The following is a 57,671-nucleotide window of genomic DNA, read 5'->3' as shown; positions in this document are numbered from 1 at the left end:
GACTTCCTGCTCCAGCCCGCCGTTCAGCGTGCTGCCCTCCTCCTGAAGGGCTCCGCGCACATCCACGAGCGCGCCGGCCAGGGCGGCCTCGGGCGTTGCCTGAATGATGATGGGCATCTGGGCCTGGCCCGCCGGAATGACGGGACTGCTGGCTGTGACGCCCTCGGGCAGGCCGAGCAGCTCCACCTTGATCGGGCCGTCGAAATCGGAGCGCGACACGTTGGCGAGCAGGTAGGTGAAGTTCCCCTGGGGAATCACGGAGGTGGCGGGGCGGTTTTCCAGCAGGGTGAGCCTCAGCGATGGCTCGACCGGCGTGGCTTCGACGCGATAGGCGAAGGTTTCGCCGCCACGGCGCAGGTGGTCGCGAACGGAGAGCGCGTAAACGCCATCCTCGGGGAACGTGACGCGAAGCCTGCTGTCCACGTTGGCGGCGTCGTCGTCGCTGCCGAGGGCGCCGCCGTCGGGCTTGTAGACCACGAGGACGCTGTCGAGCGGCGAGCCCAATTCGCGCGCCCAGACGCGGAACTCGAAGGTCTGATCTTTCTTGCCCTCGAAGGTGTAGAAGTCGATATCCCCCGGCTCGCCGATCACGCCGTCGAAGGCGCCGGCGACCGCGCCCCGCGTGCCCTCGGCGATGGTATTGTTGGGCTCGGCCTCCCGCACGCCGGGCAGAGGCGTCGCGCGGAACGGAATTCGCGTTGGGGATACGCCCGCTTCGGTGTGCGCGGCCAGCTGAATGGTGCCGTGCGCGTCTTCGGGCAAGGCCACCGCCTGCTCCGCGATGCCATCGTCGCCCAGCCACCGCACGGTTATTTCCGATCCGGGCGCGCCGCCGATCGGCGTCACCGCGAGGGGGCGCGGGAAATGGCCGATATGCAGCCGGTAGTGGTAATTCCCGCCGCCGCCGTAGGCCGCTTCGCTGATGGCGATATGGTGGACGCCGGTCTCGGTGGCGGTATACACGAAGCCCGCGTCCTGGCGGAACATTTGCGTGTCGTCTTCCGACACCCGCTCGTGGCCCTCGGGCCCGAAGAGCCGGAGCTTCGGGTCGAACAGGGTATCCCCCAGGCGCAGCGCCTCGACCTCCACGGCGATCCGGTCGCCGGGATTCATCGTCACCGCGAAGTAATCGACGTCCTCGGAGGCGACAACGCCATTGATGGTCGTACCGGGGGCCACTTCCTGCGCCTCGCCGGGCCGGTTGTTGGGTTCGACTTCGTCGACTTCATTGAGCGCGCCGACACTGATGAGCTTGAGGTCGGTCACGCCGGTGCGGGTGCGGACGCGGAGGCCGTGCGTGCCCGTGGGGCAGTCGGGCGCGGCGCGGAACACCGCGGTGGCCTTCTTGCCGTCTTCCTGGGGCGTGATCGAGACCAGCTCGATGCCCGCGTCGTGGAAGAGTACGTCCACGGCGTCGGCCAGGTTGTTCCCCACGAGCGACACTTCGGTCTCGGCGCCGCGGGGGATGCCGCGGGGGATTACCGTGGCGAGTGACGGGGACACCGCCATGGCCGCCGGCGCGATCGCCATCGCGAGAGCCAGCGCCGCGCGGATCCATACTACCTTGCGCATCATCAATCGTCCCATCGGTTCGGGGTGCGGTTCCTAGGCCAGAATGTTCTGGATGACCTGGCCGCCGCGCACGATATCGATCGGCCGCCCGCCGGGGCTCATGAGCCGCTCGGTGGGATCAATACCCAGCTGCGTGAAAATGGTCGAGCCCAGATCCGCCGGCCCCACGAGGCCCTCGGAGGGCTCGGTGCCCTGGGCGTTGGTGGCGCCGTGGATAATGCCCCCCTTCATGCCGCCGCCCGCCAGGGCGACGCTGAAGGCCTTGGGCCAGTGGTCGCGCCCGCCGTCCTTGTTCAGCTTGGCGGTGCGCCCGAATTCGGTGACGAGGATTACCAGGGTGGAAGCGAGGAGCCCGCGCCGGTCCAGGTCGGTGATCAGCGTCGCGAGGCCCTGGTCCACCGGCGGGAACCGGTTCTCCATGCCTTTCTTGATGCCCTGGTGCATGTCCCAGCCGCCGTCGCTCACGGTGACGAAGCGCGCGCCGCCCTCGACGAGCCGCCGGGCGAGCAGGAGGCGCTGGCCAAAGGCGTGCCGCCCGTATTCGTCGCGGATTTCGTCGGTCTCGGCGGAAACGTCGAACGCCTCGCGCGCGTTCTGGGAGCTGATGAGATCGTAGGCACGCTGGTAATACGAGTTCATGGCCCCGAGCGCGTCGCTGCTCTCCAGGGCGTTGAAATGGCTGTCGACCGCCGCCAGCAGGGTCTTGCGGCCTTCGAGGCGCTCCGGCGTGACGCCGTTGGGCAGGTTCAGGTCGCGCACCTGGAAATTCTTGTTGTTCGGCTCGCCGCCCACGGAAAACGCGCCGAAGGCCGAACTGAGATAGCCCGTGCCGTAATACGGGTTGTCCGCGGAGGGGATGCTGACGTAGGGCGGGATGTTGTTGCGGGTGCCGAGCTTGTGTGAAATCACGGAACCGAAGCTCGGGTACTGGATCGCGGGGCTGGGGCGGTATCCGGTGAGCATGTTATGCTGCCCGCGCTCGTGCGCCGCCTCGCCGTGGCTCATGGAACGAATGACGGCCAGCTTATCCGCCACTTTGGAGAGGTGTTGCAACTGCCCGCCGAAATATTCGCCGGTGTTGGTCTTCACCGTGCCCAACTCGCCGCGGTATTCGATGGGGGCGTAGGGCTTGGGGTCGAAGGTGTCGATATGGGACATGCCGCCGGACAGGAAGATAAAGATGGCCGATTCGGCTTTCGGGCCCGCGCCCTGGGCCTGGGCCTGGAGCTGAAAATAGTCGCCCAGCGTAAGTCCGAGCCCGCCCAGGACCCCGACCTTGAGAAAGGCGCGGCGGCTCGGACCGCTGCACGGGCTGGCGGCGGGGGTATCGTTGCTTCGCAATGCAATCTGCGGGAGAGAAAACTTACGCATCAGGACCCATCCTTAATCTCGTTCCACATTGGACCTGGATCGGGGCTGGATCTCGGAACGCATCGCGCCTCAAAGCCCAACGCGCGTCCAAATTCCGCAACCCGACGCCATTTACCAGAATGCCAACTCATTTGCCGTCAATACTTTAGAACAGAATGCCGCCTCGCACATGTGCGAGAATCCGCGACTACTTATCCTTCTATAATCCCGTCCTGCGGAAAAAGGTTCCACGCGCACGCAGGGCGGACAATTCCATGGAGACTTCGGAACTTCATTCGGCTGAGGCGTTACCGATCGAGGCGGAGTCTTCCCGGGCGCGGGAGCGGGTCAATCCGCCGCTTCACCCAGCAAGACACGGATTCTGTCCAGCAGGACATCATTGTCGAACGGTTTCTTGAGCGTCGCATGGGCCCCGAGTTTGGCGGCGATAGGGAGAAAATCCGCGTCCATGCTCCGCGCACCGCCGGATACGGCGATAACGTAGGGGTGCTGGTTACCGCGCCGCAACGCCGTCAGCGTCTCCAGGCCCTCTTTTCCGGGCATGATGAGATCCAGCACCACGAGATCGATCTGGCCATGCCCGATAATGCGCAAGGCGGCCTCACCGTCATCCGCTTCGCTTACGGTGTATCCGGCCTGGCGCAGGGTCAACACCAGCATGGTGCGCACCTGCGGCTCGTCATCCACTACGAGAATATGCGCCATGGAAATAAACCCCTCATATTGGACCCCACGGTTGGGAGGCGGCGATACGGCTGCTTCCGCCGTGGATTGGTCTGCTCCCCGTTCCGCACACCACGGGAAAAGCGCAGTATAGCACAGATTACGCACTTTTGGGATTCGCGTCGGCGCACGGGCAGGGCAATCGCATTTGAGCTTCCAACTCGAGCCGAGCGCCACATGAACCACCTTCAATGTTATAACGGGCGCGTGTTGGAGCGCTGGCATTTCGCCTGCGGCGAATCCCTGACCTTGCCGGCACAGATGCCGGCGCTCCAACACGCTCACTATCGTTGATTCAAGGTTCCAAATCGACTCAGGTTTACGCCCATATACCGAGATCGAGTTTAAATGCGATTGCCCTGGCGCACGGGGCCGGTCGAATTACATCGGGCGGAGGCTCGGGTCGAGGCATCTGGAGACAATGGTCACCTCGGGGCCTTCCCAGGCGAGTGCGGCGGCGAAACCCGCACCGGCGGATACGGCCTGGACGTCCCAGGCGGCGGGGTCGAAACCCGGGATGTCCATGGCGCACAGGCGGGTTCGACCCGGCGCCACTTCCACGGCGAAGCGGTCCAGCGGCGCATGGAGCCCGAGACCCCAGGCCTTGATGAGGGCCTCCTTGGCGGTCCAGCACTGGTAGAACGCGGCCTCCCGGTCGGATTCCGGCAGGCCTTGCAGGGCTTCGTATTCGGGCGGCGCGAAATATCGGCGCGCGATCTTGGGGAGTGAATCGTTCTCCCGAATGCCCTCGATATCCACGCCCACCTCTATCCCGCGCGCGACGGCGATAATCCCCTGGTCGCCGGAGTGGCTCAGATTAAACCGGATATCGGACTCCGGCGCGATGAGGTACGGCTTTCCCCGCGCCTGAACCCCGAAGCGAATCGCAACGGGCGGAACGCCGGTACAGGCCGCAAGCACGCGCCGGAGCGTGGCGCGCGCGGCGGTAAACCGGTCCCCGTGGATGCGCCGGTAAAAGCGATCCGCGCGGGCGCGCTCGGTATCGTCGAGCAGGGCACGCAGGCCGGGTTGGACGCTCTCCGGCAGATCCAGCGGGAATCGCCAGGTGTGGATGGCCCCGGGCGGCGGCGCGGGAAGCGCTTCCGGCGCGATCGGGTGCGGGAACTGGTTCACGGGACGGGATCACTGGCGCCGGCGGCTTGACGAATGAATTCGAGCAAGTCCCGCGCTTCCACACGGCCCCCGAGGCGCGCGGGCGCGGCGCCATCTGGCGGCACAATTATCCAGGCCGGAATGGCGTCCACGCCGAAACGTTCGGCGATCCTTGGCTCCTGGTCGATATCGATCTTAACCGGCACGGCGGCGGCGGCGGCGGCGGCGACTTCGGGATTGGTAAGCGCCCGGACTTCGACATCGCGGCAGATTCCGCACCAGCCGGCTTGAAAATAGAGCAGCAGAGGCCGGCCCTGCTCGCGGGCCTCTTCGAAGGCGAGGGGATACGACGGGCGCCAGGGGATGGCGGCGGCGGGCGCCGGGCGGCAGGCGGCGTTCACGAGGAGCAGCGCCGAGACGAGCGCCATCAGGTTCCCAATTACGCGTCGCTTTACTGGCACAAGACCTCCCGGTATACGACACGCGGGACGAGACAGGGCCTCCGCGTGTAATGGCCGCGCCATCAGGATAGAAAAAGCCCGCGCGCCATTTCCAGGCGCGCGGGCAAGAGTATTGTAACGCCCCGGCGGGCGCTTCAGTTCACCAGATAGGGATTCGTCGTGATGGGCGTATCCATGCCGTACTGGCGCGCGGCGTAGTCGCAAAACAACAGTACAAAGAAGATTACGAGCCACAGGAAGCCGGCGGCCGCGAAGACGCGCGTGATGTTGGAGCTGTACTTCACGTGCATGAAGAACAGGATGATGAGCGACATCTTGCAGAACGCGATGGCCAGGGCCAGCACCAGGTTATAGAGGTGCTGATCTTCCGGCCCGATGTGCACCTGGGCGGCCAGGATGGTGGCGATCATGAGCGCCATCAGGCCGACGAGCACGGCGCCGTAGGTCTTGGGGGTAACGATATGGTGATGTCCGGACATGGCGAATAACTCTTTCTTGCTTGGCGCGCTGGATCAGGTCACCAGGTAGAACATGGGGAACAGAAACACCCAGACGATATCGACGAAGTGCCAGTAGAGGCCGAAGAACAGGATGGGCATGTAGCGCTGCGGGCCGAACTTGTCGCGCTTGGCCATCCACATGAGCACGAGCAGAATTCCGAAACCGATGATCATGTGGAGCGCGTGCATGCCGGTCATGATGTAGTACAGCACGAAGAAGAGCTGCAGGCCGCCCTGGTTCGCGACCTGCGCAAGATCGGCGTAGTGCCCGTGGGGGCCCCAGAGTGCGCCGGGGAAGACGCCCTCGGCGATCTTGGGCTGGTACTCGAAGAACCACTTAATGACCACGAAGGCAATGCCGAGGCCGAGCGTGGCGCCGAGCATGCGGAACAGCCACTTGCTGTTGCCGACCTGGCAATAGTACACGCCCATGGCCATGGTGAAACTGCTGAACAGGAGCACGACGGTATTGAAGCCGCCGATCCAGACGCTCAGGGACTGGCTGCCGGCGAACCAGGCGTCGAAGTACTTGAAGCGGTAGATGGCGTAGGCCATGAAGAGCCCGCCGAAGAACATGACTTCCTGGGCGAGGAACAGCCACATTCCGAGCGTGCAGGATTCCTCCTGCTGTTCGATGGACTCGAAGTGGTGCGCCAGATACGGGTTGTGTTCGGCGTTGGCGTGTGCGCTAGACACTGAGGGTCTCCTCCCCGGTGTACGCGTAGGCTTCCTGCGTCACGACCGGTGTTTCATGAAAGTTGTGGGCGTCGGGCGGCGAAGTGCACACTTCCCATTCCAGGCCGCGGGCGCCCCAGGGGTTGCTGCCGCAGTCCTTGCCGAAGAAAAGCGACCAGGCGAAGTAGAACCCGGGGATAATAAAGCCGAGGCCGAGGATGCTGGCGCCCGCCGTGGACAGGATGTTGAGCACCTGGAAGTCCGGGTGGTAGGAGTGGTAGCGGCGCGGCATGCCCAGCCAGCCCAGCAGGAACTGCGGGAAGAAGGTGCAGTTGAACCCGACGAACACGAGGACGGCGCACAGGCTCGCGGGGATCTGCGGGTACATCTTCCCGGTCATTTTGGGCCAGTAGAAATGCAGGCCGGCGAGGTAGGCCATCACCATGCCGCCCACCATCACGTAGTGGAAGTGCGCCACGACGAAGTAGGTGTCGTGCAGGGGCACGTCCATGCCGGTGGCCCCGAGGAAGAGTCCGGTTCCGCCGCCGATGGCGAACAGGCCGATGAAGCCAATCGCGTAGAGCATCGGGGTGGCCCATACGACGTTGCCCTTGTACAGGGTGGCGGTCCAGTTGAAGATTTTGATGGCGGAGGGGACCGCGACCAGCATGGTGAGCAGCGAGAACACCAGGCTCGAATACATCGCCTGGCCGCTGACGTACATGTGGTGGCCCCAGACGAGGAAGCCGATGATGGCGATGGCCACGCTGGAGAACGCGATGAACTCGTAGCCGAAGACCCGGTTGCGCGAGAAGCAGGCGATGATCTCGCTGATGACGCCCATGCCGGGGAGAATCATGATGTACACGGCGGGGTGCGAGTAGAACCAGAACATGTGCTGGAAGAGGACCGGGTCGCCGCCGAGGGCGGGATCGAAGATGCCGACGCCCCAGATGCGCTCGACGCCGACGAGGAACACCGTGATGGCCAGCACGGGGGTGCCGAGGATCTGGATGACGCTCGTGGCGTACTGCGCCCAGATGAAGAGGGGCAGCCGGAACCAGGTCAGGCCCGGGGCGCGCATCTTGTGGATGGTGACGAGGAAGTTCAGGCCGGTCAGGATGGAGGAGAAGCCGGTGATGAATACGAGCAGGGCGGCCAGGAACACGTGGGTGTTGGCGTAGGAGGAGCTCAGCGGCGTGTAGAAGGTCCAGCCGGTGTCCAGCCCGCCCATGACAATGATGATGACGCCGAGCGTTCCGCCGGTCATGAAAATGTACCAGCTCAGGAGGTTCAGCTTGGGGAAGGCCACGTCCTTGGCGCCGATCTGCAGGGGGATCAGGAAGTTCCCCAGCACCGCCGGAATCGACGGGATCAGGAAGAAGAAGATCATGACCACGCCGTGGAGGGTGAAGAACTTATTGTAGGTGTCCGCCTGCAGGAGGTCGCCCTCGGGGGTCAACAGTTCGATCCGGAAGATCGAGGCGAAGGCCCCGCCGACCAGGAAGAAGATGCTGATGGAGATGAGGTAGAGGATGCCGATCCGCTTGTGGTCCACGGAGAGGAGCCAGGAGCTGACCGTCTGTTGCCAGTTCAGGTAGTGCACCGCCGGGCGTTCATAGTCCCGTTCGGGAAAGTCCGCGGTTTGCGCCATTTCGTTTGCCATGTGTGGAATTCCGTTTACTAGTTTGCGTCGCTCAAGGATTTGATGTACGCCACGAGGTTCAAGATGTCATCGTCGGTCAGGTTCGGGAACGACGGCATGAGCGGCGCGTAGCCGTCCACGATTTTCGCCGAGGGGTTCACGATGGATTCCCGGATATACTCCTCGTTGCGGACTACTTTTTCGCCGCCGCGCAGGGTGACTTCATTGCCGAAGGCGTTGTCCAGCAGGGGCCCGCGGCTCGCGGCCCCGGCGTCGTGGCAGGTCATGCAGCCCATTTGCTGGAACAGCGTTTCGCCGGCCTGGACCGGCGTGACCGGGGGGCCGCCCTGCAGCCACTCCTGGTACGCGTCCTGCTCCATGACCGTAACGTAGCCGCCCATGAGGGAGTGCTCCGTGCCGCAGTATTCGGCGCAGAAGAAGGGGTACTTGCCCACCTTAGTGGCCTCGAACCACATATCGGTGTAGGCCGCGGGCAGGGCGTCCTGCTTCACGCGAAACGCTGGAATGTAGAAATTGTGGATTACGTCCTGGGACGTCATGGTGAGTTTGACGGGCTGGTTCACGGGCACGTGCAGCTCGTTCACTTCGCGGCGTCCGTTCGGGTGCTGGACCTTCCACATCCACTGCTTGCCGATCACGGTGATGTCCAACGTGTTCTCGGGGATGTTTCGGTAGTCGTAGTAGAGCACGGCGCCCCAGGCGAAAATGATGAGGGCGATGACCGCGGGGATGGCGCTCCAGAGCAATTCGAGCTTCATGTTCTCGACGTGCTGCGACTTGCGGCCGGGCTCGGCTTTAAACTTGATGCCGAGCGCGATGAGCACAATGGTCACCCCGATTGTGAACAGGGAGACAAATATCGTCAGCGTGTAGAACAAAAGGTCCACATTGGGAGCAAAGGTCGATGCTTGCTCGGGTATCAGCGGAAAATTCATGGCGTACCTGTTATCACCTTAACGTTTGGTGCGTTATCTCGTTTTACACGCTTCCAGAGAGGCCTGCCGGGCTGGGCGGGCGAGTGCTTGATGTATAGTCAGCCGTATCCACCGCGCGGCGCCCGCGCAGGTAGTTCACCAGCCAGAAGGCGGCAATGAGCAACACGGTCAATATGCCGCCGAGCCGCAGCACGCTCATGATTACCAGGCCATACGTGCCGCTGGTCGGGTCGTACATGAAGCACAGAAGCGTCGGCTGCTGGAGATAGTCGCCGATTGAGTTCGCGCCGGCTGCCTGGAGCGCGGTGCGGAGGTTCCTGGGAATGTATTCGATGCCGAGATAGTAGCTCGAAACCTTGCCCTTCGGCGTCAGGATCATGACGCCGCTGTCGTGGGCATACTGGCCGGCGGTCTCGTCGTAGTAGTACCGGAAACCCACGGTTTCGGCGAGCGCCTCGATGGACTCCTCGTCCCCCGTGAGGAAGCTCCAATGCTCTTCGGCGCCCGGGAGATTGGCCGAGGCGAGGTAATTGGCCTTTTTCTCGGAGGCGAGTTCGCCGGTTTCCGCGGGGTCGATGCTCACGCTGATAACGGTGTAGTCGCGGCCCAGCTGGAAATCCGCCGGCTGGCCGTCGAAGCCCGAAACCATGCCCTGGAGCACGAGGGTGCACAGCATGGGGCAGCCGTAGTAGACCAGGGAGAGGACCACGGGCTTGTCGGTGATCAGGTCGCCCAGGCGCACTTCCTCATCGCGCTCGTTGCGAAACACCAGGTCAAGCGGGACCTGCACGCCGAGGTTCTGCTGGATTTTGATATCCTTGAAGCGTTCGCGCGGATCCGGCCCACGAAAACTGATGGGATCGATCCCCACTTCCTCGACCCGATCTTTGGGGACCGCCTGCGCGCCCGCGCGCGGTGCGGAGAGCACCGAAGCCGCGGCGAGGGCGACGGCGCAAGCCCGAAGCAGCGCATTGCGCTTGCGCCCCCGGCGATATACCTTAAACGGAGTCATAGCGCGTCTTCTCCGAATGGATCGACGAGCTCGGTGGTTGCGATCGTCGGTTCCTGGCGGTATGGCGCGGCGCCCGAGGCAACCAGCGCCATGGCCCGCTCCACGGGAATGTGCACGCGCTCCATGCCGGGCTCCTCGCTGATGACGCCATAGGCGCTCAGGCGAGCTGTGTTCTCCGCGAGGACCTTATGGAGGTCGGACACGGGATCGCCCTGGAGGTGCGGCGCGGGCGGCACCTGTACATCCGGGGTGGCGAGGGCGGACGCCGGCGTGTCGTTCAGCGCGGGGCGCGACCGGTCGAATCCCCGGATGACGATGATAATCGTCATTACGGCGCCGAACAACATCGCAAAGAGGGCCACAATGAAATACGCGATGAGGCGCGCGTTCATGTCGGTTACTTCGTAACCTTCCTTGACGCTTTTCTCGGTATCGTGATCGGCGGCATTATGCATGGCTGTGGGCCTTTTCTTTGAGGAACATGAGTTCTTCGCGCGGGTCCCGCTGCGGGAGAATCGGGCGTTTCTTCAACTCGTGGAGAAACACCCACAGCCAGACGCCGCCAATGCCCGCCACGCCGAGCAGGGTGCTGATCAGCGTCGCGATATTGATGGTGGCGTGGTTGTTCTCGAAGGAGGGCACGATATTCCAGTACATGTCCACAAAGCGGGTCGCCAGAATGTAGATGGCGATCTTGCGCAGCTTGAGCGGGTTTGTCTTGTTCTGGCGCATGAGGAGCCTCCACATGGGCACGAACCAGACGAAGACGATGAGAAACACCGTGACGATGGTCAGGCTTCCGCCGCGGTGCAGGTACCAGCCGATTTCTTCGGGCAGGTTGCCGTTCCAGATAATCAGGAAGGGCGAGAAGGACAGGTACGACCAGAAGATCGTGAAGCCCAGCATGAAGTTGCCGTAGTGGTGGTATATGCGCGAGCTGAGCTTACTGGCCAGCAGGCCCTCGTCGTCCAGGCTGGTGAGCACGATCACGCAGAAGCACATCATCGCCAGGGCGTAGCCCGCGATCATCCAGGCGCCGTAGATCGTCGAGAAGAAGGTCGGGTCGGTGGACATGCCCCAGTGCGTGGCGGCGAAGGTCATGGAGACCACATAGGCCACGAGGCCGAAGCCGGCCCACACCTTCATCTTTCCGATATAGCGGGCGTCGCCGGTTTCGTCGAGCTTGAGGGACCACGTGTTGAACGCGCGCATCATCAGAAGCCAGAGGCCGAAGTAGACGACGAAGCAGAGGGCGAGCATTTTAAAGCTGAGGAAATGCTCCTTCAGGTTTGACATGTACGCGATGTACTCGTTCTCCGGCCGGGACAGGAATTCCTTGTTGGCCCAGGGGTAGATGTTCGAGAACAGCGCCCCGCCCAGGATGACAAAGGCGCCGGCGGCGCACAGAAACGGCAGCGTGCGCGATGCGGCTTCGGCGATGCGCTGGGCCACGAAGCTCCAGCTGCCGCCGCAAAGGTGGTGCAGCATGACGAGCCCGAGCCCGCTGATGCCGAATCCGAAAATCGCCAGGTACCCGACCAGGAGGCCCTGGAAGGTGGTTCCGGAGATGAGGCCGAAAAGCAGGAGCGCAACCAGCGCGCCGCCGCCGAGTTTCAGGCACTTGCCCTGCAGGGCGCCGATCTTTTCGAGTTGTCCGTCAGTGAGCATTGTTTTCCACCGGCTGTTGTGCTGCTTCCGGCGCGGAGTTCAGCGCCTTTTCCAGTTCGGCCCGATCAGCTTCCTCCAGCGCGTCCTTCGGGACGTTCTGGCTGTATTGCAGGGCGCGGATATAGGCCGCGATGGCCCAGCGGTCTTCCGCCGACACGCGCGCGCGGTAGCTGTACATGCGGCCGAATCCATTGTTGATTACATCCACGAAGTAGCCGTCTTCGATTTCCCGGAGCCGGTCGATGTGGAGGGAGGGCGGCGCGGGGAAGCCACGCTGGACGATCATGCCGTTGCCGTAGCCCGCCTCGCCATGGCAAAGCGCGCAGGTCGCGGTGTAACGCTCCTGGCCGCGCTTGAGCAGGGCCACATCGACGGAAAAGTAGTTGTCGGGCCTGGGCGTGCCGTCGTCCAGCTTGCCGGTCCAGAAGACATCCTCGAGGAGGCTGGGGACCTGGGCCTGGCCCGTGAGGGTTTCATACTCGTGGGACACCCAGCCGCGCCGCGCGGCGTCATAGGGGATGGTGTTGGGGACCGGCAGCCTGTCGGCGGCCCCGTCTGCGAAGAAGTCATTCTTCTGGAGCGACGTGTAGCGGGGCTGGTTCCACATATCCTGATGGCACCCCGCCAGCACGAAACTGTAGGCGGCCGCAAGCGCGAGCGCCGCGTGGCGGGGAAGGCCTTGCCGGCGCGCCGTGATGTTCTTGGATGGTTTCATCGGTTCCAACTTATTGCTCCGCCGCCGGCCTATCCGGCGGGCGAGGTTCAGGGCCTGTTTAGTCGAGCACCTCGGAGACTTCCACGGGGCCGAGCCCCTGCAGGAAGTTCCGGGTCTCTTCGGCGTCGTACTGCGCGTCCGTCCGCTCGATGCAGAGGAAGAAACCGTCGCTGGAGGCGCGCTCGAATCGCTTCGCGTTGAAAATCGGGTGGTGCGGCCGGGGCAGCCCGTTGAGGAGCAGCATGCTGCCCAGGGCGGCGAAGGCGGCGAAGAGGATCGTCATTTCGAAGGTAATCGGCATGAAGGCGGGCCAGCTGAGGTCCGGCTTGCCGCCGATGCTGAACGGGTAGTGGTGGACGGAGGCGAACCACTGCATGCCGAAGCCGGTGATCGCGCCGGTCAGCCCGCCCACGAGCGTGATGAAGGAGACGGCGGTCTTACGCACGCCCATGGCTTCCGCGAGCCCGTGGATCGGAAACGGGGAGTAGGCGTCCATGGCGCGATAGCCCGCCTCGTGGGCCTTGGTGGTGGCCCGCAGGAGCGTGTCCGGATCGTCAAACTCGGCGATCAGGCCGTAGACTTGCGGCGTGTCGGCTTCGTGTCCGTGTGCTGACATAGCGTCTGGTTATCCTTCGTGGCCGCGCGGGGGCGCGGCGTGCATTTCAACCGGTTAGCGGATCTCGCCCTTGTCGAGCTGGTACTGCTGGAGCCGCAACTCGAAGATCGTAATCATGGGCAGGAACTTGAGGAACAGGCCCATCATGAAGAGGAAGAGGCCGATCGATCCGACGTACGCCGCCCAGTCAAACATGGTGGCCTGGTACTCGCCCCAGGCCGCCGGAAGATAGTCGCGCGTGAGGCTGGTGACCACGATGACGTAGCGTTCGAGCCACATGCCGATGTTTACGATAATGGTGATGACGAAGAGGGCGTACACGTTCCTCCGGAAGAAGGGGTGCCAGAGGAACTGCGGGGTGAACGCGTTGCAGAAGAGCAGCGCGGCGTAGGCCCAGGCGTAGGGGCCGGTCATGCGGTTCCACATCATGAATCGCTCGTAGTCGCTGCCGCTGTACCAGGCGTAGAAGGCCTCGCAGCAGTAGCCGTAGAACACGACCAGGCCCGTCGCCAGCATGACCTTCGCCATGTTGTCGAGGTGGCGCGCGGTGATGAAGTCGTGCATGCCGAACCAGGCGCGCACGGGGATCATGATGGTGAGCACCATGGCGAAGCCGGAGTAGATGGCGCCGGCCACGAAGTAGGGCGGGAAGATGGTGGTGTGCCAGCCGGGGATGACCGACACGGCGAAGTCGAACGATACGATGGTGTGCACCGAGACCACGAGCGGTGCGGACATGCCGCCGAGAAGCAGGTAGGCCATTTCGTAGCGGTACCAGTGGCGCGCGGAGCCGCGCCAGCCGAGGGCGAAGAAGCCGTAGACGAAGCGGGCGATGCCCTTCTTGCTGCGGTCGCGCAGGGTGGCCAGGTCGGGGATGAGGCCCGTAAACCAGAACAGGAGCGACACGGTGAAATAGGTGGAGATGGCGAACACGTCCCAGAGGAGCGGGCTGCGGAACTGCGGCCACATCGCCATGGTGTTGGGGTACGGGAAGATAAAGAAAATGGCCCAGGGGCGGCCGACGTGCAGGAGCGGGAAGATGCCCGCGCACATGACGGCGAAGAGCGTCATGGCCTCTGCGGAACGGTTGATCGCGGTGCGCCAGTCCTGGTTGAAGAGGAGCAGGATGGCGGAGATCAGGGTTCCGGCGTGGCCGATACCGATCCACCAGACGAGGTTCACGATGGCGAAACCCCAGCCGACCGGGTTGTTGATGCCCCAGACGCCGAGCCCCTGCCAGAAGAGCCAGGCGGTGCTTGCGCCGAGGATGCCCAGCAGCGCGGCGCCAAGCGAGACCACGGCGTACCACGGTTTCGGGAGCGGCTTTTCGAGGATCACGTCCGCAACGGCTCGCGAGATCGACTCGTAATTGTGGCCGGGCTCGACCAGGGGCGCGACCGCCCGCAGCGCGGGCGGGATCTCTTTTGCTTCAACGCTCATGATTCAGTTCAGTGCTCCGCGGTATGGGCTACAGGGCTGGCCAGATCGTCGTTGGTGTTCCGCAGCCTCGCCAGATAGGTCGTGCGCGGGCGCGTGCCAATGTCCGCGAGGAGGCCGTAGTCCCGAGGATTCTGCTTGAGAAGAGATACCCGGCTTTCGGGATCCTTGATATTGCCGAAAACAATGGCGCCGGAGGGGCACGCCGCCTGGCAGGCCGTTTGCACGGCGCCGTCGGCGATGTGGGGTTCGCCGCCGCCGGGGCGGTTTGCCGCCGCCACCTTCGCGTCGATGCGCGCGCGGTTGATGCGCTGCGTGCAGTAGGTGCACTTTTCCATGACGCCGCGGCTCCGGACGGTCACGTTGGGGTTGCGCATCATCTTGAGCTGGGGCGCGTCCTGGCCGCTGCGGATATTGTAGTGGAAGAAATTGAAACGGCGGACCTTGTAGGGGCAGTTGTTCGAGCAGTAGCGGGTGCCGACGCAGCGGTTGTACACCATGTCGTTAAGCCCTTCCTCGCTGTGCATCGTGGCGCCGACGGGGCAGACGGGCTCGCAGGGCGCGTTCTCGCACTGCATGCAGGGTACGGGCTGGTGCGCGACGCCGTCCACGCGGCCCTCGTCCTTCATGCGCTTCGGATCGCCCTTGTAGTAGCGGTCGACGCGTATCCAGTGCATTTCGCGGCCGACGCGCACGTCTTCCTTGCCCACGACCGGGATGTTGTTTTCGGCCTGGCAGGCGATGGTGCAGACGCCGCAGCCGGTGCAGCGGTTGAGGTCGATGGTCATGCCCCAGGAGAAGGGGCCGTCCCAGTCTTTCTCGTCGGGGTTGTAGAGCGTCATTTCGCGATCCGGCGCGTGGTGGCCCATGTGCTGCGCGAAATCGGGATGTTTCTTGAAATAATCGAGGCTACGCTCGCGGATCAGGTACCGATCCTGGGCTTTGTCCGTCTGGGTGACGTGGCTCTGCTCGATGTTGTTGTGCTCTTCGGTGCGCGCGAGCATGTAGGTCCGGCCGGTCTTGGCCAGATTGACGCCGGTGAGGAACCAGGGGGAATCGGCCTTGCGGCAGGCGAAGGCGTTGAATCCGCGCCCGCGCCCGATGGGGCCGACGACCTCGCGCCCGTATCCCAGGTGGATCGTGGCGGTGTCCTCGGGCTGGCCATAGACGAGCATGACCGCGGCGCGGACATTCTTGCCGGCGAAGCCCTCGAACTGAATGAGGACCTCGTCCTCCTGCTTCAGCTTGAGGGTGTGGGCGGTGTTCGGGTGCAGGTGCACCGCGTTGTCCCACGTAAGATTCGTCAGCGGCTTCGGCAGCTCCTGGAGCCACGCGTTATTCGCGTAGCGCCCGTCGGCCGTGCGCGGGTCAAGCCGGAAGAGCAAGTCCAGGCCCTCCCGGGCGGGGGCGGGCGCTTCCGCGCTGAAGGCGTGCTTGTGCGCCGGGGACTTGGCCGGGCTGGCGGAATTCGCGACGACGCCGGTGCTCAGGGCCTGGCGCCAGGCCAGTTCGGAGCTCTCGCCATACGTGGCCAACCAGTTGTTGTGAATAAGGTCGTAATCGGTCGCGGCCTCGTCGCCCAGAATGAGCGCGAGGATCTGGGCGGCGGTCTTGCTGTTGTACAGCGGGCGGATCAGCGGCTGGACGATCGAGATCGTCCCGTCGTAAGCGCGGATATCGCCCCAGGCTTCGAGGTAATGCGATTCCGGGATGACCCAGTGGCAGCGTTGGGAGGTCTCGTTCTTTTCGGCGGTCAGGTGAACGCGCAGGCCGATCTTTTCCATAGCGGAGGCCAGATCGAGCGTGTAGGGGCTGCTGTAGACCGGGTTTCCGCCCAGGATCACGAGGATCGAGATTTTGTCGGCGTTAAGATCGTCGACCAGTGAGGCCAGCGACGCTTCCTGGTCGACGGGCTTCGCCTCGGGCGAGTCAATGTAGGTGACGAGGCCGGAATCGGCGGCGCCGAGGGCATTGTTGATTGCGTGGGCGAGGGCGTGCACCGCCGGGGGCTGGGCATCGCCTGCAACGACGACGGCGTGACCCTTGTGTGCGGAGAGATCCGCTATAACCGCGTTTACCCAGGCTTCGGGCAGCGCGGCGGCGTTTTCCGCGTTCGGCGCGGCGTTGGGCACGCCGACCGCCTCGGCGATCTTGCGGGCGAGCGTCTCAATGTGCGGGTGCCGGAGCTGGATCGCGTGGTCCGCGCTGGCGCCGGTGAGCGTCGGGGAGACTTCCGCCGCGTAGAGGCGGCTCATTTCGTCGTGCGCGAAGCCCTCGCGCGCCACGTAGCCGGGCTCGCCGGCGGTCGCGGCGGCGGACCGGGTCCAAGCGTAGTCGGCGGCGTATCGGACATGCGCCGGCCCTTCGTGGAGGAAATCGGCGTCAAGCGAAAGAATGACTTTCGCCTTCTTGAAGTTGATGACGGGGGCGACGTGTTCGCCGAAGGCCTCGAATGCCCCGACCCGCGCGTTGTTGCGGCCCATCGGGTCGTGCTGGTACCACTTCGCTTCCGGGTAGATGGCGTTGATCATGGCCATCTGTTTGGCCATCGTGGGCGAAGTCACGGTCTCCGTGAGGATGGCGAGGCCGGCGCCCGCGGCGCTGTCAACGCCCTGCAAGGCGCGGGAGAACTCCGCCGCAAAGCGGTTCCAGGTGCCCAGGGTGCCGACATGGCTGATGACTTCCATGCGGTCGGGCGAATAGAGATCGAGGAGAGATGCCTGCGCGTGAACGCTGCTCGCGCCGAGGGAGGCGGGATGATCCGCAAGGCCCTCGATCTTGGTGGGGCGGCCTTCATAACTGGCGGCCAGCGCGCCGAGGCCGTAGCCGGCGAAGGGCGCGGCGGTGGCGTAGTACTGGAAGCGGCCCGGCACCGCCTCTTCCGGCGGCTTGACATAGGGTACGATCTTCTCTTCAGGCTGGCGCGCGCAACCGGCAAGCCCCGCCATCATCATGGACGCACCCATGACCTTCATGAAATTGCGCCGTCCGGTGGCGTCGATGAGGCCGGCGCCCTCCGAGGGGAACTCGCGGTGCCGTTCCGGGTCCAGCGCCACCTCGCCGCGCAGCTCCGCGGCGTGCCGCCAGTAGGAACCGGCGGCGGCCGCCGCTCCGTGGCGTGCGGTGATTTCTTGTGCGTTCTTCGGGCTCATAGTCTTTCCCATGATTAGCGGTGGCAGACGGAACAGTTGTCGAGCTGCTCCACCTTCACTTTGTACTCCTGGACCAGCTTCTTGCCGATTTCGAGCTGATTTTCGGGAGCCTTCCAGTCCACATCAAAGACTTTGTCCTTGGGCCGGATGAATTTCTCCGGCGCGCGGTGGCATTCAAGGCACCAGGCCATGTGCAGGGTATTGGCCTTGTGGGTCAGGCGCTGGTCCTGGATGTTGCCGTGGCATGTGGTGCAACCGATGCCCTTGGCGACGTGGATGCTGTGATCGAAGTAGACGAAGTCGGGCAGGTCGTAGACGCGCGTCCACTCGATGGGCTTGCCGGATTTCCAGCTGTCGTGGACGGGTTCCAGCATGGGCGCGTCGGCGAGGATCTGCGAGTGGCAGGTCATGCAGGTTTCGGTGGGCGGGACATTCGCGACGCCGCTTTCCTCGACGGAGGTGTGGCAGTATCGGCAGTCGATGCCGTTGCCGCCCACATGGCGCTGGTGGCTGAACGGAATAGGCTGCGCCTTGGCGATGTTTACCTGCGTGACCGCGGGCGACCGGTATATTGCGGCGCCGAGAAGTGCGACCACGGCCGCCGCCGCCGCGCCGCCGATAATACTGGCCCGGGCGAGCACGTTGGCGCTGCGATGAAAGACTTGAGCCACGAAACACTTCCTTCTTCGCCACCTCCCTCTTGCCCGGCGGCAGGAGAAACACCTCTTCCTGGCGCGAGAAAGGGACAGTGGCCGGTTAAATGCAAGACACGCTGGGCGGGCGACCAGTCCAGCTGGCGCCGGCAGCGTGCCCAGCGCAAAAAGCGGGATACACGCGAACCGCCAACGTAATGAGTTGTCACTACCGGCGACCCGGTACCGTGCCGGGTCCCTAGCCTAACCTAACGCGAGCGTGTTGGAGCCGAAACTTCCCAAAGTCCGAAACAGCAACGGCCGCGCCAGCGGCTCGCCGGCAGCGCGGCTTTCCAGCACGTTCCCACCAGCTCCACCGCGAGACACTACCCTTCTCCCGGATCCACCCGGTGGAGCGCGGGCGTATTTATACACGTTTGGGAGGGGCGGATTCAAGCCAAATCGAAAGTTTCGTCGAAAAAGCTCCTCCGCGGGCCCGGGATCCGGGGCCAGTCGCCTGAACACTAGTATTCTACCGGAAACAAGTTGCACGCGCCCTCTCCGCTCTGGCAGAATTCCGCCCGTCTTGGTTTGAATCACGGGTGCGGGCATGTAAAATTCGGGCGCCCTACTGGTAATCCGTCGCAACATTGACTATTCTTGCTATGTCTCGCGCCGGGTTGCTGTTTCTTTGCCTGTTGTGCCACACCTATGCGCCCGGAGCACGGAAATAGAGGCTTATGTCTTCAGAATCGCTGCTTGAAATTGTCGCCCGTCACGAGACGGAACTCATGGAAGCGCTTGATCGCGGCCGTGAGGGCGCGCGGCGGATAGTCGAGGAGGCGCGCCGCGAAAGCACGGCGCTGCTGCAGGAGGCTTCGGCGGAGCTGGACGCGGAAATCGGCGCGCGCCGGCGCGACGCCGCGGCGCGGCGCGACGAGGAACGCGCCGCGATTGAGAAGGCCACGGCGGCCGAAGTGGACCGGATCCGCCAGGAATCCGCCGGCCGCACCCATGAAGTACGCAGGGAACTGATCGCGCTGCTCGTGCCCGGCGCCGCGTAGAAGAAGAGGTCTGAACTCCTATGATCACACCCATGGATCGGGTTGAAATCGTCTGTCTTCGATCGGAGCTCCGCAACATTGTCCCCGTCTTGCAGGAGCAGGGCGTGGTGCATGTTGAGCAGGTTCCGCTGGCCCTGGAGAACCACCCCGGCTTCCTTCACCGGGTGCACCTTCCCGAAGAGGAAAAGGAAGAGCTCGGGCAGCTGGAACAGCTGGATGCGCTGCTGAAGGAGTCCCAGCCCCTGCTCTCCCCGGCGCCCGCGCACGCTGAAATTGTGAAGGCCGGCCGGGAGATGGAGCAGGCTTCCCCCCGAACGCGGCTCAAGGCGGCCACCTCCTGGCATCGCAACCTGCGCACGCTGAGCCGGCGCCGCCTGAATGTTCAAGACAACATTGCGGTAATCAAGAATTACGGCCGCCTGATCGAATCCATCACGCCGTTGCTTATCAGCCAGGGCGCGACCCTGGGGGAAAACGCGCGCGCGATGCTGCTCGAGAGCTATACCGCCGAGGATCTCGACGAGTTACGGCAAGAATTGCTGTCTGAGATTGGTCCCGAATGCGGCTTCATGGTCAAGAAGCTTGACCGCAGCCGGAACATCGTCGTGCTGACGTACCCGTCGGGCCTGGGCGGCGCGGTGGGCAATGTTCTCGCGGAGAAGGGCATCCGTGCGCTCACCAGCCCGGATCAGGAGGCGCGGGGCGCGTCGGTGGACGAGGTGATGCGAAAGGTCGGCGGGCGCATTGCGGCGCTGCAGGCGGATCTGGACGCGATTCAGTCCGAGTTGCGGGCATTTTCCGAGCAGGAGGGCCCGAAACTGGCCGCGTTGAGCCAGATCGTGCGCACCCGCCTGGCCCAGCTCCATGTGGTGGATTCGTTTGCACAGAGCGAACTGGCCGGCGTGGTGCATGGCTGGGCGCCGTCGGAATCCTTTGACAGCCTCCGGGCCGCGCTGAGTGCGAAGTTTGGCGACAAAGTTCTGGTCGGCAGGCTCGATCCGCACGATGTGGATCACGAGCGCATCCCCACGAAACTCAAGAACCACCCGATTGTCCGGCCCTTCGAGCTCATCATGAAGCTCATGAAGCCCGCGACCTACGGCAGCTTCGATCCGACCTGGCTGGTGGCGCTTTCCTTCATCGTTTTCTACGGCTTCGTGCTGGGCGACGCGGGCTACGGCGTCGTCATCGTGACCATTGGCGCGCTCGTGAAGAAGAAGTGGGGCCACATCAAGATGCTGCATGACGGGATGAGCATCTTCCAGTGGATGGGCGTTTCGGCAATTGTTTTCGGGATTATCTATTGGGAAATCTTTGGCAACGTGGTCGAGAATATGGTTGGCGACTACTCCATCTTCCACCGTGTACATTACCCCGATATGTTGCTCTACTTTGCCATTCTTTTCGGTGTCATCCACATCCCGCTTTGTTTGATACTGGGCATACGCGAAGGATACGCCCACGGGCACGCCAAACATGCCGAGGAAAAGCTGGGCATGCTGCTGGGTCTCGTCGCGCTGGCGGTCGCGCTGGCCTCGGCTGTCGGCTACTTTCCGCTCGGCGCCGCGGTTGGCCTGGCCCTGGCTGCCATTGCCTTCGGCGCGTGCCTGTACTATCTCTGGCGCGGCTTGGGCCCCATGGCCCCGATGGGCATCATGGAAATCATCGGGCTGACGGCGAATATTTTCTCCTATAGCCGCCTGATGGCGCTCGGTCTCGTGTCCATCGCCTTCGCCGACATCGCCAACAAAATGCCCGAGATGCTGGGCGGCGGGCTGATCGGCATAGTCATCGGCATCCCCGCGGCGGCCATGGTTCACGTCATCAATATCGGAATTGGCGTATTCAGCCCGACGATCCACTCGTTGCGGCTTAACTTTGTTGAGTTCTTGCCGAAGTTCTACGAACCCAACGGCAGAAATTACGAACCCTTTAGAAAGGACATGGTATGGTAAAGAAATCCTCCTTCAGCAAGGCATTCATGCTTTCGGCCGCCGCTATCGCCGCGGCGAGCATTTTCGCGCCCCTGGGCTTCGCGGCCGAGGAAGCTGCCGCTTCGGGCGACGCCGCCGCGACGTCGATCGGCGAAGGCATCCGCGTTGCGGGCATCGCGCTGGCGGCGGGACTTGCGCTTGTCGGGTCCGCGCTGGGCACGGGCCGGGCGCAGGCGTCGATTGGCGCGGGCGGCACGGGCGCGCTGGCCGAGAAGCCGGAGCTGTTCACGAACGTGCTAATCCTGGTGGCCCTGCCGGAAACCATCGTGGTGCTCGGCTTCGTTATCGGCTTCCTGATTTTGCTTGAAATCTAGGTTTGTGTCGCGCGGCGCCCTTGGGCGCCCGCGCCCACCAACCTCCGCAAGGACGCCGGCCTCCCGGCGAATTGGATGTATGGATAACAAACCGCTACTGGATCTGATGTCCGCCCAGGTGGCCGCGCAGCAAGAGGAACTTGCGGGTGCGGCGCGCCAGGAGGCGGCGCGGATTCTGGAAGAGGCCCGCGATCGGGCCGCCCGACGCCGGGAGGAAACCCTGGCCTCGGTCGAGAGCGAGCTGGCCGCCCTGGCCCGCCGCTCCCGCGAGCGCGTCGAGGCCGAGGCCCAGATGGTCACGCTGACGACCAAGGACACCATTACCAATGATGTTCTGGGCAGCGTGGCCGCGGAGCTCGCCGCGATCGCCTCGGGCCCCGGCTTCCCGGCGATCCTCGATCGGCTCCTCGCGGAGCTGATGGCCGAGGCCCCGTCCGATGTCATCGTGCTGGCGCCGCCGGCCCACGCCGATCACTGCCGCCAGTGGCTGCAAAGCAACGGGCGCGGCGATCTGCCGGTCGAACCGCTGGCCTCGCTGACGGACGGCGTCGCGATCCAGGATCGCGGCAGGAAGTTCCGCTACACCAACACCCTCTCGGCGCGGTTCGCCAAGCGCGAGGGTGAATTGCGGAAGCACACGCTCAACCGGCTGTTTCCGCCGGCAACCCCGGGTGGAGGCGCCTGATCCATGGCCGAACTCGATCCCAACATTGTGCATTTCAATGCGCGCGTTCACGGCATGAAGCGCGAGCTCTTCGCGAGCCGGACCGTGGACGACTTTCTGGAGCAGGGCGACCTGGCGCGTTTCACCGACGCCCTGCTGGACTCCGCGTACCGCACCGAGATGGCCGAAGCGCTCACCCGCTACAGCGGGGCGGACGCCATCGAAGAGGCGGTGTCCCGCAATATGGTGAGCACGTTCCAGCTTCTCCTGGGCCGCGCCCAGGGCGAATTCAAGGAGCTGGTGCGCATCTTTCTGGAGCGCTGGGACCTGATGGCGGTCAAGTCCCTGCTCCGCTGCAAACATCACCGCATTGAGGGTCGCACGCTTGCCGGCGCCCTCATTTCGGGCCCGACACTCACCCCGCCCCTGCTGGCGGACTTCAACGAGCTCGATTCGGTGGAGTCGCTGGCGCGGTCGCTCGCGGCGTGGAACCGTTCCCTGTGCGGTTGTCTCCTGAAGGCGCTGCCGGACTACGCCGAAAGCAACGATCTTTCGGTGCTCGAGCAGGCGCTGGACCGCACCTACTTCGTGGGCCAGGCCGAGCGCCTGAAGGCCGCCGGCGACCTGGACAGCCAGATGCTGCGCGGGCAATTGCAGGCGGAGATAGACCGGATCAACCTCCGGACGGTCTTCCAGCATATCGAGACGCGCGGGAACCTGGGCGAAAGCCTGGACAGCCTCTTTCTGCCGCAGGGCACGCTCCCGCGCCACCTGCTCCGTCAGATGGCGTCGGCTTCGGATCCGGCGGCGGCGATGGAGCTGCTGGGGCGCACGCGCTACAGCAGCCTGGTCGAAGAGCTGTACCAGCTCCTCCAGACCAGGCGCTTTTCCCCGATGGAACGCTATTTCGAGCGCGTCCTGATGAAGAACGTGCGCCAGAGCGCGCGGAACAATGTATTCGGCATCGGCGTGATGATGGATTTTGCGTGGATGAAGTACAACGAGGCCGTCAACCTGCGGCTCGTGGCGCGCGGGCTGGCCGGGAACCTTCCCAAGGGCCGGGTCCGCGATGAGATGTACGCGATCTAGCGCAGTCCGCCGCCCCGCGCTACGGCGCGCGCCGGTCGGAAATCACAAGGAATTTGGATGACCATGGCTTCGAAGGTGGTAGCGCTGGCGAACGGCCAGGCGGCCCTGCAAGTGGGCCTCACGGGCGTGCCCGTGGAGGAAGTGTTCAGCGTCGACGCGGTCGAGACGCGGCTGGCGCAACTGATGGACTCGGACACGGATCTGGTCATCGTGAATGAGGAGTTTCGGGACCATTTTTCGGAATGGTTTCAAATGCGGCTTGCGAAGCACAACAAGCTGCCCCTGATCATCTTCTGCCCCTCGTTTGAAAACGAGGAGGCGGGCACGCTGGAGTACATCAACTCCATCGTCCGGCCCGCCGTCGGCTTTGAGATTCGTTTGGATTAAGTGCCTTTAACCTGTACAAGAACCTGATACGTGGCGCGGGTTTACCGGGAGAGCCGGTTAACCTGAATCGCTTTCGCCCCCGGGTGAACCGCAATGCCCCGGACGCGGCCCAAGCCGCGTGGAGCCGGGAGACTTGCTGGCGTCAGGCAACCGATAGTAGGAGAAACCAATGGCGGTGACGGAACAACAGATCGTCGGAAAGCTCGTCCGGATCGCCGGTCCGATGATTGAAGCCGATGGCATGCTCGGCGTATCCATGGGCGAGATCCTCGTCGTGGGCAAGCTGGGCCTGATGGGCGAGGTAATCCGCATCGAGGGCGACAAGATTTACGCCCAGGTGTTTGAAAGCACCGAGGGCATGTTTCTCGGCGAGGACGTGGTGGCCACAGGCGTACCCCTCGCGGTGGAACTTGGGCCGGGCCTCCTTTCGTCGACCTTTGACGGGATTCAGCGGCCGCTGATCACGCTGCAGCAATCCTCGGGCGACTTCATTGGCCGCGGCATCACAGCGGTGGCTCTGGACCGCGAGCGCCGCTGGGCTTTTACGCCGTCCGCCAGCGCGGGCCAGGAGGTTGTTGGCGGCGATATTCTGGGTACGGTCCCGGAAACCAAGGCCATTGAGCACAAGATCATGGTGCCCCCCCACACGGGCGGCAAGCTCAAGTGGGTGAAGGAAGCCGGCGAGTACACCGTGGAAGAGGTGATTGCCGAGCTCGAGGACGGCACGCAGATCCGCATGATGCACAAGTCGCCCGTTAAGCAGGCGCGCCCGGTGCACAAGGTGCTGCCCCCCATCGAGCCCTTCCTCACGCGGCAGCGCGTGCTCGATATGCTCTTCCCTATTGCGAAGGGCGGTTCGGCCATCGTGCCGGGCGGTTTCGGCGCGGGCAAGACCGTGGTGGAACAGAGTATGTCGAAGTACTCCAACGCCCAGATTATCGTATACGTGGGCTGCGGCGAGCGCGGCAACGAGATGGCGGAAGTGCTGACGGAGTTCCCGGAGCTGGAAGACCCCAACACGGGCGACTCGCTCATGAACCGGACGATTCTCGTCGTGAACACGTCGAACATGCCCGTAGCCGCGCGCGACGCGTCCGTTTACACGGGGATGACGCTGGCCGAGTACTACCGCGACATGGGCTACGATGTGGCGCTGATGGCCGACTCGACCTCGCGCTGGGCGGAGGCGCTGCGTGAAATCTCCTCGCGCCTGGAAGAGATGCCCGGCGAAGAAGGCTACCCGACGTACCTTTCCGAGCGCATTGCGGCGTTCTACGAACGCTGCGGCAACGTTATCTGCGCGGGTTCCGAGGCGACTTCCGACAGCCCGCGCAAGGGATCGCTCACGGCCGTGGGCGCGGTGTCGCCCCCCGGCGGCGACTTCTCCGAGCCGGTGACGCAGACCTCCATGCGCGTGTCCGGCGCCCTCTGGGCGCTCGACTCGGCGCTGGCCTACCGCCGCCACTACCCGAGCGTGAACTGGAACCGCTCGTACAGCCTCTACTACGAGGGGCTGCGGGAATGGTTTGACCAGAACGCGCCGGCAGGCTGGAACAAGCGGCGTCAGCAGGCGGCCACGCTGCTCCAGCGCGAATCCGAATTGATGGATATCGTGCAGCTCGTGGGCCCGGACGCGCTCCAGGACATGGAGCGGCTGGTGCTGGAGGTTTCCCGCCTGATCCGCGAGGTTTTCCTGCAGCAGAGCGCGTTCTCCAAGAACGACGCATCCTGCGAACTGGAGAAGTGCTTCGGCCTGCTCGAAATGATCATGGTGTACCACGAGGAGTGCGAAAAGGTGCTGCGCCGCGAAGTGCCGCTGACGAAGATTACGGAACTGACCGTGCGCGAGGAGATCTCCCGTCTGAAGGAAGAGCCGAACGAAGGCTTCACCGGCAAGAAAGACGCGTGCATCGAGAACTTCAAGAAGATCCTTGGCGCTCTGGAAGCCAAATAACCGAGGGATATCGAACCATGTCTGAAACCACTACCGGCGAGCAGTTGCACAAAGAATACTGGGACATGACCTATGTCTCGGGTCCCCTGGTGTTCCTGGAAAACGGGGACCGCTTCCCGACCGGCGCCATCCTCAACGTACACATGGCCAACGGCGAGCAGCGCGAGGGCCAGATCCTGGAAGCGACGAAGACCCACGCGGTGCTTCAGATCCTCCAGGGCACCCGCGGCGTGGATATCAAGGGCACGTCCGTGTCACTGAAGGATGACGCCGCCAAGATTGCCTGCACGCCGGACATGATCGGTCGGCGCTTCAACGGCACGGGCATTCCCATCGACGGCCTGCCGCCGGTGGTTCCGGAAAAGGAAGTCGAGATCGCGGGTTCGGCCATCAATCCCGTGTCGCGCGACGCGCCGAACGACTTCATCGAAACCGGCATCTCGACGATCGACGGCTTCAACACGCTCGTCCGCGGGCAGAAGCTGCCTATCTTCCTCGGCTCCGGCCTTCCCGGCAACGAAATCGCCAACATGATCGTGCAGAACTCCGGCACGAAGGGCGACGACACACCGTTCGTGACGGTTTTCGCGGCCATGGGCATCACGGCGCGCGAGACCGAGTACTTCCTGAAGGCCTTCGAAGAAGGCGGCAAGGGATCGCAGGTGGTGGCCTTCATCAACCAGGCCGACGACCCGGCGATCGAGCGGCTCTTCACCCCGCGCTGCGCGCTGACCGTGGCGGAGTACCTGGCCTTCGAGAAGGGCTACCAGGTGCTGGTGGTGCTGACCGACCTCACGAACTACTGCGACGCCCTGCGCCAGATTTCGTCGGCCCGCGAGGAAATTCCCGGACGCCGCGGTTATCCCGGCTACATGTACACCGACCTTTCGACGATCTACGAGCGCGCCGGCCGTATCCGCGGCAATGGCGGATCCGTGACGCAGATCCCGATGCTTACGATGCCGGACGACGACATCACGCACCCGATTCCGGACCTTACGGGATACATTACCGAGGGCCAGATCGTGCTGAGCCGTTCGCTGCACCGGCAGGGCGTGTTCCCGCCGGTGGACCTGCTGCCCTGCCTTTCGCGCCTGATGAACAACGGTATCGGCGGAAAAAAGACCCAGGCGTGGCACCGCGAGTGGGCGAACCAGCTCTATGCTGCCTACGCCGAAGGCCAGCGCATTAAAAAGCTCATGGCGATCGTGGGCGAGGACGCGCTTACCGACCTGGACCGCAAGTACCTCCGCTTCAACAACGCATTCGAGGCGGAGATGATCGGCCAGGGCATGACGCGGCGCGGCATCGAAGATACGTTCGCGCTGGGCTGGAAGCTCATGGGCTATCTGCCCAAGTCCGAGCTGACGCGTATCAAACGCGAGACCGTGGACGAGTTCTACAAGCCGATCGATGACAGCGCCGAAGCGCCGAAGCACCAGGTGGCCATCGAAAACGCGTAACCCCCCGCGCGGCGCCGGGCGGCTCCCGCTGCCCGGCGCCCGCGGTTTGCGGTTATCCCTCAAAACCTGAACAGGTAATTCGCACATGAGTATGGACAACATCGCGCCAACGCGAATGAACATGCTCCTCTTGAAGGGGCAGATCAAGATGGCCGCCGATGGCGTGGGCCTCTTGAAGGGCAAGCGCGACGCCCTGATGCAGGAGTTGCTCAAGCGCGCGCGCGCGCTGGCGCTCATGCGGGATGAACTTCACGCCCTGGGCCGCAACGCCGGCGAGGCCATGGCCATGGCGCGCGCTGTCCGCGGCACGCCCGAGATCAAGTCGGCGTCCGTCGCCGGCCGCCGCGACCTCGAGATCAAGGTCGAGGCCGAAAAGGTCTGGGGCCTGAACCTGGGCCGCATCGACATGGCGGGCATCGTCCGCACGCCGGCCAGCCGCGGCATGGGCCTGCTCGACACCTCCGCGCAGATCCAGGAAGCCTCCGAGGCCTCCGAGAAGATGCTCGCGCAGCTTCTGGTATGCGCGCCGCTGGAGCGCAACCTCCAGATCGTCGGCGAGGAGGTCAAGAAAGTCTCCCGGCGCATCAACGCGCTGGAGGAATACCTGCTCCCGCGCCTGCGCGGCCAGTTACGCGGCATCGCCAGCGTGCTGGACGAGCGCGAGCGCGAGGACACCTTCCGCCTGAAGAAGATCAAGGGGAAAAAGGCGGTTCAGAAGCGGAAGCAACAGGCCGCCGCCGAGGCGGCCCGCCTGGCTTCTGCGCCATCCGCCGCCATCGCGCCCGTCGCCACGGAAGTAAGCCAAGGGGAACCCGAGTAATGCTGTTGCACGAAATTCTCCGCCCTGAACTGATCAAGATCGGCCTTGAAGCCGAGAAGCGGCGCGAAGCCATCAGCGAGCTGATGGACGTGCTGGTGCAGTACCACGAAGTGCCGATGAACCAGCGCGATGTATTGCTGGAGGCGCTTTACCAGAACGAGCACGCGCTCGGCTCGGGCATGGAGCGCGGCATCGCCCTGCCCCACCTTTCGACGGACCGCGTCGAGGATGTCATCTGCGCCGTGGGTGTCTCTTCCCGCGGCATTCCCTTTGGCACGCTCGACGGCGCGCCCGCGCGCATCGTGGTGCTGCTGCTGGTCCCGAAGAAGAACTTTGAGGGCGAGGTGAAGGCTATCGCCGGCGTCCAGCATCTGCTCGAAGACAAGGAGCTCGTCAAGGGGCTGCTTTCCGCCGTAGGCCCGCACGAGGCCTTCAAGCTCATCCAGGCCGCCGAGGAAAACTCCCGCTAGCCTGCCGTATCCTTTGTTCGCTATTCGCACGCCGCGGACCGGCAGGTTCGCGGCGTGTTTCTTTTTTGGGATGGCCGCGCCGCACAGGCGGGCCCACCGGAGATTTCGACCATGCGCTCGTTCCCGCACTGCCTGCCCGCCCTGATTGCCCTCGCGGCGTCGGCCCTGTCCGCCCCCGCGGAGACCCACAACTACGACGTGGTCGTCTACGGGGGGACGGCCGGCGGCGCGGTTGCCGCCATCGCCGCCGCGGACGAGGGGCGCCGAACGCTCCTCATCGAGCCGCGCCACCACATTGGCGGCATGACCTCCGGCGGGCTGGGCCGCACCGACTTCGGCGACATGTCGGTCATCGGCGGGCGCGCGAAACAATTCTATGAGCGTCTGGGGAAACACTATGGCGAGAAGATTTCGTGGTACTTCGAGCCGCACCAGGCGGAACGCGTCCTGCGCGAGTGGCTGGAAGCCTCCGGCGTGACCGCCGTGTTCGGGAGCCGCCTCGACCGCGTGGAGAAGGACGGGACCACGATACGGTCCATCACCCTGCTCAATGGGGAGACCTACGCCGCGCCCATCTTTATCGACTGCTCCTATGAGGGCGATCTCCTGCCGCGCGCGGGGATTTCCTACACATGGGGGCGCGAAGGCCGCGATCAGTATGGCGAGTCGCTCGCGGGCAAGGTCGAGTACTGCGACAAGCACCAGTTCGACGTGCCGGTCAACCCGTACGACGAGAACGGGAACGTGCTCCCGCTCATCCAGCCGGACGACGGCCTGAAGCCCGGCGACAGCGACAAGAAAGTTCAGGCCTACAATTTTCGGATGTGCCTTTCCAGCGACACGGACAATCAACTGCCCTTTCCGAAACCGGACGGCTACGACCCGGCGCGCTGGGAAATCCTCAAGCGTTATCTCGCCGCCCGGCCCGGCCTGACCATCGACGACGTCCTCATCGTCTCCCCCATGCCCAACAACAAGACGGACATCAACAACCGCGGGCCCATTTCGACCGACTACATCGGCGGAAGCTGGGACTACCCGGAGGCAAGTTACGCGGAGCAGGATCGGATCTGGAAGGAGCACGAGGACTACGTCAAGGGCTTTTTCTACTTCATGGCCAATGACCCGTCGGTTCCGAAGACGCTGCAGGACGAATTCAACCGCTGGGGGCTCGCGAAGGACGAGTTCACCGACACCGGCGGCTGGCCCCACCAGCTCTACGTGCGCGAGGCGCGCCGGATGATTGGCGACTACGTGATGCGCCAGAAGGACCTCCAGGAGGAGCGCACGAAGCCCGACACCATCGGCATGGGCTCCTACAATTCCGATTCCCACCACGTCCAGCGTTTCGTGGCCGACGGATCGCCGCTCTGGGAGAAGGGTATTCCCTCGCTGCTGAACGAGGGCGACGTGCAGGTGCCGGTGAAGCCCTACGAAATGGCGTACCGCTCCTTTGTGCCGCAGAAGGCGGAGTGCACTAACCTGCTTGTGGGATCGACCTTTTCGGCCTCGCACGTGGCCTATTCCAGCATGCGCATGGAGCCGCAGTACATGATCATCGGCGAAGCGGCGGGTATCGCGGCCTCGCTGGCGATTGAAGCGGGCGTCCCGGTGCAGGATATTGACGTCAAGGCCCTCCAGGACAAGCTGCGCGCAAACGGCGCGGTGCTCCGCCGCGAGGACACCCGCGCGCCCTACACCGATGTCCGCGATCTCGCGGGGATTGTGGTCGACGATGACGACGCGGTCACCGAGGGCGAGTGGTTCTTCTCGCGCAATGCGCCGTACTACGTGGGCTATGAGTACCTCCACGAGATGGCCGCGAACAGCGCCGATACGAAAGCGCGCTACACGCCCGACCTGCCGAAGGACGGCTGGTACGAGGTGCGCGTCTCCTATTCGGTCCACGAGAACCGCGCCACGCGCGCCAAAGTGCTCATTCAGACGGCGGCCGGCCAGGAGATCCAATACGTCAATCAACGCGAACAACACGGCGAGCACGCCCCGTTCCTCTCCCTGGGCACGTATCCCTTCAAGAAGGGCACGTCCGGCTATGTGGAAATTCAGGGCGGCCCGGACGCCGGCGGCTTCGTCATCGCCGACGCCGTGCAGTGGATACCGAAGGACTGACACCGAATTCTCCCGACGTCCCCATGCTCTCCGAGAAACGCGACGCAACAACCCCTCCGGAAGGAGCCTCGATCATGAAACATCTCGCCCTCTTCCTGCTTCCCCTCACCCTTTCCGCGGCCGCGGTCGCCACACCCGTAGACCGCCCCGTCCACCAGTACGATGTCGTGGTTTACGGCGCCACGGCGGGCGGCGTCGCGGCGGCGGTGGCGGCGGCGAACGAGGGCCGCTCCGTCGCGCTAATCGAACCGCGCCATCACGTGGGCGGCATGACCACCGGCGGGTTGGGCGCGACGGATTTCGGCCGGAAGCAGGTGATCGGCGGCATGGCGCGCGCGTTCTACGAAGAGCTCGGCGATCACTATGGCGAGGAGATCGCCTGGTACTTCGAGCCGCACCAGGGCGAGCGCGTGCTGCGGAAGTGGCTGCGCGAGGCGCGCGTCGACTGCTATTTCGGCAGCCGGCTCGGCGGCGTGGAGCGCACGGGCGACCGGATCGATCGTGTTACCCTGCTGAATGGCTGGATCTTCGCCGCGCCGGTATTCATCGACTGCTCCTACGAGGGCGATTTCCTGCCGCTGGCGGGCATTTCCTTTACCTGGGGCCGCGAAAGCCGGGAACAGTATGGCGAATCGCTCGCAGGCCGCATTGAGTACAGTCCGAAGCACCAGTTCTCCGTGCCCGTGGACCCCTACGACGGCGAAGGGAACCTGCTGCCCCTCATCCATGGCGGCGACGCGGGCGTTCCGGGCGAGGCCGACCGCAAGGTTCAGGCGTACAACTTCCGGCTCTGCATGACGCAGGACCCGAAGAACCGCGTGGCCTGGCCAATGCCCGACGGCTACGACCCGGCGGAGTGGGAACTCCTCCGCCGCTACCTGGCCGCGCGCCCGGAAACGACGTTCGCCGAGATCTGCAATCCCGTGCACATGCCCAACGGCAAGACCGACACGAACAACAACGGCCCGATTTCCACGGACTTCATCGGCGGGAGCTGGGGTTATCCGAACGGGACCTATGCGGAGCAGGAGGCCATCGTCGCGGAGCATGAGCGCTATGTAAAAGGCTTTTTCTACTTCCTGGCGAATGACCCGTCCGTCCCGGCGGCGTTGCAGGCGGAAACGCGCTCCTGGGGCCTGGCGAAGGACGAATTCACGGACACCAACAACTGGCCGCACCAGCTGTACGTCCGCGAGTCCCGGCGCATGATCGGAGCCTATGTCCAGCGCCAGAGCGACCTCCAGGAGAACCGCCACAAGGACGACAGCATCGGCATGGCGTCGTACAACTCCGATTCGCACCATGTCCAGCGGATCCCCGCGACGGAATCGCCCCTGTGGCCACCGGGAACGCCCTCGACACTGAACGAGGGCGACATGCAGGTGGGCGTGCAGCCCTACGACATGTCCTACTTCGCGTTCGTGCCGCAGAAGCGCGAATGCGCCAATCTACTCGTCGGAAGCACGTTTTCGGCCTCGCACGTGGCCTATTCCAGCATGCGCATGGAGCCGCAGTACATGATCATCGGCCAGGCCATCGGAACGGCCGCCAGTCTGGCGATTGAGGCCGGGGTCGCCGTGCAGGATATTGACATAGCCGCACTTCAGGAGAAACTGCTTGCGGGCGGCGCGATCCTCCACCAGGAGGACGCCATGGCCGATTTCGCGCGGCCGTCGGACTACCCCGGCGTCGTGGTGGATTCGGACACCGCCCGGGTCATCGGGAACTGGAGCATGTCGAGCGGCGTGACGCCCTACCTGGGCTTCGGCTATCTCCACGATGGGGAGACGGGCAATCCGGCGAACCGCGTAATCTACACTGCCACACTGCCCGCCGCCGGAAACTACGAAGTGCGTGTCTCCTACACCGCCAACCCCAACCGCGCCACGAACGCCCTCATCCGAATCCATGCGGCCGACGGCGTCCAGGAGAAGCGCATGAATCAGCGCGAAAAGGCGGGCGAGCATGCGCCCTTCGTTTCTCTGGGCGTATTCCCGTTCGAAAGCGAGTCCGCCGTGGTCGAGATCGTCAGCACCCCCGACGCCGGAGGCTACGTCATCGCCGACGCGGTGCAGTGGCTGCCGGTGGAGTAGTTGGAATGGGTGGATCACACGGGCAAGCCCTACCGGGCTTGACCGTGGCACACCCGGGTGGTGCTGGTGAAGCTGGGGTGGTGCTGGTGAATCATGGGTGATGTTGGTAGAGCACGGGTGATGCCAGTGAAGCTTGGATGATGTTGGTAGAGCACGGGTGATGCCAGTGAAGCTTGGATGATGTTCGTGTGTGCCACGGTCAAGGCCACAAGGCCTTGCCCGTGAGAGCCTCCAACAACCACCCCAACTCCAACTACACCACCCCGGGGTGCCACGGTCAAGGCCACAAGGCCTTGCCCGTGAGAGCCTCCAACATCAGCCCAATCCCAATACCACCATCCCGGGGTGCCACGGTCATGACCATAAGGCCTTGCCCGTGAGAGGCTCCAACAACCACCCCAACTCCAACTACACCACCACTCAGGGGTGCCACGGTCAAGGCCATAAGGTCTTGCCCGTGAGAGCCTCCAACAACCACCCCAACCCCAACTACACCCCCCCCGGTGTGCCACGGTCAAGGCCAGGAGGCCTTGCCCGTGAACGTTGCCAATGAATCTCCGGCTATCTTGAGTTGGCCTACAGCCGTGGAAAGGGAAAGGACTCCAAATCCAGGGACAGCGGCCCCGAACCCTCCTCCTGCCACTCCCGCAAGCTGGACCAATACCAGGCCCCCGGGTCGTCAACCAATCCCCTGCGGACAGGATTGTTGTGAGTATAGTCCACCATGTACTGCAACGTCTCGGGATATATCACGTTCCGGTCATAGCCGCCTCCACCCATCCAGAACGCGTACGGCTGCTTCCGTTGCCCCGTCTCCAGCAACCTCAGGCCCCTCGGGTTTTCCCGCCGCAAGTACTCCATCGCCTTCCGTGAAACGGACTGCTTGATAGACTTTTGTATATCGCCCATGTCGTACTCTTCTTCGAGCGGGAACACGATAATGTGTACGTGTTCCGGCATGAGCACATAGGCCCAGAGATGAAAGTGGTGTGTCCTTCTGGCGTTCTGTACGGCGGTGATGAAGTACTCCCTGGTCCTGTTCCTGGACAGAAACTTTCGCCTGCGGAAACAGGAGAAGGTCAGTTCGTGCGCTTCGCCCGGAGCATTGATGACCTTTCGGGTCTTCCGGTGAATCTGGTCCGTCATTCCCAGGCCTCCTGTGATAGAACTCCGAGCCACGATACGGCCCCACACGGGCAAGCCCTACCGGGCTTGACCCTGGAGTTTCTACCTTATCACGCAGCTGCGGCGCTTGCCATTTTTGTTCTTGACGTGTTTATGCCGAGTGGTTGCAGCAATTGGGGCTGTTCGTCCATCTCTTTGCGCAGCAATGTGATTAGGTCGAGGCACGATGGGCGTGTCGCGTGCTTTCTCCATCGTGGGAGGGGTGCGTATTTGCCATTTCGCTCGGGCCCGAAGGCCTTGAGGGCGGCCAGTAGCAGCGCGCTGTAGGCGGCGACGGCCAGCGGGGGCTGTTTGGGTACGGAGTTTGGGTTCCAGAGCTGGGCCTGGCCGACGCCAAGGGTGTCTTTCTCTTCTCTGTGGTTGACTTCGATCTGCCAGCGGTCGAAGTAGATCTGGAGTAGTCTTTGGGCGGCGTGAACCATATCGGTACAAAGCAGGTAAGCCGGCTGGCGGTAGTAGCGCTTGCTGCTTTTTCGCTTGCGGTACGGGGTAGGAGCGACGACGAAGAGGCGCAGGGGGAGTCGGCGCGCGCCGCCTTGCCAGTAGAGGTTCTTGATCTCCTTGTAGCGGACCTTCCGGCGTTTGCCGCCGTAGAATATTTTCGTGGTCGCCCAGGCGATGGTGTCGTCCTGGCGTACTTGCTCTGGGGTAAATTTCTCCTGGGCATAGAAGCGCCGTGAGCCCTCCGGGGCGCGATGGCACAATTTGGCATTCTTGCGGGTGCGGGCGATGAGTTGGGTGCGGTCGCGTTCGGCCCCGAAGACGGTGCGGTTGCAGAAGCTGCCATCGAGGGACGCGACCAGGATGTTCTTCGTGGCGCCAGCGGCGTCCAGGCTGGCGCGCAAGTTGCCTATCATTTTCACGCAATGGGTCGAGAGGTTATTCTCTTTGCGGCTTTGCTTGTAGGCTTCCCAGTCTTCATCGCTTGCCCTCTTGCCGGGTTTTCTGGCGGGGGAAGACTCCTCGAAGCGCACAGGCAGTGCGCGGCAGCTGAAGGGGCCGGCGTGGTGCAGCGGCACGAGCAGAGAAGCCTGCAAGAAGCGCAAGCCCAGAATGAGGTTGGTATGGAAGGGCGGGGACAGGGGGTCGCGCTGGTGAAAGGCCTGGACAATACACCGGCCGGTCTTATGCAGCTTGGTGTCGTCGATGGCAACGCCCACGAGCGGGCCTCCGCACAAGGGCAATGCCCCATCCCAAATAGGGTCAAAAAGCTGTTGAGGGTCCCACTTGGCGCGCCCGTACAGGTGATACTCGGCTTGCCACGGCAGATTTTCCCGGCCACAGGCCCAAAGCGCCCGCGTGATCGTGCGCCGCCCCAGACATACCAGAGACCCCAGTCCCTGCCGCACCGCGCGCACCGCAGTGCGCTCCTGGGTAAAAGCGTCGCGCCAGCGGGCAGTAATGTCGAGCCACTCGTGTAAGAGACTCATCGCCTGCCCCCTTCGAGCCCGAAGGTATTCTTGTCCGTGCGGACAAAGCGGTCCCCCCGGGCCACCTTCTTGGTAAGCGAAGAGACCAGGCTTTCCCGATCCACGCCAACCCCAAAGGCCCTGTCAATGCGCTCCAGAATCTCACTGACATGAAGGGGCTGACCGGCCTTCAAAAGTATGTCATACGCCATATCTACTTGCGACCTACCTTTTCTGGGCCGTAGCTTCTCTTGGGGATCTTCTCCCTTGCGCAACCGGCGCACTGCCCGAAGCTGCGCATCCAAGCCTTGTTCCATAGCCTCCAATATCGTATCGCGCAACTCATCATTCATCGTGCAATTCTCCTGTCTACCTGACAAGATTAAAGCACAATAGAGTCGGTCTGTCAAGCATTATTTGTAATGACCGACTTATGCAGGCGCGGAAGAAGCGACGAGGAAGAAAAAAACTGTACGATAGAGAAAGAACGAACTGTTAACCTGGCCCCCAAAAGGTAGAAACTCCAGGGGCAAGCCCTACCGGGCTTGACCGTGGCACCCAACCTTCCAGCTCCAGGACTGTACCACCCCGGTGTGCCACAGTCAAGGCCAAGAGGCCTTGCCCGTGAAGGTTGCAACATCTCCCCAACTCCAACTACACCACCACACAGGGGCAACTCGGGCAAGCCCCAACGATCTTGAATAAACAGCCGACTTTACATGTATCGGGGTCGGACGTGTACCATCTGGGTTCGGGCGGCCCCCGGCAGCATTCGGATCAGGCAGTGAGCGCTCTCAACCCCCTCGGAGAAGAACAGTGTCCGGTTTGCCTCGTTTCGCCTTGTGTTCGCTTGTGCTCCTGGGCGCCGTTTCCCACCACGCGGCGGGCGCACCCCCGAACGTCCTGCTGATCACCTCAGAGGACAATGGCCCGGAACTGGGCTGCTACGGCGATCCCTTCGCCCGCACGCCGAACCTGGACACGCTGGCCGAAGCGGGCGTCCGCTTTGACCGCGCCTTCGTCGTCACCGCCAGTTGCAGCGAATCCCGGTCCGCCCTGCTGACGGGCCTCTTCCCGCATCAGAACGGCCAGATCGGCCTCGCGACCCATCAGTACAGGCAATTCCCGGAGGTCCCGAATATCGTCGCGCTGCTCAAGGGCGCGGGCTACCGGACGGGGCTCATCGGCAAGTTGCACGTGAACCCCGAGAGCGCCTTTCCCTTCGACTTCCGCCTGGGAAGCCGCATCGCCAACAGCTTCTCCTCGCGCGATGTTCGCCAGGTCGCCGAGGGCGCCGCGGAATTCTTTCGCGCCGGCCAGGGCCCCTTCCTTCTCATGGTGAACTTCGCGGACGCGCACCTGCCCTATCTTCGAGAGAGCCATGGCCTGCCGGAGAACCCGATCTCCGGAGACGCAGTGGCGATGCTACCGTGGGTGGGGCTGGAAACGCCGGCCCTTCGAGATGCGCAGGCGGACTACTACAACTGCCTGTCGCGGCTCGACACCGGCATCGGCCTGCTGCTTCAGGCGCTGGCCTCGGCGGGGCGGGACAGCGATACGCTGGTCATCTACCTCGGCGACCACGGCGCGCAGTTTCCGCGCGGGAAACTGGCCAGCTACGATTCCGCCCTGCGCGTGCCGCTGCTGATCCGCTGGCCGGGCGTCTCGAAATCGGGCCTGACGCGGGACGAACTCACCAGCAGCCTTGATATCGCGGCCACGATCCTCGACGCCGCCGGCATCGATTCATCCACCCCCCTGGCTGGGCGCTCCCTGCGGCCGCTGTTGCGCGGGGAGCTGTACCCGTGGCGGGAGTACCTCGTCACCGAGTATCACGGCCACTATCCGCCGCTGTACTTCCCGCAACGAACCATCCGGGACGCCCGCTACAAGCTCATCGGTAACCTCCTGCGGGACCGGCCCAATCCCATTGCGCACGCCTTCACCCAGCTTGATCCGCCGACCCAGCGCACCTACGCAACCCCCGCCATCATCGGCGCGGCCCCGGAGCCGGTCCGGGAAGCGTACGCGACCTGGCTTGACGCCCCGCCCATCGAGCTGTACGACCTCGCGAACGACCCGCACGAGTGGAACAACCGCGCGGGCGACCCGGCGCTGGCGCCCGTGAAGGCGCGCCTGCTCGACGCGCTCGCCGCCTGGCAAAAGGAAACCGCCGATCCACTGGCCGACCCCGCCATCCTCGAACAACTAACCCGTGAACACGACGCCGTGCCTACGCCCTATACCCGCAACCCGGATCACGAATGGCGCTACCCCGAATATCTGGACATGCGAAAGAAGGCCGCGCGGCGGTAGGGCTTAGTTCCGGTTGCGGCGTGGCTGTTGTTGCTCCGACGTGACCGCACAACAGAAGAGGACTTAACCCATGAATTCGTCTCCACCGTCGCCGCCGCCTCTCCCCCCGGGCGCTTCCGCGCCGAGAACGAGTGGACTCGCCATCGCCAGCCTGGTCCTGGGCATACTGTCCCTGTTCCTGACGATTCTCACATCGATTCCGGCCATCATCTGCGGCATTCTCGCGCTAACCAGAATCAGCAGTTCCCGGGGACAATTGGCCGGAAGGGGGCTTGCGATCTCCGGGATCGTTACGGGCGTGCTGTTTGCGCTGCTGCTGCCGGTGGTATTGATGTTCATCTTCATCATGATGCCCGCCCTGTCACGAGCGCGGGATGTGGCCGAGCGCGCGGCGTGCCAGAACAATTTGAAGCAGATGGGTTTGGTCTTAAAGATGTACGCCAACGAATCGAAGGGTGAGTACTTTCCCCAACTTTCCTCCGAACCGGGGGTGCTGATGTTGTCGCTCAAGGAAGTGTACCCCGAGCTCCTGCTGGATTTGTCTACCCTCATCTGCCCGAGTGATGCGCAACAGGCGCGGATGAATCCGGGTCCGGACATGGCCTTCGGCGATCAGAGCTACATTTACTTCGGCTATGTGATCACGAGCGAGGACGAGTTTGAGGCCTTTACGGAGGTCTACCGGGAGCGCGTAGCGCAGGGTTTGCCCTTCGACGAGGATCTCGAAGCGCCCCCGGGCCGCGGCTCCATGGGTTCCGATAGATTTTACCGGCTGCGGGAGGGTGTGGAACGGCTCTTCGTTACCGACAACACCGATCCCGGGGCGGGCGCAAGAATACAGTCGATGATACCAATCATGTGGGACCGGGTGGGGAGCCAGCCAGGCGTTTTGACGTTCAACCATATGCCCGGCGGCGCAAATGTCCTGTACATGGATGGGCACGTTGAGTTTAAACGGTACCCGGATTCCTGGCCCGTGACCCGGCGCGCCCCCGAGCTGTTCAGCGAATTGGAGGCGTTGGGAGATTGACAGCAGTTAGATCACAATCTGACAGGGGTCTACTTCATGCGCATAGGTTAAAACAAGACTCAGTGCGGCGTTGATGTGGCGGCTTGAAATCTGTCCGCCAGTCAATGAGGAGGCGTTCAGCCCTCCTCGTATCCTTCGGGAGATTCCTGCGCCGCCGCACGCTGCCTCGTGCGCTTTGGCGGCAGGGACACCAGCCGCTCCGGGTGTTCCTGCTCCTTTTTGCGGAAATACTCGGCCATGGCGTTAATGTCATTGTTGAACTCCTGACAAATTTGCGCGCGTACTCGACGCACCTCATCAATTATCGGGTCGGAAGTAAGTTCTCCACCCTGGGTAAGCTGCTCGGGCGTACAGATTTCCGGGCGCTTGTAGCCCAACGAATCCAACGCCCGGGCAATCTTCTTCCGATAATGCGCACTGGCGATGGTCTTCACTTTCCATGTCATTAAGAAGTCCGCGCTATTCGCGACAGCGGCGGCAATGTGCAGCACGTCGATATCGGGCGCGCCAGGAAGAGCATTGGCGGCTTGGAGCGCGTCCGCCAACTCGTGCACTTCGCTCGAAGCATCAATCTCCACAATGGCAGACACGCAATCATCCGGCGCTGCGCCCCGCTCGCCTTCCGCGGGCCCCAGCGTGAACAATTCGAAATTGGAGGATTCCTGTTCCCACCACGCGAAGGTTATCAGGTGACGCGCCGCATCCGCTAGGTTGCGCCGATAACGATACGTGGAATAGTCGAATATGCTGCTCTCTATGAACACCTTGGACTTCATGTCAATCAGTATAGCATTCAGTCGCATTTGCTGCACGGGTGTATGGCCGTGCTCGTTTGTCTTGGAGTTCCCCTGAACGACAGCAAGGCAAAACTGTGGGCCGACGCCCTCATGCCGGCAGGGATGCCGGCGCTCCAGGCCGCGCACGCCGCATCCACGCCAGCAGCGAAATTGCACGAGCAGCAACTGTGCGCGTATTTCTCCCCCTACAGCCCGGTCTTTCGCCGCAGCGTGGCCACTTCTTCCTCGGTCAGGTGGCGCCATTCCTCCGGTTTCAGATCCCCCACCCGGATCCCGCCGAACTCGACGCGCACCAGGCTGGCGACGGGGTGGCCGACGGCCTTGCACATGCGCTTGACCTCGCGCTTTTTTCCCTCGTGGATCTGGAGGCGGATGAGGCTCTGTTTGGCGGTGTGCTTCATGACGCGGGCCTTCGCGGGCGCGGTGACGCCGTCCTCCAGTTCCACGCCGGCCTCCAGGCGCGCGATGGCGTCGTCCCCCACGCGGCCCCAGACCCAGGCCAGATACACTTTCGGGATCTGGTAGCGCGGGTGGATGAGGCGGTTCGCCAACTCGCCGTCGTTGGTGAGCAGGAGCACGCCGCCGACGTCCAGGTCGAGCCGCCCGACGGGAAAGACGCGCGCGGCCAGGCCCTGGAGGCAATCGAGCACGGTCCTGCGACCGTGGGTGTCCTTTGCGGTGGTGACGGTGTTGGGGGGCTTGTTGAGGAGGAGGTAGACCGGCGCCTCCTCCCCCACCGGCTTCCCGTCGAGGAGCACGGTGTCGGCGGCGGGATCCACCTTGCAGCCGAGCGCGGCCACTTCGCCGTTGACCGTGACGCGTCCCGCTTCGATGAGGGCCTCGGAGGCGCGGCGCGAGGCGACGCCGCAGGCGGCCAGGTATTTCTGGAGCCGCTCCACGGGCCCTACCGGGTTTCCTGGAGCTCTTCCAGGGTCGGCAGTTCCTTGAGGCTGCCCAGGCCGAACTGCATGAGGAATTCGTCCGTTGTGCGGTAGAGTTTGGGGCGCCCCGGCGCGTCGGAGATGCCGGCCACCTTGATCAGGTGGCGTTCCTGTAGCTGGTCGAACGCGTGGGACACGCTGACGCCGCGGATCGCCTCCACTTCGGCGCGCGTGGTGGGCTGCTTGTAGGCGATGATCGCCAGCGTCTCCAGCACGGCCTTCGAGAGGCGCTTGCTCTTCTTGATCTGGAACAGGCGTCGGATGAACGGCGCATACGCCGCCTTGGTCATCAGCTGGTAGCCGCCGCCGATTTCCTTGAGGAAGTAGGGCAACTCTTCGCGCCCGGCGAGCTCCTCCCGCAGTTCTTCCAGCAGGGTCTTCACGATCTCGGGGTCCAGATCCGGGCTGATCGCCTCGGCCAGGCGCCCCGCGCTCATGGGGCGATCGCTCGCGAACAGCAGCGCATACAGCGCCTGGCGGGACTCTTCCCGGCTCATGGACTCGAAGGAGATCAGTTCCTCTTCGCCGTCCGCGTCCTCGGCGTGCCCCTCGGCTTCCGGGTCGTCCGGGGCGGGCGTCGCCGCTTCGGGTTCCGCCTCGGTTACCGCGTCCATCTCGTCTTCGGGTGCTGCCATGAGTTCCCTCGCGCCTGCGTCCGTTACGCCCCGGCCGGCGGCCATGCCGCCCGCGTCCGAGGGCTCAGCCCATCTTCTGGCCCATAAGCTCCAGAAACGGCTGCAATTCCTTCACGAGCGCCGCAAATTTCGCCGGGCGCAGCGACTGCGGGCCGTCGGAAAAGGCCTCTTCCGGACGCGGGTGCACTTCGATCATCAGGCCATCGGCCCCGGCCGCCACCGACGCGCGCGACATGGACGCAATGATGTCCCAGCGGCCCGCCGCGTGGCTCGGATCCACGACCACGGGCAGGTGCGTGTATTTCTGCAGCACCGGCACCGCGTGGATGTCCAGGGTGTTCCGCGTCTCGGTTTCAAAGGTCCGGATGCCGCGCTCGCAGAGCACCACGTTCGGGTTGCCCTCGGACATGACGTATTCCGCGGACATCAGGAATTCCTGGATCGTGGAGGCCATGCCGCGCTTGAGGAACACGGGCTTGCGCGAGCGGCCCACGGCCTTCAGGAGCCCGAAGTTCTGCATGTTGCGCGCGCCGATCTGGAACATGTCCGCGTGTTTCTCCACCAGCGGAACCTGCTCAATCGTCATCACTTCGGTCACCACCGGCAGCCCATAGGTCTTACCGGCCTCTTCCAGCAGAATAAGGCCCTGCTCTTCCATGCCCTGGAAGCTGTAGGGGGAGGTCCGCGGCTTGTAGGCGCCGCCGCGCAGCATATTGCCGCCCGCGTCCTTCACGGCCTTCGCGGTTTCCATGATCTGGTCCCGCGACTCCACCGAGCACGGCCCGCCCACGATGCAGAAGTGCCCGCCGCCGATCTTCACGTTGCCGCACTGCACGACCGAGCGCTCCTGACGCACTTCCAGGCCCGCCAGCTTGAAGGGCTTCAGAATCGGCACCACCTTCTCCACATGCGCGAGGCTTTCCAGCGCGGCAAGCCGCTCCTTGCCCCGCTCGTCACCCACGGCGGCGATAACAGTCCGCTCCACGCCTTCGATGACATGCGCGCGGTACCCGAAGGCTTCTACTTTCTCGATAACGTGATCGACATCTTTTTTGTCACGCGAGGCCATTACGATAATCATGGCGTGGTCTTTCTTTCCTGCAACGGTTCCCGGCGGTTTGCGCCGATTACTGCTTGTGTCGTGTCTATCCCGCCCGGCTGGACCGTAGAATGGTCGCTCCCAAGAGGCAAGAGGAGGGCAAGGCCGCTCGCCGCGCGCACCGGCGCGGCGCCCGGCGACGCGGGCGACCGGCGGGCGGAATCCGAACGGGAGCGTCCAGACCACACGCCGGTACAAGGCCCCTCAGTATAGCGCCCGGGGCCATGGAAAAGCAACGAAACGCCGCCGTTATGGTATATGATAACGTGTGAATCGGGGTCCCGGTCGCGTCCGCCGCCGGGGGCCGCCCCGGCGCCGGCAAAACCTGAATGCAAGGGCACAGACATGACGCGATTTCAATCATTTGCGCGGGGGGCAGCCATCACCGGAGTCGCGATTCTCGCCGCGGGCTGTCCTCAGGAGGCTATCGAATTCTCGAAGGAATCGCTGGACTTCGGCACGGATACGAACCCGGCCTTCTTCATGGTCTGGAACAACAACCCGGGCGCGGGCCGGGTCGACCTGGTGCTGTCCCACGACGACTGGATCGTGCCCAACGTGCGCCGGGTGGTTTGCCCCGCGCCGCCGACGGAAAACGGGCCGTTTGCGAAGCAGAATATCCAGGTCGAGATTGATCGATCGTGCCTGCCGGCGGGCACGCATATGGGCGAGATTGTGTTTTCCGGCAGCGGTGTCGTTTCCCGGTCCATTCCGGTCACCGTGCGGCAGACCGCCAGCGGCTCGTGCAGCGACATGAGCGTCGAGAACGTCGCGGCGGTTTACTCCGCGCCCTATCTCGTCGACTTTTCGTTCACGTTGCGCGACCGGCGGGGCAACGCGATCATCCGCGATCCCAGGGACTTCACGGTGGTCGCGCGCGAGAACGGGCGCACGCTGCCGGGGGAAACGGGCGTGCAGATGGTGCGCGGCGCCGTGCGGCAATTGCGCGCGGCGCTCGTGCTGGACTACACGGACTCGATGCAGCGATCGCCGGGCGCGATCGGCGCCATGGAGCGGGCGGCGACCGGCGTATTCCTGCCCGCGCTGAACGAGGACGCGCTCGTGAGCGTGACGGAGTTTCACCGCGAGGATCGCGACGCCATCGAAGTCGTTCCCTTTACGGTGGATCGCGGCTATTTGAACAGCGCCATCGCCGGAATCCAGGGGGAATACGTGCAGGGATTCGCCGGGGCGTCCCGGCTCTTCGATACGCTGCTCACGGCCATTCGGAGCTTCAGCACGCAAAACGCGGGCCGCGAATCCCGCTATCTCATCGTATTCACGGACGGCGGCGACACGTCCAGCTTCAGCACGGCCAACGACGTCATCAACGCCGCGCAACAGCGGGGCGTGCGCATCTTCGCGGTGGATTTCGGGGAGGAGGAGGTCGACGCGGGCCTGATCCAGCTGACCAGCAATACCCGCGGCCAGCTTTTCGCCGCGGCGTCCGTGGCGCAGTTGGAGGACGCGTTCCGCCGGATTGTGCGCGAGCTCGACGGCCAGTACAACATCCGCTGGGCGACGCTTGCCCGCAGCAGCGAGCCCTTCCGGCCCGGCTTCATGTTGACGCTCGGAAGCGACACCGCGCGCTACACCGCCGAGACGGACTATGTGCCCACGCGCTATGTCGGCGACGGCGTCCTCCGTGGTAAACTGCGCTTCATAACTTCCGATAGCCTGACCGCGACGACGGTTTTCCTGCGCGCCGACTACGTGCCCCGGAACATACGCCGCTTCAAGATTACGCTGGGCAGCGCATACGGCTTCGGTGTGGAGGTGGTGGATGAATCCAATTTCGGGTTGCTGGCGGGCTGGGACCTGGCGGCGCCCGTTTCCGGGCCGGGCAACCAGCTGACCCTGGATTTCACGGCGCCGGGCGACCCCGGCGAACCCATGCCGTATGGCGCGTTCGGGCCAATGCTTCGCATCACCTTTGACGCGTTGCTGCCCGATGACGCCGAAGTGTTTAATGTGGTGTACGTGGACAACACGGTCTATCCCGAAGCCGCCGGCCAGTCCTTCGATGTCGCGGGCTACAACAACACACCGCCCGAGTAAGAATCCCGAGAAGCAAGAGAGAGAACATTTTGATCGAGTTTCATTGTCCCCGCTGTAACGCCCTCCTGCAACTCCCGGACACCGCCGCCGGCATTATCATTCCCTGCCCTTCCTGCAACGTGGACGTGCCGGTTCCGGTGACCGCCTCTGCGCAAGTGATTGACGTGCGCGCCGAGGCCCTGAACGACCCCGATCCGCCGCCCGAGGACTACGAGAACGACCCGTTCTTCAATCCGGCCCACCAGCAGCCCTTTTCGGGGCAAGCCTGGGGCCGCACAATCCGCGTACAGCGGACGGGCGACGGTTCCGGCTGCTGCCTGCTCGGATGCCTCGGCGTCGCCTTCTTCCTTTTCCTGGCAATCCGGGGCTTCATCTCGCTCTTTTAGATCAGCCTGCGCGAATGGTGACCGGCGTTCCAATAGGGATGCGATCGAAAAGCGCCTCGACATCGGACGGACGCATCCGGATGCAGCCGCGGCTCAGGTTGCCCCCGATTGATTCCCGATCCGCCGTGCCGTGAATGCCCAGCGGCGTCGGTCCGCTTTCATCACCCAGGCCAAGCCAGCGCGACCCCAGCGGGTTCTCCGGATCCCCGGCGGGCACCACGTCGCCGCCGTTGTACCAGTCGGGATGCCGTATCTTGTTCACGATGGTGTACTCTCCGGGACGCGTGCGATCCTGCGCGCCCAGGCCGACCGGATAAACGGCCTCAATCACGTTGTCGACCAGGACCGTGAGCAGGTAGTTCGCCGCGTCCACCTCGATCCGCGCGCCACCGTCACCCGCCGCCGCGCCCGATACCGGATCGGCGGTGGGGGCATCGGCCAATTCCCCCGCCGGCGCGATGTCGAAGGCGCGCGCCAGGGGAGCCCGGGCGGCGTCCGCGCCCGGCTCCAGAAGGAGTCCATCCCGAAAGGCCTCGCGCACCGCGCGCCATGCCGCCGGCACCGCCGCGAGATCGCCGAAGGGGCGCTCCAGCAAGGCAAGCGCCTCGCTGGTCCGCCCCGACCGAGCGAGGGCCTCCGCCTCGCCCAGTTCCGCGAGGTAGCGTTCCACGGGCGTGGCGTCTCCAGCATCCCGGGCCGACGCAAACGCGCGGGCCGCGGCCGGGAAGTCGCCTTCCGCGAGCCAATGACCGCCCCGGCTCAACAGTGCGCCCGCATCGCCGCTTTCGAGCATGTCCATCGATACGGCGGCCTCCACCGGAGGATCGGCGGGCAATTGATCGGCCGAAGCCGCCTCGGGTCCATCCAGAGCCCACGCGGCGCCCCTGATTTCGGACTCCAGGGCAGGCCCCGACGCCGCCTCGGCGGGCGGGCTGCCAGCGACGCCGAGCCGCCAGAGCAAACCCCAGGTCAGCAGCATGACCAGCAGCGCGAAGAGAAGCAGTAACAACATCCACACCAGAGTGCGGGACTTGCGGCGGTCCGCTTTCCGCGCACGCTGCTTATTCCGCGCGGCGGCGCTCAGTTCAAACTCGACACCCGGCCCGGCCGCCTCCAGGCTCCGGCGAACTTCCTCCGCAATCCGGGCGGACTCCTGCCGCCCCGCGACGTGAAAGCGGGCGCCGGTGTTTTCGGTGGGCGGGGCGGCCTGAAGAAAGCGAACCCCCATCGCGTAAAGGTTCTTTTCAGACAGCGAGCGCACCCAGGCCACCTCCGCGCGCACCATCGAAATGTGGCCGGGAGCCACGGCGTCGCCCGAGTGCAACTCAATTTCGAGGTGCCGCCCGATTACATCCGGCTGGGTCGTGTGAATCAGCAGACCGTCCGCGCTGATATCCAGCGCGACGCCCTGGCGCAGCATCCCCTCGCCGCGAACCCCCGAAAACACCACGCGCCGGTGAATGGGCTCCCGCGCCGTAGATCGCCGCTCGATGGTTCGCTCGTCGCTCGCTTCTGTCACAATCCCTTCCTCTCCGCGCTGATCCAGGCTGCGAATCGCCTCATGCGGGAGTATACCATGGCCGCGCGCCCTTGAAGCGCCGGCCCGCGCCTCCTATAATCCGGGAGAGTCGGGGAGGCGCCGCCGCGCGCCCGTGGAGCAGCCATGCGCGAACAAGAACCCTTATCATCCCATATGCTGGAGGAAGCCCTCGCGGCCTGGAACGCACGGGCGCAACACCGGGCCGTTCCCATACTGGCGAATGCCCACGAGAGTTATCACGCGCTCCGACGCCTCGTGGAACTCTCGCAAGCTTGCCGCCCGCTCAGCGCCGGAGACGTTGCGCGCGCATCGGGCGGAGACGGCCAGGCCCCGCTGGATCCCGTGCGCGCCCTCCGGGAAATGGCCTCGCAACTGGACGAGCTCGAAAGCACGCTCGCCACGGCCGCCACACAGCTGCACCGGGCCTGCGCCCTGGGCGAGAATGTCGTCCGCGACCTGCGCATCCTGCTGCCGGACCGGGGCAGGGACGCATCCATCCACCTGCCCGAGGATGACGCACCGGACCCGGACCTTCCCGACACCCACCTCCTGGCGCGCATGATCGATGCGCAGCGGGCGGAAATCGCGGCGCTGCAAATGCTGGCGGGCGCGCCGGAGACCCCGCCAGAATCGGCTGGTCCCGCGCGGCGCGACGGCATCAAGTTCCAGGACATCCAGGCCTTCGTTCAGGAATCGCCCATATCGGATCGCGCCTCGATACCGGCGTACTACCAGCGCCTGTTGGAAGCCGCGAACTCCGCCGGCCGCAAACGCGTGCCCATGGGCGAACTCCTGACGCTCGCCGGCCTGATCTCCGAGCGCCAGCTCATAAACGCGCTGGAGCGACAGCGGGGGGATCACCGGAAACCGCTGGGCTCGCTGCTGGTGGATCTGGGCTACACCACCGAGGACGCCATCGCGCAGGCGCTGGCCGCACAGCTTTCCCTGCCCTACGTCGTACTCGCCAATGAGTTTGTGCGCGAAGGCGCCCTCAGCAAGATCCCCGCACACCTCGCCCGGCGCCATGTCTGCTTTCCGCTCAATTTCACCGATCAGCGCTTGACGGTGGCCATGGCCAACCCGCTCGACCTGATCGCGCTGGAGGACCTCCACATCGCGTCCTCCATGCAGATTCGACCCTGCGTCGCGGCCCGCAGCGAAATCCAGAAGCATATCCGGACCTATTACGTCTGAGGCCGCCGGCGCGTTTGCGTCCGCCCTTGACGATTCCCCCGGGCCTTTCTATAATCCAAGTTGGCCGGATCGCGTGTACGCTGGAATTGCGCCCGGATCGGAAGGACTCTCCCTTGTCTGAAAATGGCAACGACATCTACGCCCGCCTGAACGTCTTCATCGACGATTGGAGCACGCAACTGTCGCGCTCGCACGAGGAGCTGTCCGCGCAAATCGGATCCGCCCGGAGCCATCTGGACCGGCTGCTGGAATCCGGCCGACTGGCGTTGCCGGGCGCGGACGAGGAGGCCGACCTCGATCACGAAGCGCGCCTCGCCGCGGTTCAGGCGGAGGCGGAAGAAATACAGCGGGCCCTCGAAAACGAGATCAGCCGGCTGCGCGAACGCCTTGAACAGCAGGGCGCGCAGGACGAAGAGGCCCGGGTGGAGCGAGAACAACTCATCCAGGCGCGCGACGAGGCCGCCGAGCACGTACGCAACCTCGAAAGTGAACTCCAGGAACTCCGCGAACGCCTTGAACAGCAGGGCGCGCTGGATGAAGAGGCCCGGGTGGAACGAGAACAACTCATCCAGGCGCGCGACGAGGCCGCCGAACGCGCCAGCAACCTCGAAAGCGAACTCCAACAGCTGCGCGAACGCCTCGAACAGCAGGGCGCGCTGGATGAAGAGGCCCGCGCCGAACGCGAGCAGCTGATACTGGCGCGCGACGATTCCGCCGAGCGCGCAAACAACCTCGAAAGCGAACTCCAACAGCTGCGCGAGCGCCTCGAACAGCAGGGCGCGCAGGACGAAGAGGCCCGCGCGGAACGAGAACAACTCATCCAGGCGCGCGACGAGGCCGCAGAGCGCGCTGCGGCGCTGGAATCGGAACGCGACGAGGCCAGCCGCCAGGTTGCGGCGCTTTCCGCATCGCTGGAGGAATCGCGCGCCCACCTCGCCGAGCAAGCCGCGCGCGATGAAACGGCGGCATTGCGCGCCGCCCTCGAATCGCTGCAAGAGGACTACGCGGCGGCGCAAGAGACAATCCGCGCGCTTCGGGAGCCGGCGCCCGGCGGCGCCGAGGGCGGGCGCGACGGCGCGGGCATTGACGCCTTCGACGCGCGCGGGCACAAGCGACGCATGGGCGAGATCCTGATTGATCTCGGGGTGCTCACGGAGCCGGAACTCAAGGCCCTGCTCAAGGAGCAGGCGGCGGATCCGCACAAGCGGCTTGGCGCGCTGGCGGTGCAGCACGGCTTCGCGGGCGAGGAGCTGGTCGCCCGAATACTCGCCGCGCAATTGCGGCTGCCGTACCATGATGTGCGGGAAGCCAATCCCGACCCGCGCGCCCTGGCGATGGTAAGCCCGCACGTGGTGCGCCTCCACCACTGCCTGCCGCTACGCGAGGACGAGGGCGTGCTGACGGTCGCCATGGTGAACCCCCTTGACCTGATCGCCATGGAGGATGTGGAGCTCGCGAGCGGATGCCGGGTCACCCCCGTCGTCGCCACCCGCGCGCAGATCGATGAACGCCTGGCCACCCTGTACCCGGACGGGGGCGATTAGCAGACCTCCAGGTTCTGGCGCGCTTCGGAAAAGGTCGGCGCAAGCTGGAGCGCACGCATGAACGCGTCCCGCGCCTGCGCGCACTGCCCGAGCGCGTGCAGCGCGACGCCCGCGCCGTTGTGCGCGAGCGCATCCTCGCGATCCTCCTGAAGCGCGGCCACGAAACACCGCAGGGCCGCCCGCGCCTCGCCCCGCGTATACGCTTCCTCGCCCGACTGGCGCGCCTCCAGCGCGCGAATGCGCCGCCCCGCCTCCTCCAGGGCCGGCATGCGGGCCGAGAGATCGCGCAGAACGGTCAGGGCCCCGGCGCCGTCGCCCCCGTAATCCAGCACCCGCGAAAGATACAGCGCCGCCACCGGCGCGGGCGGATGCGCCCGGCATACGTCCCGCAGCCGCCGCTCGGCCTCGTCCAACGCCCCCCGGTGCAGCGCCGTGGCGCCCAGGGCCGTCTGGATGTGTGGCTCGGTGTGGCCCGCCCGCTCCAGCGACATCAGCAGCGCACGCGCCTCGTCCAAATCGCCCCGGTTCAGGCAGATATTGGCCAGCGCGGTGGCCGCGCCCACGTGCGCCGGGTCGGCCCCGAGCGCGCGCCGGCAGGCCAGCTCCGCCTCGCCCGTCTCACCGCACGCCAGCGCCGCCTCCGCCAGATCGTGCAGGGACTTGACGTCCTCGGGAGACGCCGCCACCTTGCGCCGCGCCAGATCCAAGTAGAAATGCGCCTTCTCCAGCCGCCGCGCCTCCCCGCATTCGTAGCCGTAATGGTGGATCAGGATGGAGGAGGAGCGTATCACCCCGCCCAGTTCCCGCACGCTCGCCGTGATGTTTTCGTGCACGGCCTCGCGGTATTCGATCCCGTGGCGGTTGCGGAAAAGCCGCAGCAACCCTACCGGTAGGTAGCCTGAAAAGTGACGGCTGTACGGGCTGCCGGGCGGCGACGCCACCCAGCGCCACGCCCGGACGTCGTTGCAGTAGTTCGCCAGCGTCACCTCGACGGCATCGGATTCCGTGTCCGTGTCGACGATCTCGCGGATGCGCGCCGCGTTCTCCGGATCGACCACCTCGTCGGCGTCCAGGTGCAATAGCCAGCGGCCCCAGGCAAGTTCGATGGTCCGGTTCCGCGCGCGCGCGAAGTCGTTTTCCCAGGGAACGGTGTGCACGCGCGCGCCGAAAGACTTCGCGATAGCCGCCGTATCGTCCGTCGAGCCTGTATCCCCCACCACCACCTCATCCGCGATGTCCGCCACGCCGCGAAGGCACTCCCCCAGCATCGCAGCCTCGTTCTTCACAATCATGATCACACTCAGCGTAGACATCACGCCGATCTCCCACCGCGCGATACGGCCGCGCTACCCGCTCCCCTCCGCCACCGGCGCAACGAACACCTGGCTCGCAACCCGCTGGCCCAGCGCATGCACCTGCGCCGCGCCATTGAAATCCACCTGGACATAAATCGGCCCATCAAATGGCGCCTTCTCCGTCAGGACAATCCGCGCCTTCGGCACGATCCCCAGGCTCGCCACATACCGGAGGACCTCCGAGTCGTCGTCGCACACGCGGCGGACGATGCACGCCTGCCCCACCGGGATCTGGATCAGATTCATCAACGCCTCCCCCGCCGGCATGGTCCCGCCTTTCGTCGGGATGGGATCCCCGTGCGGGTCGAACTCCGGGTGCCCCAGCTTCTCCGCCATCCGGTCCGCCAGCGCCTCCGACACCACATGCTCCAGGCGCTCCGCCTCCCGGTCCACCTCGTCCCAACTCATCCCCAGCGCCTCCTGCAGGAAAAGCTCCACCAGCCGGTGGTGCCGGATCACCTCCAGCGCCACCTTCTCCCCCTGCGGCGTCAGCTGGACTCCGTGGTGGCGCTTGTAGATCACCAGCCGCGGCTTCATCTCCGCCAGCTTCTTCAGCATCTGCGTCACCGATGCCGGCGCAACCCCCAGGCGCGCCGCAATCGCCGACGTACTGACCGGAGTCTCACCATCCGCAATGGTGTAAATGGCTTTGAGGTAATCCTCGACGGCCTCAGAAAGCATGGCAACCTTTCACGCCAGATCCGCCCCGGCCCGGCGGCGGCAACCGCGCCACACGCCCGCCAAGGCTTTAGGCAACGGCTAAAAGTACACCAATACCGAACAAAGTTCAAGCAAATTCTGAGGTAAACCAAAATCCAGAATTAACGCCATCTCATTCGAGAAGCGAGACAATGGCGCGCCTCCGTGTAACGCAACCGCTCCGCCCATCCGCGTCCATCGCCCGTGGCAAGCCGCAGTTGTCACAGGATTGTCACACGGGGCCATTTCGGGCATAGAAAAAGGACTCACGAACATGTCGTAAGTCCTTGGTATTGTTATGGTAGCGGTGCACGGACTCGAACCGCGGACACTCGGATTATGATTCCGATGCTCTAACCAACTGAGCTACACCGCCTTAAGGTGTCGAAAAGCATAGCATACGGTGGGAGGCCATTTCCACTGTTTTTTCCGGGGCCAGCAGCTGAGATCGGCTGCGGAGGGCAACGGCCTATAGAACGATGGCGGCACGGATCACTGATGTCGATTTACAGTTGCCGCCACGGTCTCAGGAGGATGCCCACGGGTCATCCTCCTTCCAACACCAGGGAAACCGTTGGTTGACTGGTTTGTCCATCAAGCGTGATTTCCTGCTGTACAACCGGTGGTTCCTTATCAGGGCCGCCTTCGACATCCAACCACTGACCACAGGCCACAATCACATACGTTCCCGGCGCCAAGCCCCCGAGATTCACGGACTCCCCGGGTCCCACGATGGTGTGGGACGCGGCGGCACGCGCCAGGGCGGCGTTTGCGGGTTCGCCGGACTCCGCTGCAACCGGATAATTGTCCCGTGGGATGGCGAAAAGCCACACCTTCTCAATCTCCGGGTTCACGCCCCGCACATCGCACGTTACGGCGTAACCCGTGTCGAGATAGACGTCGTGCACGTTTTCTTTCCCCGCCTCCAATTCAATCCAATCGCGTTTGGCCAGGGTGTGGTCCATGACCCAGCGGGCGAGCACGGTCGCCGGTCCGGCGGGGAGCTTCTCGAAGATGTAATGGCCCTGTTGGCGGGGTGCGTGAAATTGCTCTTGTGCATCGCCTGTATCGACCACCACGGTTATCGAGGCCTGTGCGGGTTCCATGTCCACGCCGTAAATGTTGCCTTCCAGCGAGGCCGTGGCGGGCGGGAAGTCCAGATCCGCCACGGCGACTTCGCCCGCGCGGACCTCAATTTCGACCGAACGGCTGCGGCGGGTCGGGTTCTGGACGGGGCCGATGCCGCCCTGAACGCGGACTGTCCCGGGGGTGAGGCCGTGGACCCGGTAGTACCCTTCCGCGTCGGATCGCGCCGCGTGGTGCAAGCCGGATTCTTCCGCCACCGATATGGAAGCGTCGCTTTCGGGAATGCCGCCGAGCGACACTACGCCCTCCACCGACGCGCCATCGGCCAGCACGATTTCCACGAAGTCACTCTCCGCCGGGTTCGCGGTGGCAATGCCGCTGGCGTACCGGTCGTGGCGCGCGTAGAACGTATAGGACTTGTCGGACAGATCCGCGAATTGAAATTGGCCCTCGCTGTCCGTCCACGCCTTTGGGCCATTCTGGCCCGGTATCGGATAGTCCCCGTCGTCGGCGACGACTTCCGCTCCGTCCACCCGCGCGCCATCGGGGTCCCGCACGATACCCTCCAGGGCGTGGCCCGGCTCCAGTGCGATGACCACGTCACGCCGGGTTCCGCCGGGGGGCACATCGTCAACGTGGGCGCGCGCGGGCACGTAGCCTTCCGCGCGCGCGAAAATCGTCGCCTCGCCCGCTTCCACGCGCTCCAGGCGGAATTCGCCGTTGTCATCATGGAAGGACCGGAATTTCAGCCACTCGGCCGGGTCCCGGGCGTGAAACCCGAGGTGCCCGATGCGAAAGTTTGTCACGGGTCTCCGGGTATCCGCATCCACGACCCGGCCCGCGACGGCGCCAATCTCCTGCAAGACAAAATCCACGCCGGTGCTGCCCGCACGCACCTCGTCGCGGCGCTCCGGGCTCATCAATCCCTTGTGGGCCGACACGCGGTACAGCCCATCCCGGTGCAGGCCCACCTTGTAGTATCCCTGGTTGTCGGCCCTTGTATGCGTGGTCTCCAGCGGGGAACGGCCTACCGGAAAGGCACTGACAAGAGCTTCCGGCACGGGCATGGCCCGGGCATCCGTCACGCGACCTTCGATGGTCCAGGGGCTGTCGTCCAGTTGCGGAAAGAGAAGGCGCTCCAACCGTTCTTGCTCCGCGGCATCGGCAGCGGCTTCATCGCCGGCATCCGCCGGAACTAAGTTTGAAAGCCACGCCCCCGCATTCGGCGCCAATTCAGTTGGTGTCGGTTCGCCGGTTACACTTCCTCCACCGACGGTCTCCGTCCTGTTTTCAGGGGATTCCGGCGCCTTTATTCCGACGAGCGCCGTTAGAGCGGCGATGGCCAGGAACGCAGCGATACCCGCCGCGGCAACGGTCTTTTTCACGATCAACAAACCTCCTGCGCCGGCCCAGGCGACGGCATTTGCGGTCCCCGGGGTTGCAATTGCCATTTTTCCCAACGTAACCCGCAATGCCAGTGGGGCCGCCCCGGACAATTCTGTCCCCAGGATTCCAATTAACGCCGCCGTACACATGCTCGCCCCGCGCCGCGAGAGCGCCTTTCGAATCTGCTCGACGCCCTTGCCAATACGGTGCCGTACGGTGGCCTCGGACACCCCGGCCTCCACGGCGATTTCCCGGTGCGTGCGCCCCGCCAGAAAGCGCTCCACGACCGGCGTGCGAAGTGACTCGGGCAGTTCATCGATGGCCTCGTCGATCCAGGCAAGTAGATCCGCCGTGTCGCACCTCGCGTCCTCCGCGTCCGCCGCGCTCGTCTCCACGCATATCACTTCGCGCCGGCGGCGACGCCCCTCGCTCCTCAGCAGGTCCAACGCGCGCCGCCGCGCCACGGTGTGCAGCCACGGCGCGAGGGATCCGCGCACCGTCGGGCGGCAGCCCATGAGGGCTACAAAGCACTCCTGCGCCGCGTCTTCCGCGTCGGAGGCATTGCCCAACACGCGGAGGCACGCCCCATAAACCATGTCCGCGTGGCGGGACACGATCTCCGCGAATGCATCCGCGTCGCGGCGTTGCCGCCAGCGGTCAAATAGCTCGGCATCGTTCACGTTCACAATGGGTTCCTGTACATTCGACTCGTGTTGAATTCTACTCCTTATATCGCCACAGCGAGCAAAAGGCGCAACCGGAAGACGCAATTGGCCGATTACGTTGCCGACGCAATCAACCCGATGCTACGCTATCGATTCAATTTCGAGGAGTAGCTCCATGTTTTCCAAATACAGCCTGCTGCTGTTTGCAGGCACACTCTCCCTGGCCGCACCGGCCCAGCAGGTGAACGTCTTCCCCGCCCCGGACGACCCGCTGCACAAGCGCGTGGCGATGTACGACGCGCTCATGCGCGGGAACCACATCAACGAGGGCGTGTTCATGCAGCACGTCATCTTTCCGCCGGTGGGCGCGGAGGCGCCGCTGGTGGGGAGCCAGGAGGACTGCATCGAGGTGACGGGCGAGATGCTGGCGGCCTATTGCTACCGCTACGCGATCACGAAGGATCCGGAACACCGCCAGCAGTGTCACGATATCCTCGCGGGCATCGAGAAGCTGGAAAAGGTCACCGGCGTGCCGGGCGTCTTCGCGCGGTCGTTCAACAAGACGGACAAACCCCTCTGGCACGAGAAACACCACTTCTTCCCGATTGAATGGCACGAGAGCACGTCCATGCCGGGCTACCGCTGGGAGGGCGACCTGAGCAGCGACAAGTTTGTGGACCTTTGCTACATGCTGGGGCTCTATTACGACCTGGCGGTGGAGGACGAGCACAAGGCCATCGTGGCGGGGATTCTGGACCGCTTCGTGGGCCGGGTGGTGGATTTCAACTTCAAGCTGGTGGACGTGGACAACAAGATGACGCTCTGGGGCAACTTCTGTCCGGACCTGCCGCGCCAGCCGCTGAATTCACTGGAAATACTCGCCGCCCTGAAGACGACCTGGCGCATCACGGGCAAGGATCGCTACCGCGCGGCCTACCGCATGCTCATCGAGAAGCACGGCTACGACGACCACGCGATCCTGGCCAAGACCATCTGGCCGGACGAGTGGAATGTGATCTGGGACGACAAGCTGGCCTGCAAGAGCTTTCTGCAACTCCTACCCCACGAGACGGACCCGTCGCTTATCAATAAGTACACGATGTCCCTCAACCGCCACCAGTACACCTGGGCGCAGCTCGACTATACGCGGGAGCCCGAGATGTGGTTCCCCATGGTCTACGCGGCGCTCACGGGCGATCGCGCGGCGGTGACGCCCAAGGTGATCGAGGCGCTGAAGGGCATGGAAGGCATGCGCCGCTGGAAAAGCGCCTTCCCGGTGGAGCAGGCGGACGGCTCGACCGTGATGGTGGAGGCGGAACAGGAGAACCACGCGGCCGAGATCATCCGCAATTACTGGTTCGGGCGCTACCACGGGTTCATCGACCCCGCGTGGTGATTTTTTCAACCACGAATGGACACGAATTCACACGAATATTCTTCGACGTTTTTCACTCGTTCCCACGGTCCCCCGTGGGCATGCCGAACCAGCCGCTCCGGCGGCGACTGACCCAAGAGATAGAACCCGCGCTCCTCAAGGATTGCCGAAATGAAAAGCTCACACCCAGCCCGATCACTCACCGCGTTACTCGCCCTACTCCTCCTCGCCGCCGCTCCCGCCCTCGCCGAAGACACCCCCAAGCCCCCCGCCGGCATGGTCCACGTGCCCGCGGGCGAGTTCATCATGGGCAGCGAGGTGGGCGACGCCGACGAATCCCCCCGGCACATCGCCACCACGGGCGAATTCTTCATCGACGAATACGAAGTGAGCAACGCGGACTTCAAGCAATTTGACCCGGAGCACAGCTTCCGCGAAGGCCGCGAGAACTTCCCCGCGATCGTCACCTGGGAACAGGCGGACGCCTATGCGAAGTCCCTCGGCAAGCGCCTGCCCACGGAGCAGGAATGGGAAAAGACCGCGCGCGGCATCGACGGGCGCATGTTCCCCTGGGGCGACAGCTACGACCCAACCTTCATCCAGTACGATCGAAACAAGGGCATCGGCGAGACCATCGCCAAACCGAAGAGCCCCTACGGCTGCTACGACATGGCCGGCGGCGCCATGGAATGGACCAGCAGCTGGTATAAGCCCTACCCCGGCAACCCCATCCCCTCCGACAAATACGGCGAGCAATACAAAGTGCTCAAGGGCGGCACGACCTTCAACGACCCCGCCCACATGCGCTGCGCCCACCGCTTCTACCTGCCCGTGGACGACAGCAGCAACTACCTGACGGGCTTCCGGTGCGTGAAGGATGTCGAGTAGTTGTGAACCGAATCGCCCCACTCTTACGCACTATTTAGCTCTTCAGGGTGCTGGACGAAGTCTCTTAAGTGTGAATTTGGCATAGTAGTGTATAATCTCGGCCACATCGAAGCACTCTAAGTTTTGAATTCCACCAAAGCGACAAGTAATGACAGGGGCGGATATATGCCGATCAGAAGGCCGAAGGTATTCATTTCCTACAGTTGGACCACAGAAACTCATGAAGAATGGGTACTTCAGTTAGCCATTGCACTTGAAGAAAACGGCATAAACGCCATCTTGGACAAGTGGGACCTCAAAGAAGGGCAAGACACCTTCGCATTCATGGAAAGAATGGTTTCCGACCCAGATGTCCAGAAAGTCCTTCTGATCTGCGACAAAGGCTACGCGGAAAAGGCTGACAGACGAAGCGGAGGTGTCGGAGCCGAGGCGCAGATAATTACACCGGAACTATACGGAAAGACGGAACAAGGAAAATTCGTCGCAGTGCTTGCAGAACGCGACGAAGAAGGCAACCCTTACTTACCGTCCTACTACAAGTCTCGGCTCTATATAGACCTCAGCGACGAGCATTACGCTGGCGGTTTTGAGCGACTCCTGCGATGGGCGTTTGACAAACCATTGCACGTAAGACCAGACCCTGGTCGCGCACCGGCCTACATCACCGACGACTCACCAATTTCGCTCGGAACATCCTCCAAACTTAGAGCTGCCATGGAAGCCATACGTTCTGAGAAGGCGTTGTGGCGAGTAATCACCGAGGACTATCTCGAGACCCTTGTGAAGAATCTCGAAATTCTACGTATCGAAGGGAACCCAGAACCTATTGATGAAGCTGTGATCAATGCCCTTGAGCAGTTTCTTCCATTCAGAAACGAAGCTATCGAGCTGTTTCAGACTCTTGCAAGATACACGCAAGACGGGAACTCATCGGACCTCCTTCATAGGTTTTTCGAGTCCTTGGTGCCTTATTTGCAGCCGCCGATCAATTGCCAACAGTGGAATGATGGGCACTTGGATGTCTATCGCTTTATCATCCAAGAACTCTTTCTATATGCAGTCGCCTGCCTTCTCAAGAATGAGAAATTTGAGACAACTGCGCACCTACTGAACACACTTTACTACGTAGAAAGGCCTCGTAATCTCGGAGACGAGAACATGCTCTCCTTCGACATTTTTTGGCAGGAAATGAGAACGCTCGATCATCGAAAGAGTCGACTGCAATTGAATAATCGCCTGTCTATTAGATCCGATTTGCTCCAGCAACGATCCAGTGGCTGCGGCGTTAGCTTTCAGAGCCTAATGCAAGCCGACTTCGTATTGTTCATGCATCGATCCGTGAAGGCCATGGACAATGCGGATCAACATAGTTGTAATATGTGGTATCCGGACA

The 57,671-nt window shown here is 63.9% G+C and carries 49 protein-coding genes and 1 tRNA gene (1 of these 50 running past the window's edge); 21 read left to right on the top strand and 29 right to left on the bottom strand.

Annotation, left to right across the window (positions count from 1 at the left end):
- The 17 genes from KF886_20625 to KF886_20545 all read right to left on the bottom strand — a co-directional run.
- Positions 1-1,587, bottom strand: the 5' portion of a protein-coding gene (locus tag KF886_20625; GenBank protein MBX3179766.1) for a pre-peptidase C-terminal domain-containing protein. It extends 780 nt beyond the left edge of the window; only the first 1,587 of its 2,367 coding nucleotides appear in the window; the start codon lies at positions 1,585-1,587; the stop codon falls past the left edge of the window.
- 18 nt (positions 1,588-1,605) lie between these two features.
- Complete coding sequence (locus KF886_20620; protein MBX3179765.1) at positions 1,606-2,943, bottom strand: DUF1501 domain-containing protein; 1,338 nt, start codon at positions 2,941-2,943, stop codon at positions 1,606-1,608.
- Between the two features lie 327 nt (positions 2,944-3,270).
- The gene (locus KF886_20615; protein MBX3179764.1) at positions 3,271-3,648 is read right to left on the bottom strand and encodes a response regulator; all 378 of its coding nucleotides are present in this window, start codon (positions 3,646-3,648) and stop codon (positions 3,271-3,273) included.
- Between the two features lie 399 nt (positions 3,649-4,047).
- A complete protein-coding gene (locus KF886_20610) occupies positions 4,048-4,800 on the bottom strand; it encodes a 4'-phosphopantetheinyl transferase superfamily protein (GenBank protein MBX3179763.1) in 753 nt (250 codons plus the stop codon).
- Positions 4,797-5,240 (bottom strand): thioredoxin family protein, encoded by a 444-nt coding sequence (locus KF886_20605; GenBank protein MBX3179762.1) that lies wholly within the window; start codon positions 5,238-5,240, stop codon positions 4,797-4,799. Before KF886_20605 ends, KF886_20610 begins: the two co-directional genes overlap by 4 nt.
- Before the next feature lie 134 nt (positions 5,241-5,374).
- Positions 5,375-5,719 (bottom strand): cytochrome C oxidase subunit IV family protein, encoded by a 345-nt coding sequence (locus KF886_20600; protein MBX3179761.1) that lies wholly within the window; start codon positions 5,717-5,719, stop codon positions 5,375-5,377.
- A 33-nt stretch (positions 5,720-5,752) separates the two neighbouring features.
- Positions 5,753-6,343, bottom strand: a complete 591-nt coding sequence (locus KF886_20595; protein ID MBX3179760.1) for a cytochrome c oxidase subunit 3 — start codon at positions 6,341-6,343, stop codon at positions 5,753-5,755.
- 85 nt (positions 6,344-6,428) lie between these two features.
- Positions 6,429-8,069 (bottom strand): cbb3-type cytochrome c oxidase subunit I, encoded by a 1,641-nt coding sequence (locus tag KF886_20590; GenBank protein ID MBX3179759.1) that lies wholly within the window; start codon positions 8,067-8,069, stop codon positions 6,429-6,431.
- A gap of 29 nt (positions 8,070-8,098) precedes the next feature.
- Positions 8,099-9,016, bottom strand: a complete 918-nt coding sequence (coxB, locus tag KF886_20585; protein MBX3179758.1) for a cytochrome c oxidase subunit II — start codon at positions 9,014-9,016, stop codon at positions 8,099-8,101.
- A gap of 43 nt (positions 9,017-9,059) precedes the next feature.
- On the bottom strand, positions 9,060-10,028 hold the full coding sequence (locus tag KF886_20580) for an SCO family protein (GenBank protein ID MBX3179757.1): 969 nt from the start codon (positions 10,026-10,028) through the stop codon (positions 9,060-9,062).
- Positions 10,025-10,483, bottom strand: coding sequence for a hypothetical protein (locus KF886_20575; protein MBX3179756.1), 459 nt, complete (start codon positions 10,481-10,483; stop codon positions 10,025-10,027). Before KF886_20575 ends, KF886_20580 begins: the two co-directional genes overlap by 4 nt.
- The gene (locus KF886_20570; protein ID MBX3179755.1) at positions 10,476-11,696 is read right to left on the bottom strand and encodes a hypothetical protein; all 1,221 of its coding nucleotides are present in this window, start codon (positions 11,694-11,696) and stop codon (positions 10,476-10,478) included. The genes KF886_20575 and KF886_20570 overlap by 8 nt, the downstream gene beginning before the upstream one ends.
- The gene (locus tag KF886_20565) at positions 11,686-12,303 is read right to left on the bottom strand and encodes a cytochrome c (GenBank protein ID MBX3179754.1); all 618 of its coding nucleotides are present in this window, start codon (positions 12,301-12,303) and stop codon (positions 11,686-11,688) included. The genes KF886_20570 and KF886_20565 overlap by 11 nt, the downstream gene beginning before the upstream one ends.
- 166 nt (positions 12,304-12,469) lie before the next feature.
- Positions 12,470-13,027, bottom strand: coding sequence for a DUF3341 domain-containing protein (locus KF886_20560; GenBank protein ID MBX3179753.1), 558 nt, complete (start codon positions 13,025-13,027; stop codon positions 12,470-12,472).
- A 54-nt stretch (positions 13,028-13,081) separates the two neighbouring features.
- Positions 13,082-14,467 carry a polysulfide reductase NrfD gene (gene nrfD / locus KF886_20555; protein ID MBX3179752.1) on the bottom strand — a complete coding sequence of 462 codons (1,386 nt, stop codon included), beginning with the start codon at positions 14,465-14,467 and terminating at the stop codon, positions 13,082-13,084.
- Between the two features lie 8 nt (positions 14,468-14,475).
- Entirely contained in the window at positions 14,476-17,616 is a 3,141-nt protein-coding gene (locus KF886_20550; protein MBX3179751.1) for a Fe-S-cluster-containing hydrogenase, read from the bottom strand.
- A 14-nt stretch (positions 17,617-17,630) separates the two neighbouring features.
- Complete coding sequence (locus KF886_20545) at positions 17,631-18,287, bottom strand: cytochrome c3 family protein (GenBank protein ID MBX3179750.1); 657 nt, start codon at positions 18,285-18,287, stop codon at positions 17,631-17,633.
- Between the two features lie 701 nt (positions 18,288-18,988).
- Here KF886_20545 and KF886_20540 point away from each other — a divergent pair.
- The 12 genes from KF886_20540 to KF886_20485 all read left to right on the top strand — a co-directional run bounded on the left by KF886_20540 (position 18,989) and on the right by KF886_20485 (position 32,690).
- Entirely contained in the window at positions 18,989-19,312 is a 324-nt protein-coding gene (locus KF886_20540) for a hypothetical protein (GenBank protein ID MBX3179749.1), read from the top strand.
- 32 nt (positions 19,313-19,344) lie between these two features.
- The gene (locus KF886_20535) at positions 19,345-21,267 is read left to right on the top strand and encodes a hypothetical protein (GenBank protein ID MBX3179748.1); all 1,923 of its coding nucleotides are present in this window, start codon (positions 19,345-19,347) and stop codon (positions 21,265-21,267) included.
- Between the two features lie 26 nt (positions 21,268-21,293).
- Entirely contained in the window at positions 21,294-21,620 is a 327-nt protein-coding gene (locus tag KF886_20530) for a F0F1 ATP synthase subunit C (protein ID MBX3179747.1), read from the top strand.
- 79 nt (positions 21,621-21,699) lie between these two features.
- Positions 21,700-22,305 (top strand): V-type ATP synthase subunit E, encoded by a 606-nt coding sequence (locus KF886_20525; protein ID MBX3179746.1) that lies wholly within the window; start codon positions 21,700-21,702, stop codon positions 22,303-22,305.
- A 3-nt stretch (positions 22,306-22,308) separates the two neighbouring features.
- Positions 22,309-23,373 (top strand): V-type ATPase subunit, encoded by a 1,065-nt coding sequence (locus KF886_20520; GenBank protein ID MBX3179745.1) that lies wholly within the window; start codon positions 22,309-22,311, stop codon positions 23,371-23,373.
- Positions 23,374-23,436: 63 nt separating this feature from the next.
- Positions 23,437-23,760 carry a hypothetical protein gene (locus tag KF886_20515; GenBank protein MBX3179744.1) on the top strand — a complete coding sequence of 108 codons (324 nt, stop codon included), beginning with the start codon at positions 23,437-23,439 and terminating at the stop codon, positions 23,758-23,760.
- A 169-nt stretch (positions 23,761-23,929) separates the two neighbouring features.
- Positions 23,930-25,714, top strand: coding sequence for a V-type ATP synthase subunit A (locus KF886_20510; protein MBX3179743.1), 1,785 nt, complete (start codon positions 23,930-23,932; stop codon positions 25,712-25,714).
- Between the two features lie 17 nt (positions 25,715-25,731).
- The gene (locus tag KF886_20505; GenBank protein ID MBX3179742.1) at positions 25,732-27,177 is read left to right on the top strand and encodes a V-type ATP synthase subunit B; all 1,446 of its coding nucleotides are present in this window, start codon (positions 25,732-25,734) and stop codon (positions 27,175-27,177) included.
- A gap of 85 nt (positions 27,178-27,262) precedes the next feature.
- Positions 27,263-27,997 carry a V-type ATP synthase subunit D gene (locus KF886_20500; GenBank protein MBX3179741.1) on the top strand — a complete coding sequence of 245 codons (735 nt, stop codon included), beginning with the start codon at positions 27,263-27,265 and terminating at the stop codon, positions 27,995-27,997.
- Entirely contained in the window at positions 27,997-28,467 is a 471-nt protein-coding gene (locus KF886_20495) for a PTS sugar transporter subunit IIA (GenBank protein MBX3179740.1), read from the top strand. The genes KF886_20500 and KF886_20495 overlap by 1 nt, the downstream gene beginning before the upstream one ends.
- 111 nt (positions 28,468-28,578) lie before the next feature.
- Positions 28,579-30,597, top strand: a complete 2,019-nt coding sequence (locus tag KF886_20490) for an FAD-dependent oxidoreductase (protein MBX3179739.1) — start codon at positions 28,579-28,581, stop codon at positions 30,595-30,597.
- Between the two features lie 74 nt (positions 30,598-30,671).
- Positions 30,672-32,690, top strand: a complete 2,019-nt coding sequence (locus KF886_20485) for an FAD-dependent oxidoreductase (protein MBX3179738.1) — start codon at positions 30,672-30,674, stop codon at positions 32,688-32,690.
- 576 nt (positions 32,691-33,266) lie between these two features.
- On the opposite strand, the gene KF886_20480 is transcribed toward KF886_20485, so the two are convergent.
- The 3 genes from KF886_20480 to KF886_20470 form a co-directional block, all read right to left on the bottom strand.
- On the bottom strand, positions 33,267-33,836 hold the full coding sequence (locus tag KF886_20480; GenBank protein ID MBX3179737.1) for a transposase: 570 nt from the start codon (positions 33,834-33,836) through the stop codon (positions 33,267-33,269).
- An 89-nt stretch (positions 33,837-33,925) separates the two neighbouring features.
- On the bottom strand, positions 33,926-35,305 hold the full coding sequence (locus tag KF886_20475) for a transposase (protein ID MBX3179736.1): 1,380 nt from the start codon (positions 35,303-35,305) through the stop codon (positions 33,926-33,928).
- The gene (locus tag KF886_20470; GenBank protein ID MBX3179735.1) at positions 35,302-35,637 is read right to left on the bottom strand and encodes a hypothetical protein; all 336 of its coding nucleotides are present in this window, start codon (positions 35,635-35,637) and stop codon (positions 35,302-35,304) included. The genes KF886_20475 and KF886_20470 overlap by 4 nt, the downstream gene beginning before the upstream one ends.
- 463 nt (positions 35,638-36,100) lie before the next feature.
- Between KF886_20470 and KF886_20465 the strand changes: the two genes are divergently transcribed.
- Both KF886_20465 and KF886_20460 read left to right on the top strand, forming a co-directional pair.
- Positions 36,101-37,600 carry a sulfatase gene (locus KF886_20465; protein ID MBX3179734.1) on the top strand — a complete coding sequence of 500 codons (1,500 nt, stop codon included), beginning with the start codon at positions 36,101-36,103 and terminating at the stop codon, positions 37,598-37,600.
- 70 nt (positions 37,601-37,670) lie between these two features.
- The gene (locus tag KF886_20460; protein MBX3179733.1) at positions 37,671-38,630 is read left to right on the top strand and encodes a DUF4190 domain-containing protein; all 960 of its coding nucleotides are present in this window, start codon (positions 37,671-37,673) and stop codon (positions 38,628-38,630) included.
- Between the two features lie 116 nt (positions 38,631-38,746).
- On the opposite strand, the gene KF886_20455 is transcribed toward KF886_20460, so the two are convergent.
- The 4 genes from KF886_20455 to aroF all read right to left on the bottom strand — a co-directional run bounded on the left by KF886_20455 (position 38,747) and on the right by aroF (position 42,084).
- Positions 38,747-39,592: a hypothetical protein gene (locus KF886_20455; GenBank protein MBX3179732.1), complete on the bottom strand. Its 846-nt coding sequence runs from the start codon at positions 39,590-39,592 to the stop codon at positions 38,747-38,749.
- Positions 39,593-39,612: 20 nt separating this feature from the next.
- Entirely contained in the window at positions 39,613-40,326 is a 714-nt protein-coding gene (locus KF886_20450) for an rRNA pseudouridine synthase (protein MBX3179731.1), read from the bottom strand.
- A gap of 5 nt (positions 40,327-40,331) precedes the next feature.
- Positions 40,332-40,865, bottom strand: a complete 534-nt coding sequence (gene scpB / locus KF886_20445; protein ID MBX3179730.1) for an SMC-Scp complex subunit ScpB — start codon at positions 40,863-40,865, stop codon at positions 40,332-40,334.
- Positions 40,866-41,067: 202 nt separating this feature from the next.
- Positions 41,068-42,084 (bottom strand): 3-deoxy-7-phosphoheptulonate synthase, encoded by a 1,017-nt coding sequence (gene aroF, locus KF886_20440; protein MBX3179729.1) that lies wholly within the window; start codon positions 42,082-42,084, stop codon positions 41,068-41,070.
- A gap of 363 nt (positions 42,085-42,447) precedes the next feature.
- On the opposite strand from aroF, the gene KF886_20435 reads away from it, so the two are divergent.
- Positions 42,448-44,160, top strand: a complete 1,713-nt coding sequence (locus tag KF886_20435; protein ID MBX3179728.1) for a VWA domain-containing protein — start codon at positions 42,448-42,450, stop codon at positions 44,158-44,160.
- Between the two features lie 29 nt (positions 44,161-44,189).
- Entirely contained in the window at positions 44,190-44,546 is a 357-nt protein-coding gene (locus KF886_20430) for a hypothetical protein (protein MBX3179727.1), read from the top strand.
- A gap of 1 nt (position 44,547) precedes the next feature.
- On the opposite strand, the gene KF886_20425 is transcribed toward KF886_20430, so the two are convergent.
- Entirely contained in the window at positions 44,548-46,065 is a 1,518-nt protein-coding gene (locus KF886_20425) for a L,D-transpeptidase family protein (GenBank protein ID MBX3179726.1), read from the bottom strand.
- A 144-nt stretch (positions 46,066-46,209) separates the two neighbouring features.
- On the opposite strand from KF886_20425, the gene KF886_20420 reads away from it, so the two are divergent.
- Complete coding sequence (locus KF886_20420; GenBank protein ID MBX3179725.1) at positions 46,210-47,280, top strand: hypothetical protein; 1,071 nt, start codon at positions 46,210-46,212, stop codon at positions 47,278-47,280.
- Positions 47,281-47,393: 113 nt separating this feature from the next.
- Positions 47,394-48,824: a hypothetical protein gene (locus KF886_20415; GenBank protein ID MBX3179724.1), complete on the top strand. Its 1,431-nt coding sequence runs from the start codon at positions 47,394-47,396 to the stop codon at positions 48,822-48,824.
- On the opposite strand, the gene KF886_20410 is transcribed toward KF886_20415, so the two are convergent.
- The 4 genes from KF886_20410 to KF886_20395 all read right to left on the bottom strand — a co-directional run bounded on the left by KF886_20410 (position 48,821) and on the right by KF886_20395 (position 54,036).
- A complete protein-coding gene (locus KF886_20410; protein ID MBX3179723.1) occupies positions 48,821-50,137 on the bottom strand; it encodes a glycosyltransferase in 1,317 nt (438 codons plus the stop codon). The two genes, KF886_20415 and KF886_20410, sit on opposite strands and share 4 nt — an antisense overlap.
- A 33-nt stretch (positions 50,138-50,170) precedes the next feature.
- Positions 50,171-50,860: a metal-dependent transcriptional regulator gene (locus tag KF886_20405; GenBank protein ID MBX3179722.1), complete on the bottom strand. Its 690-nt coding sequence runs from the start codon at positions 50,858-50,860 to the stop codon at positions 50,171-50,173.
- A 317-nt stretch (positions 50,861-51,177) separates the two neighbouring features.
- Positions 51,178-51,254 (bottom strand) — tRNA-Met (locus tag KF886_20400).
- A gap of 169 nt (positions 51,255-51,423) precedes the next feature.
- Entirely contained in the window at positions 51,424-54,036 is a 2,613-nt protein-coding gene (locus KF886_20395) for a sigma-70 family RNA polymerase sigma factor (GenBank protein MBX3179721.1), read from the bottom strand.
- 154 nt (positions 54,037-54,190) lie between these two features.
- Between KF886_20395 and KF886_20390 the strand changes: the two genes are divergently transcribed.
- The 3 genes from KF886_20390 to KF886_20380 all read left to right on the top strand — a co-directional run.
- Positions 54,191-55,411: a hypothetical protein gene (locus KF886_20390; protein ID MBX3179720.1), complete on the top strand. Its 1,221-nt coding sequence runs from the start codon at positions 54,191-54,193 to the stop codon at positions 55,409-55,411.
- Between the two features lie 150 nt (positions 55,412-55,561).
- Entirely contained in the window at positions 55,562-56,278 is a 717-nt protein-coding gene (locus KF886_20385) for an SUMF1/EgtB/PvdO family nonheme iron enzyme (protein ID MBX3179719.1), read from the top strand.
- A gap of 165 nt (positions 56,279-56,443) precedes the next feature.
- A partial coding sequence (locus KF886_20380; protein ID MBX3179718.1) for a TIR domain-containing protein occupies positions 56,444-57,671 on the top strand: 1,228 nt, incomplete at its 3' end.

This window comes from Candidatus Hydrogenedentota bacterium, from assembly GCA_019637335.1.
Taxonomy (GTDB): Bacteria; Hydrogenedentota; Hydrogenedentia; order Hydrogenedentales; family JAEUWI01; genus JAEUWI01.
The sequence above is the reverse complement of the archived record's forward strand: the minus strand, read 5'-3'. Positions and strand labels throughout refer to the sequence as shown.

Excerpts from the sequence above, each read along its gene's own strand:
- KF886_20575 (MBX3179756.1), bottom strand. The coding sequence starts at position 10,483 with ATGCATAATGCCGCCGATCACGATACCGAGAAAAGCGTCAAGGAAGGT.
- KF886_20525 (MBX3179746.1), top strand. The coding sequence starts at position 21,700 with ATGGATAACAAACCGCTACTGGATCTGATGTCCGCCCAGGTGGCCGCG.
- KF886_20385 (MBX3179719.1), top strand. The coding sequence starts at position 55,562 with ATGAAAAGCTCACACCCAGCCCGATCACTCACCGCGTTACTCGCCCTA.
- KF886_20620 (MBX3179765.1), bottom strand. The coding sequence starts at position 2,943 with ATGCGTAAGTTTTCTCTCCCGCAGATTGCATTGCGAAGCAACGATACC.
- KF886_20600 (MBX3179761.1), bottom strand. The coding sequence starts at position 5,719 with ATGTCCGGACATCACCATATCGTTACCCCCAAGACCTACGGCGCCGTG.
- KF886_20520 (MBX3179745.1), top strand. The coding sequence starts at position 22,309 with ATGGCCGAACTCGATCCCAACATTGTGCATTTCAATGCGCGCGTTCAC.
- KF886_20435 (MBX3179728.1), top strand. The coding sequence starts at position 42,448 with ATGACGCGATTTCAATCATTTGCGCGGGGGGCAGCCATCACCGGAGTC.
- KF886_20405 (MBX3179722.1), bottom strand. The coding sequence starts at position 50,860 with ATGCTTTCTGAGGCCGTCGAGGATTACCTCAAAGCCATTTACACCATT.
- KF886_20580 (MBX3179757.1), bottom strand. The coding sequence starts at position 10,028 with ATGACTCCGTTTAAGGTATATCGCCGGGGGCGCAAGCGCAATGCGCTG.
- KF886_20515 (MBX3179744.1), top strand. The coding sequence starts at position 23,437 with ATGGCTTCGAAGGTGGTAGCGCTGGCGAACGGCCAGGCGGCCCTGCAA.
- KF886_20480 (MBX3179737.1), bottom strand. The coding sequence starts at position 33,836 with ATGACGGACCAGATTCACCGGAAGACCCGAAAGGTCATCAATGCTCCG.
- KF886_20570 (MBX3179755.1), bottom strand. The coding sequence starts at position 11,696 with ATGCTCACTGACGGACAACTCGAAAAGATCGGCGCCCTGCAGGGCAAG.
- KF886_20500 (MBX3179741.1), top strand. The coding sequence starts at position 27,263 with ATGAGTATGGACAACATCGCGCCAACGCGAATGAACATGCTCCTCTTG.
- KF886_20535 (MBX3179748.1), top strand. The coding sequence starts at position 19,345 with ATGGATCGGGTTGAAATCGTCTGTCTTCGATCGGAGCTCCGCAACATT.
- KF886_20560 (MBX3179753.1), bottom strand. The coding sequence starts at position 13,027 with ATGTCAGCACACGGACACGAAGCCGACACGCCGCAAGTCTACGGCCTG.
- KF886_20490 (MBX3179739.1), top strand. The coding sequence starts at position 28,579 with ATGCGCTCGTTCCCGCACTGCCTGCCCGCCCTGATTGCCCTCGCGGCG.
- KF886_20615 (MBX3179764.1), bottom strand. The coding sequence starts at position 3,648 with ATGGCGCATATTCTCGTAGTGGATGACGAGCCGCAGGTGCGCACCATG.
- KF886_20410 (MBX3179723.1), bottom strand. The coding sequence starts at position 50,137 with ATGTCTACGCTGAGTGTGATCATGATTGTGAAGAACGAGGCTGCGATG.
- KF886_20495 (MBX3179740.1), top strand. The coding sequence starts at position 27,997 with ATGCTGTTGCACGAAATTCTCCGCCCTGAACTGATCAAGATCGGCCTT.
- KF886_20510 (MBX3179743.1), top strand. The coding sequence starts at position 23,930 with ATGGCGGTGACGGAACAACAGATCGTCGGAAAGCTCGTCCGGATCGCC.
- KF886_20590 (MBX3179759.1), bottom strand. The coding sequence starts at position 8,069 with ATGGCGCAAACCGCGGACTTTCCCGAACGGGACTATGAACGCCCGGCG.
- KF886_20420 (MBX3179725.1), top strand. The coding sequence starts at position 46,210 with ATGCGCGAACAAGAACCCTTATCATCCCATATGCTGGAGGAAGCCCTC.
- KF886_20550 (MBX3179751.1), bottom strand. The coding sequence starts at position 17,616 with ATGAGCCCGAAGAACGCACAAGAAATCACCGCACGCCACGGAGCGGCG.
- aroF (MBX3179729.1), bottom strand. The coding sequence starts at position 42,084 with ATGATTATCGTAATGGCCTCGCGTGACAAAAAAGATGTCGATCACGTT.
- KF886_20485 (MBX3179738.1), top strand. The coding sequence starts at position 30,672 with ATGAAACATCTCGCCCTCTTCCTGCTTCCCCTCACCCTTTCCGCGGCC.
- KF886_20390 (MBX3179720.1), top strand. The coding sequence starts at position 54,191 with ATGTTTTCCAAATACAGCCTGCTGCTGTTTGCAGGCACACTCTCCCTG.
- KF886_20470 (MBX3179735.1), bottom strand. The coding sequence starts at position 35,637 with ATGAATGATGAGTTGCGCGATACGATATTGGAGGCTATGGAACAAGGC.
- KF886_20540 (MBX3179749.1), top strand. The coding sequence starts at position 18,989 with ATGTCTTCAGAATCGCTGCTTGAAATTGTCGCCCGTCACGAGACGGAA.
- KF886_20565 (MBX3179754.1), bottom strand. The coding sequence starts at position 12,303 with ATGTGGAACCAGCCCCGCTACACGTCGCTCCAGAAGAATGACTTCTTC.
- KF886_20595 (MBX3179760.1), bottom strand. The coding sequence starts at position 6,343 with ATGTGGCTGTTCCTCGCCCAGGAAGTCATGTTCTTCGGCGGGCTCTTC.
- coxB (MBX3179758.1), bottom strand. The coding sequence starts at position 9,016 with ATGAATTTTCCGCTGATACCCGAGCAAGCATCGACCTTTGCTCCCAAT.
- KF886_20530 (MBX3179747.1), top strand. The coding sequence starts at position 21,294 with ATGCTTTCGGCCGCCGCTATCGCCGCGGCGAGCATTTTCGCGCCCCTG.
- scpB (MBX3179730.1), bottom strand. The coding sequence starts at position 40,865 with ATGAGCCGGGAAGAGTCCCGCCAGGCGCTGTATGCGCTGCTGTTCGCG.
- KF886_20460 (MBX3179733.1), top strand. The coding sequence starts at position 37,671 with ATGAATTCGTCTCCACCGTCGCCGCCGCCTCTCCCCCCGGGCGCTTCC.
- KF886_20475 (MBX3179736.1), bottom strand. The coding sequence starts at position 35,305 with ATGAGTCTCTTACACGAGTGGCTCGACATTACTGCCCGCTGGCGCGAC.
- nrfD (MBX3179752.1), bottom strand. The coding sequence starts at position 14,467 with ATGAGCGTTGAAGCAAAAGAGATCCCGCCCGCGCTGCGGGCGGTCGCG.
- KF886_20505 (MBX3179742.1), top strand. The coding sequence starts at position 25,732 with ATGTCTGAAACCACTACCGGCGAGCAGTTGCACAAAGAATACTGGGAC.